This is a genomic window from Candidatus Omnitrophota bacterium (assembly GCA_021735655.1).
Classification (GTDB): Bacteria; Omnitrophota; Gorgyraeia; order Duberdicusellales; family 4484-171; genus JAHKAJ01.
The window spans coordinates 100001-157671 of the sequence record JAIPGM010000002.1; the positions used below are offsets into that span (position 1 = coordinate 100001).

The window sequence follows — 57671 nt, forward strand, 5'->3', positions numbered from 1 at the left end:
TTTACATAATGTGATGCATCATCAACCTTCTTGGATTGATGAGGGAATTGCTGAATATTTTGAGAGTTCTTTGGTAGAGGGTGATTCTTTAATAGTTGTTCCCTCAAAGACGAAAGATAGAACTTTTAAGCAGAGGTTGCGATGGAATTCGGTTATGGATTTACCGTCTTTTCTTAAAATGAGTGACGAGGAGTGGTCTAATTACGAGAACTTGCCTGATAATCCGGCCCGAGGGTTGGCTTGGTCAATAGTTTACTATTTAATGGAGAGTAATCTGGGGAGGATAGTTCTAAAGAAGACCCTTCATCATCTTGATAAAGAAGGCGACCAACCGAGAGCTTCTTTTCAAGCTCTTGATCTGTATTATCCTGGCGGGGTAAGACAGCTTGAAAAAGACTGGCATGAATGGATTTCTAAAGAGAGATTGTTACATATATATCCGACCAATCCTAGTTGATGCAAACTTTTCTTAGGGCCATCAGGCACCGGTTATAAAGTATTCGTTTTAACAATAAAGTGTAGATTTTTTTAAGTTCAGTGATATAATTGGTTTTCTTCTGGGCCATTAGCTCAATTGGTAGAGCAGCGGACTCTTAATCCGGAGGTTGCAGGTTCAAGTCTTGCATGGCCCATGTCTTCATTTTAGCTTGCCATTTTTTTATTGTCAGAGTTATTATTTTCATGTTAAGATATAGGTCTTATGAGTGATTTTGAGTTTATTGAACATACTGCCGATGTTGGGGTGCGTGTTTATGGGTTTAGCCTAGAGGAGCTATTCAGGAATGCTGCACTTGTTTTGTTTGGACTTATGGTTGATTATGAGCCTAGGCCAGAGATAGAAGAGCGGGTTATTGTTGAGGCAGAGGATTCTGAAGAGCTCCTGATTACCTGGCTTAACGAATTAATTTCTTTGTTTTTTGCCTATAAATTTTTACCGGCAAGCTATTCTATCGAAATAGAAGACAGACCGGAACAAAAAGTCCTTAAATCTTGCCTTAGAGGAGAAAACTTTAATCCTTATGAAAATAAATTAAAGATGGAGATAAAAGCCGCCACCTATCATGATTTAAAAGTCAGCAGTACCGATGATGGTTGGGTGGCGGAAATCATATTCGATGTATAGATTAAACTAGCCATTTTTCACGTTTATAGCCTAAAAAATGAAGTTGCCTTTAGAAAAAATCAGTGATTGTAAATATCTTATTCCTAAAACGTATAAATCAGGGATGCGGGTAGATGGAATTATTTTTGCTAACGAGAAGCTGATTGGGGACATAAATAAGGATAAGGCTTTTGAGCAAGTAGTAAATGTTGCCCATTTGCCGGGAATAGTTAAATATTCTTTGGCTATGCCGGATATTCACTGGGGTTATGGATTTCCTATCGGTGGAGTTGCCGCAACTGATCCTGAAGCTGGCGGGGTTATTTCTCCGGGGGGAGTTGGCTATGATATCAATTGTGGCGTAAGGTTATTGAAGACAGATTTAGCTATAGAAGATGTAAAGGGAAAAATAGAGAGAATAGTTAATGTTTTATATAATGATGTGCCATCGGGAATTGGCTCTAAGGGGCAGATAAGGGTTTCCAATAACGAGGTAAAAAAGATTTTGATTAATGGAGCCAAATGGGCGGTTTCACGTGGCTTAGGGGTTAAAGAAGACTTAGAATCTTGCGAAGAATTTGGGGCGATTGAGGGAGCCGACCCTGATTGTGTTTCCGAACGGGCCCTTGATAGAGGCAGGCCCCAATCAGGAACTTTAGGCAGCGGTAATCATTTTCTTGAAGTTCAGGCGATTGAGGATATCTTTGATGATAAAATTGCCCAGAAATTAAACTTAAGAATTGGCCAGATTATGGTTATGATTCATTCTGGGTCAAGAGGCCTTGGTTATCAAGTTTGTGATGACTATATACGGAACATGCGGCAGTGTGTATCAAAGTATAATATAGATATTCCTGATCGACAGCTTTCTTGTGCGCCATTAAATAGTCCTGAAGCAAAAAGATATATTGGTGCAATGAACTCAGCAGCTAATTATGCGTGGGCCAATCGACAGATTTTAATGTATTTGACTAGAGAAGCCTTTGGCAAAGTTTTTTCTAAAAGTTGGCAATCTTTGGGTATGGATTTAATTTATGACGTTGCTCATAATATCGCTAAGTTTGAGAAGTATGATTTTGAGGGTAAAGAAAAAACTTTGTGTGTTCATAGAAAAGGTGCAACTAGGGCGTTGGGGCCGGGTAATTATAAATTGCCGGAAAAATACCGCGATATCGGTCAACCAGTTATTATTCCCGGAGATATGGGGACAGCGTCCTATCTGTTGGTTGGAACCAAAAAAGCCGAAGAAGAAACCTTTGGTTCAACCTGTCATGGTGCCGGAAGGCTAAAGTCACGGACTGAGGCTATTCGGACTGTAGATTTTGACCAACTAATGAAAGAGCTGAAGCAGAAAGGAATCGAAGTAAGGGCTACCGGCAAGAAAACAATTGTTGAAGAGGCACCTTCGGCCTATAAAAATATTGATGATGTCATAGAAGTCGTAAGCCAGGCTGGCATTTCAAGAAAGGTTTGCAAACTGCGCCCTTTGTGTGTGGTTAAGGGGTAAATAGAGTAGTAGATTTTTTAAAGAAATTAGGTATAATAAAAAATATGCTAGATATTAAGTTAATACGCCAAGACCCGGACTCAGTAAGAGAAGCTTTAAGAAAACGAAATTCTCGTTTCGATCTGGATAGTTTTTTGCAGCTCGATCAGAAACGTAAGGACCTCCAGCAGAAAATTGAAGAGTTGTCAGCAAAACAGAATAAGATCGATAAGGAAGTCCAAAAACTGCTTAAAGAAAAGAAAGATCCTAAGAGCAAAATAACTGAAAGCAAAGATATCAAAAAAGAATTAGTAGCTTTACAGGCTGAATTTTCCGCGCTCAACAATGAATTTAAATCTCAGATTGACCGGATCCCTAACATCCCACATTCATCTCTTCCGGTGGGAGATATTTCTAAGAATAAAATAGTTGAGGAAATAGGTGAAAAAGTTAGTTTTAACTTCAAGCCCCAAGATCATATAGCGCTTAGTGAACAGTTAGATATTATTGATTTTAAGCGAGCAACAAAATTAAGTGGGTCTAATTTTATTCTTTTTAAAGGATTGGGGGCTCAACTTGAACGGGCATTGATTAACTTTATGTTAGATATTCATACTGCTCAAGGCGGTTATACTGAGATTATCCCTCCGAAATTAGTTAATCGGGCTTCAATGAGGGCAACTGGGCAGCTTCCCAATTTAGAGGAGGATATGTATTCTTTTCCTGAAGACGATTTATTTTTAATACCGACAGCTGAAGTGCCGCTTACTAATATTCATCGAGATGAAACTTTAAATGAGGTTGACTTGCCGATAAAGTATACAGCGTATACGCCTTGTTTTAGGCGCGAGGCCGGTTCTTACGGAAAAGATACTCGAGGGCTTATGCGGGTTCATGAGTTTGATAAGGTAGAGTTGGTTAAATTTGTTAAACCGGAGGAATCTTATAAAGAGCTGGAGAATTTACTTAAAGATGCTTGTAAAATTTTAGATTTACTTAAACTTCCCTACCGAATTAATCTTTTAGCAACTGGAGACCTTAGCTTTGCTGCTGCAAAGTGCTATGATATTGAACTTTATGCTCCAGGGATAGACAAATGGCTTGAGGTGTCTAGTTGTTCTAATTTTGAGGATTTTCAAGCTAGACGCGGTAATATTCGCTATCGCGACAAGGCAACTAATAAATTACAATTTATCCATACTTTAAACGGCTCAGGTTTGGCCTTGCCGAGATTAGTAGTTTCGATTTTAGAAAATTACCAGCAGCCCGATGGTTCAATAGTGGTGCCTGATGTTTTAAGGAGTTATTATGGTGGAAGAGAGCGGATTGCGAAATAACTATATTTTTGCCTTAATTAAATTTGTTCTTTTTCTAATAATTTTTTGTTTTTTAGCTGAGGTAACTAAAGAGTTTTGGCATGAGTTACGAACAAAAGAGAACTTTGACATTGCCGTCCTTGTTTTGTCGTTAGTTTCTTGTTTTGGATTTTATGCTTTTGTTGCTGACTTAAATGGTTTATATAAAGGGATCCAGAATTTTTTCTTTCGTTCTTCTTTTTTTACTTTAGTATTTCCTTCAATTCTGATAGTCCTTGGCTTAGGTTTCTTTTTCTTACCAAAAGTTTTAAGTCTTAACTATAGTCGAGATATTTTTGTTTTTGTCGGAGGTTTTGTTTTTACCGGACACCTAATCTTTATTGCTCGTGAAACTAAAGGACATACTTTTGCCACAGTGATAAACTACTTATTTCTTTTTAGCATTTTGTATCTTTTAAATCTAATTTTTTTTGGTATTTATTTAAAAATTAGCTATCCGATTCGAATAGGTAACGTTGCTCTTGAGGGGATGAAACAGGGGGCAGCATTAATACAGACGATATTTACTCAAGCCTTACGCTGAATATTCATAGTATTTTAATTGGGAGGTGGCAATGAAAAAGAATATTCTATTTGCACTTTTATTAGTTATGGTTAGTTGCGGTCCGAAACCGTCTCAAGTCTACCGAATAATTAGCAATGAATCAAGCAAAGAGCTAATAGTCGACAACAAAGTTATTGATATTACTGAGTTACTTGAGAAGGATGGCGGCAGCAATGTTTCTGAATTCGAAGAAGGTCCGTGGGTAATTGCCGTCCATAGCGAAAAAACTGGCTATACCTATTTTTACGACCAGAATAATAAGCTTTTGGGGAAGCGAAGCGAATTTCAGGGAAATCCTCGTGAAGATCTCATCCATAAAAGACTTAGTCGATAAGACCGATAACCTAACTTTTATAGTTAGATTAGGAGGTGAAGGAGCTCTCAAGTAATAAACTTTAAACGGGAGGGTTGTCATGGATTCTAATAATGTTCAGGCAGAAATTATGGGACTATTATCTAGAAACGAGGAGGCAATTAGTGATTTTTACAAAATCCTTGCTGAAAAATTTCCTGAAAAAAGACAATTTTTAATACCTTAGTTCAGGAAGAATTACTTCATGCCAATTGGATACAAAATCTGTATAGTAAAGTCAAGCAAGGTCTCATAGAGCTCAATCCGAAAAGGTTTAACTCGGAAGGCATAGAAGGCTCCATTAAGAGCGTAGAGGCAAGACAGGATAAATTTAAGAATCAAGAACTATCATTAACAGAGGCTCTCTCGGCAAGTCTAGGCATAGAGGCTACCTTAGCTGAAGCCAGCTTTTTTGAAGTTAACGTATCAGATTCAGAAGATTTAAAGAGCTTACTTAAGGCCCTTAAGGATGCTTTTATTGAACATCGAGATAGGATAAAGGCGGAATTAGATATAAATAGTTAATTCTAGCTGTTAGCTAGTTTTGGGATTACACTACCATTGAAATCATTGTAAAATCATTCCATAATGCTATAATTGAAAAACAATAATCGTTTTTTACCGGAGGGGTGGCAGAGTCTGGTTTATCGCGGCGGTCTTGAAAACCGTTGTGGGGTTATACCCACCGGGGGTTCGAATCCTCTCCCCTCCGTTTTATTTTTATCATTTCTACCCATTCCAAAATTACCTCAATAGTGATATAATCTAACTATGAGAAGAGGATTCACTCTAATTGAACTAATTGTAGTCATTGCAATCATCGCAATCCTTGCCGCAATCATTGCACCCAATGCATTCCGTGCCATTGAGAAGGCGAAGGTAACGCAAGTTGTTGCTGACCTTAGAACTATAAAAAATGTTGTTCAATCTTATTATGCAGATACTGGCAAGTTTCCTCCTTGTGATGATCTCTATTGCAATCCTTGCCCTAGTGGTGGAGTATTCACCGATGGACCACATGAATATGTAGGGATAGATTTTTTTGAAAATAAAGCTGGATATTCGGGTTGGGATGGCCCTTATCTAGAAAAATGGCCAACTGTACCATGGAATCCCTCGGGGCCTTTATACCCAAATTACCAATATCAAGGAGCCTGGGCTGATTTTGATAACAACGGCATTGAAGATGAATCTGTTGAAATACATTTTTGGGCGACGCCTACTGAAACAGCACAAAATCGTGGCTTATTAATCGATAGGGTTTTAGATGACAATAACCTATCTACTGGAAATTTTTTATCGGGAGACACTTTCGATCCTATAAGTGGAAATCCTAAATGCTCTGTCTGTATGTTTTACAATGCAGGATTACATTAAAACTATCTAATAACTTAAACGATCCCCTCAACGCCAATAAACCTATCCTTTCCTTGCGTCCAAACTGTGCCTATCCAACATAAAACATCCTCACATAGACGTCACTAAATGTAAGTAAGCGCACAGCTAAAATACTTGCTAACAAAAGGTTTTTGGTATAATATATTGAAAATAAAGGAGGAATCGGGTTTTGTTTAATAGAATTCAGCATCTGTAGATAGTTTTATCCTTGAATATAGAAAAATATTACATAGTTTAGCGAAACTTTGATTTGGTCGTTTAACTTACACGAAGTAGATGTAGAGCAAAGTGTTCTAACCTAATGTAAGCATATAAAAATTATGAAAAAAAAGCCAGGTATTCCAAAAAATAGACACTGCAAAAGTTGTCCTGCTATATGTTGTAAAAATCTTGCAATGGCCATAGGTAAACCAGCTAACAAGAGAGAGGTGGAGGATTTGAAGTGGCAACTTCATTTTACCAATGTAAAGATATATATACGGCATCACCATTGGTATCAATGGATCAAAGGCAGGTGTAGATTTTTATCAAAAGATAACAAGTGCACGATATATGAACGCAGGCCGGATATTTGCAAAAGACATAATCCCCCAGACTGTGAAAAGTTTGGTAATTTCTATGATGTTATGATATCTACACCAAAAGAACTAGAAAGATATATAAAAAGTAAAAAAAGATAATGGCGTGGATGAAATAGAAATAGATAATTTTGTCTGATTTATTGGAGTTTCCCTTTCTTTAACCCCTCTTGCTCTAAATTGCTATTTTCCCACTAAAGTGTTAAAATTGTAACCAATGTTTCAGAAATTAAATATAATGGGGTAATATGGATAAACATTATCATAAATCGTCACATCCTCATATTCTAGCGAGGGGAGCGTTTACCCAGCTTATACCCGAGTTGCAGCATGCGGTATCAGACCGGGGCTATCATACACCTACTCCTATACAGGAACAGGTAATTTTGCATTTACTTGAGGGGCGAGATTTGATCGGTTGTGCGCAGACTGGAACTGGAAAAACTGCGGCCTTTGTTTTGCCGATATTACAATATTTGAAGAAAAACCCACGCCCTCGGGCGAGAGGTAAGAACCGGGTATTAGTCTTGGCGCCAACTCGTGAGCTAGCTGCCCAAATTGGAGACAGTGTTGGAAACTATGGACGATATCTAAAGGTGTCTCATACGGTTATCTTTGGTGGTGTTAATCAGAATCCTCAGGTGCGGGCGCTGAAGCAGGGGGTAGATATTGTCGTAGCTACTCCTGGGCGTTTGTTGGACTTGGTTAATCAGAATCACCTACGGTTGGGTGAGACTGAGATTTTTGTTTTAGATGAAGCTGATCGTATGCTTGATATGGGTTTTATTTATGATGTCAAACGCATTATTGCCAAAATACCTAAAAAACGCCAGACTTTTTTTTTCTCGGCTACGATGGACCCGGAAGTGGTTAAACTTTCAGAAAAGATCGTAGACAATGCTGTTTTTGTAAGTGTAACTCCGGATAAGCCGGCAGTAGAGCGAATTATACAGAAAGTTTTTTTTGTAGATAAAGATAAGAAGGAAGTCCTTTTAGCACAGTTGCTTGAGGCTAAACATTGGAATCGGGTGTTAGTTTTTGTGCAGATGAAGCATTCTGCCGATAAAGTTGTTAGAAAATTATCGGGGCTTAATATCAGCGCGGAAGCGATCCACGGTAATAAAAGCCAGAGTGCGCGCACTAAGGCATTGAGTAAGTTTAAAATGGGACAGATTCGTGTTTTAGTTGCTACTGATATTGCTGCGCGAGGAATCGATGTTGACTTGATTTCACATGTAATAAATTACGATTTGCCAAATACTCCGGAGACTTATGTGCATCGCATCGGGCGTACAGCCCGGGCCGGTGCTGGTGGCGATGCAGTTTCATTTTGTGCAGCGCCGGAGAGAGATTGTTTGCGAGCAATTGAAAAGATGGTACGTCTGAAGATATCGGTTGAGCGTGATAATTCTTTTTATTCTCGTGAGGCGGAAAACGCTGTTGGTGCTGCTGCTCGGCCGCTGCCTAAAGGTAGGAGAGGGCTTGGCTGCAAGCCAGGCGCTAATAGTAAAAATATAAAAAGGCCGACAAATGTGCGATGGAAAAAGAATAATAGAAAAGGAGAGAGAAAGAGACGGTTTTATCGCTAAGTAATTAAGTATGTATCCAGGTCACATCCAGCCTACCCTAAAAAGATGAAACACAAAATAATTCTAGCTTCAGCTTCGAAAAGGCGCTCAAAAATACTTAAAGAGTGTGGAATAAAACATGAAATCGTCATTAGTAATACCGTCGAAAAGGTCGACAATAGGAAAAGCATAAGGGCAAATGTTTTATTTAATGCTCAAGCCAAAGCTAAAAAAGTAGCGTCTAGATGTAAAACAGGATTTATTATCGGTGCCGATACGATTGTTTTAGCAGAAAAACGTCTACTCGGAAAGCCAAGAACAAAGAAAGAAGCTAAAGAGTTCCTTAAGTTATTTTCAGGAAAAACGCTTTTTGTTTATACTGGGCTTTGTGTGATTGATGCAAAAAGACAAGTCGCAGTGAACGCGGTTGAAAAGTCAAAAATTTACGTCCGAAAACTTTCAGCAAAGGAAATCAATCGGTTCATAAAAATAGCTGTTTTTGATGATAGAGCCGGAGGTTTTTCCATTGAAGGCCCGGGAATATTTATTTTTGATAACATCCAAGGTTCGTTTTACAATATCTTAGGCTTACCAATGGCAAAGCTTAACCATCTTTTTAATAAGTTAGGTGTTGATCTTTTAGGAGAGGCATATCAAGCTTAGTTTAATTCCTTAACTTTTTTATTATGGAAGTGATATAATTGCAATATAAGGAGGGTCTATGTTGATAAAAGATATAATGACAAAAAAAGTTATTACGGTTAGCCCTGAAATGGACATTCATGAATTGGCAGAATTATTTATGGAGAAAAACATAAGCGGTGCTCCAGTAGTAGATAAGAGCGGAAAATTATTGGGAGTTGTTAATGAAGAAGGCGTGATTTTTCAGGATAAAAAAGTACATCTGCCAACCTTTATTAACCTTTCTCTTGGGTTCCTTACTTTGGGAATTAAGAGATACAATGAAGAAATAGAAAAGATTACAGCAAGTAAAGTATCCAGCATCATGGAAAAAGATATAGTTACTATTGGTCCTAGTACAGAAATGGAGGATGTTGCTACTTTAATGATTGAAAAAGAGATTTATTATTTTCCGGTAGTAGATGAAGATAAGTTAGTAGGTGTGATTACAAAGAAAGATATGGTTCGTGCCATTGCGAAAGAAAAGGCTTAATTACAGAGATAGGTATCTCACCTCAAAGTAAAGAGTAGTTTAAATAACCTTGTGCCTATCTAAAGTGAATACAGAGGATAATAGAGAAAAGTAGAGGATAGTAGGTAGAGTCCATCTTTTCTTAAAACCTATCGCAAATATTACATAATTATCGATAAACAAAGATAATTTAATTTATATTTAATAGAATCCTTTCCCCTTCGTGTTTTTTAGCGTTTCCAACCTACTATTGTGAGCAGCAAAACTGATACAATACCTATTTTTGTGGTGCAATTTAAGGCTCCTCCAGGATTGTAATTCTAGATTTTTAGACTTAAGTAAATAAGTCTAGGAAATACCATACAGTCTTGACATTAAGAAAATATTGTGGTACATTTTAATTGTCTATAGACAATATAGACAAAGTAAGTAGGGGGTAAAATTGAAATTGACCACTAAAACAGAGTATTTGTTGTTAGCGCTTATATATATAGCAAGGCACGAAAAGGATAATTTTATTAAAATTGAAGATATATGCATCAAGTATAGTATTTCTAAGAAATATCTTGAACAACTTTTCTTAACTCTTAAGCAAAATCGATATGTAAAAACAAGGCGTGGGTCTAGAGGCGGGTATAAGCTCACAAAATCGTCCAGCAAGATTAGCGTTGCTGAAATTGCCCGATTAATGGATGGAGCTCTTGCTCCGACGGAGTCTGTTAGTAAGTATTTTTATTCTCATACGCCTCTTGAACAGGAGGAAAAAGCTTTGAAAGTCTTAAGGGAAATAAGGGATTATGTTTCGAGTAAATTAGAGAAAATAAAACTTTCTGATTTAATTTAGGATAAAAGGCGGTTTTATTAAAAATGAAAAAAGAAGTACAAAAAGAGCATAATCTTGGCAGTAAGATAAAAGACATAGATAGCGACGTTTTAATTGATATTTACAGCGCCATTCGGGAGATACGTTATGGGTCGATTCAAATTCATATACAAGATGGTAAAATTATTCAGATTGACAAAGTAAATAAAGTTAGAATGGTATAAAATAATAAATAATAAAAAGAGCTGACCAGATAACTGGAGGCTAGGATCTCTGTTTATGCAGAATGTCCTGGCCTTTTTTTATGTATAAAAGGAAGGTGAATATGTATTGGGGTGTTTGTTGGAACATTGCTAGGGCTATGTCAGGCTTTTTTAATATATAAAATCTAAAAAGGAGGGGTTATGATTCTGGAGTTATCATTAGGATTTATCATTGGGTTGATGATACTTGCTTTTGTTTGTGAGTACATGGATTCTACTTTAGGTATGGGTTATGGTACAACCTTAACTCCTGTGCTTTTGATAATGGGGTATAGTCCATTGCAGATTGTTCCTGTAGTTTTGATTTCGGAGTTATTTAGTGGGCTATTGGCTGGATTCATGCATGATCATGAAGGTAACGTTAACCTTAGACCTAAAACTTTGGATCTTCGTATAATCAGTCAGAAATTAAAAGAGCTGGGGCATATTGAATGTTTTAAGAGGGGTATCCCTAAACATTTAAAAGTGGCCTTGCTTTTAGCTTTATGCAGCGTAGTCGGGACTGTAGCTGCGGTTTTTCTTGCAGTTAATCTACCTAAATTTTGGATTAAATTATACATTGGCGTTTTAGTACTTGCTATGGGGATTGTTATACTTGTATGCTTTAACAAAAGCTTTAAATTTTCTTGGAAAAAAATTATAGGTTTAGGTTTGGTGGCATCTTTCAATAAAGGATTGAGTGGTGGAGGTTACGGACCAGTAGTTACAAGTGGTCAGATCCTTTCAGGAGTTGAAGGAAAAAGTGCAGTAGGAATAACTTCTTTGGCTGAGGGAATAACTTGTGCAGTAGGAATTTTAACATACGTTTTAGTTTCAAAAAGTCATCTAGATTTACGGTTAGCCCCTTTTATTATTGTTGGCGCTATCCTTTCAGTCCCTTTTTCAGCAAAGAGTGTTAAGAATGTTACAGAAAAGAAGTTAAAATTAGCAATTGCGGCGTTAACTATAATTTTAGGATTGTACACTATTATTAAGACTGTTTTTGTTTAAGAAATCATAAGATTGTCTGATTTGTTTTGTGTCCAAAATGCTTTCAGTTTACTTTAAAACATCTGCATGTGTAGGTCATTAAATGTAAACGACCATACAGCTAAAATACTTGCCAACAAAAGACCTTTGGTGTATTATATTGAAAAATAAGGAGGAATTAGTTTTTACCCAAAGGAATCCTTTTCCCTCTCTGTTGTATCTCATTAGATTATACTAATTTTATTATGCAGTCACCGACTTGTTTAAAGGAGGCGTTATGAAAGTTATCGCATTTTTAAGTATTTTGTTGGCATCTGGCCAAGCTTTAGCCCAAGCAGAGATCAAAGGCGTTAAGGAAGTCACCGTCGAGCAGTTAAATACAGCTAAAAGTTTGCTTAACATGATAGTTGAATTTTTTATTAAATATAGCTTTCAGGTTTTAGGCGGTATTATAGTCATAGCGATAGGGTGGTGGGTAGCAAGATATGTAAGCAATTTAGTTAAAAGGTTACTTGAGAAAAATAAAGTTGACGTAACTGTTGTTAAATTTATCGTTGGAGCAGTTAAGTTATTAATAATATCTTTTGCTATCGTTGTAGCTTTAGGAAAGTTTGGTATTGAGATTGCACCCTTAATTGCTGGTGTGAGTGTAGCTGGTTTTGGTTTAAGTTTTGCCTTACAGGGGCCGTTATCTAATTATGCTTCTGGAGTTACATTAATTTTCACCAAGCCTTTTAAGGTTGGCGATATCATTGAAGTAGCTGGTGTTACTGGTGAGGTTCGTGACATGAAATTGCCGCGAACTGAGCTCAAGACCGTCGATGGAGAAACGATAGTTGTTCCCAATAGACATATAGTCGGTGAGATAATTCAAAATTATTCGCACCATAAAAGATTGGATATTAATGTAGGTGTAAGTTATAAAACCAATGTTCAGAAGGCAATTACCACAGTAGCGGAAGTTATAAAGAGAGATGAACGAATTTTTAAAACTAAGGAGCCAAAAGTAGGGATATCGGAATTTGCAGATTCAAGTATTAATATTTATGCGAGAGCATGGTGTAAACAGTGTGATTATTGGGATGTTATGTTTAGTATAAATAAGCAAATACTCGATGAATTCAGTGTTAACAATATTGAGATTCCATTTCCTCAGAGGGATGTTCATCTGTATAACGAAGGTAAATAGCAACCTTTTGCATGTAAACTGTACCTTTTTAGGGCGAAAATAAGGGAAAATGCGCAGAATCTCTTTTTTCTTGAAACTCACCATAGATGCTGTAGAATCATTGATAGCTAAGGAGAATTGAATTCAGGTCTTAAGGAGTTTTTCCCTTTCTGCCATTTAAAATCCCCATCCTAAAAAAGGGTGGGTTTTTTGTTTGTAGTTTAAATATGATAGTAAGTGTAAATAATCAAAGAGTAAAAGATTTAGTTAAGCTTAGGAACTCTCTTTTCAGCCGCAAAAGCAAGCTTTTTATCATCGAAGGGGTTCGTGAGGTTTCAATTGCTTTACAGGCCAAGATTGAGATTCGAGAGCTATATATCTGTAAAGATTTTATAAGTAAAACCAGTCAAGTGAGTCTTGGGAGCCATGCCTTAAAGCGAAAAATTAATATTTCTGAAGTTAATTCTAAGGTATATGAAAAAATGGCTTACGGCAATAGAAGAGATGGCGTAATTGCCATCGGTTTAAGACCAGAATATAAATTAAGCGATATTAAACTTAGTCCAGTTCCGTTTATAGTTGTTGCTGACGGTATTGAGAAGCCGGGGAATCTAGGGGCGATTTTAAGAACGATTGATGCTGCTTCGGTTGATGCGTTGATTGTGGCTGAACCCGGCACAGATCCTTATAGCCATCAGGTTGTTCGTTCAAGTGTCGGTGCTGTTTTCAGTAAGCCAATCGTTAAAGCTGCTTCACAGGAGATATTAGCTTGGATTAAACGGTTTAAGATTTTTACAATTTGTGCTCATCCGGAAGGTTCTTCGGTTTACACCTCGCTAGATTTTAGGAAGCCCGTAGCTTTAGTTGTTGGTAGCGAAGAAAAGGGGGTAAGTAAATTTTGGCAGAATAATTCTGACATACTTACTCATGTTCCGATGAGGGGCAAGGCTGATTCGCTTAATGTTTCAGTAGCGGCAGCAGTACTAATTTTTGAAGCTTTGCGCCAGCGGAGCTTATGATTTTTTAATTTACGAGATTCAAGGTTCAGTTTATTGTATAGCGTAAAAGACTTGCCAATAAAGGGTTTTTAATGTAATATGCTGTCTATATAGGAGCTTTTTAATGAAAGTGCACTTAGCCGGATATAATGTAGATACTGAAATTTTGCGTCAGATTCAGAAAGAGTCCGGGGCAAGGCAGGATTTAACTCCGGAAGTGCTTTCGGCTGCTTATGCTCGGATAAGCCGAGACCCCCGTCCGATTGGTGAAATCAGAAAAGAATCTCGTGACGAAGTGGAACGAGCCAGAAAATCAAACTCAACTATTATTTTTAAGATGGGCCATCATTCGGTCGCCGAACATGCGGTGTTTAATCTTGATATCTTGGGAGTTTCTCGTTTGGGAATGGAGGAGATTGAGAAGTTTAGGCTTTGCTCTTACACCGAAAAATCCCAACGTTATATTACCCTGGATAAAGATTTTGTTATTCCCGAAGAGATCAAGGGTACGACTTTGGAGAAACTTTTCTCGGATACGATTAAGCAGCAGAATGAAGCTTATGGCAAGCTTTTTGAAAAATTAAAAAGCCATATCTTTACAAAGCATTCTCAACTTGCCAAGGATCCAAAAAAACACAATCTTTTAGAAGGTTGGGCAAAGGAAGATGCTCGTTATGTTACAGCTTTAGCTACAGAATCGCAGGTTGGTCAGACAGTTAATGCTAGGAATTTAGAGCTTATGCTACGGCGTTTTGCTTCTCACCCCTTAGAAGAGATTCGTAATCTTGGTAAGTTAATTTATGAACAAATAGCTGAAGTTGCACCTTCGATCGTTATTTTTTACCAGGCTAATGAGCGTGACCAGAAGACCTATCCGGAGTTGAGGAAGTTAGCTTTTGAAATGATGCCGGTAGCCTCTTCATTTGAATCAGCAAAGACGCCTTCCGATGTTGAACTAGTTGAGTTTACCGAAAACGGAGATGCTATTATCGCAGCATCTTTGTTACATGTATCATCTCAGATGCCTTATGAACAATGTTTGATTATTACTAAGAAATTGTCTTCAGATGGGCTAAGAAGAATATATACAACTGCTTGGCAAAATATGCAGTTTTACGATTCTATGCTTCGGGAATTCGAATATGTAAATCTTACCTTTAATATTATTTTGTCGGCGGCTTGTTTTGGACAACTTAAAAGGCATCGAATGTCAACAATTACTGCTCAAGGCTATGATCCGGCCCTGGGGGTTACAATACCGGAATCAATCCATGAAATTGGGATGGAGAAGGAATTTCAAAAAATTATCGACAAGACTAATGATACCTATAAAATTATAGAAAAAACCACGCCCTTAGCTGCTCCGTATATTTTAACTAATGCTCATCGTCGGAGAGTTCTCATGCGGGTCAATGCTCGAGAGTTATACCATATATCACGTCTCAGAGAAGACGCACATGCCCAGTGGGACATACAAAATGTATCTAGGGCGATGACTGAAGAGGCTAAACGTGCGATGCCACTTACTTTTGGTTTGATCGGCGGCAAAGATAAATATAGTGAAATCTATCAAAAAATGTTTGGGAAGTTGCCAAAAGTTAATGAAGCGGCTTTGCCAACAGCCAGGAACATTAAATAAACATGAATTGTCCGGCTTGCAATAAAATTCTTAAAGACGTTAAGTGCCAGGAACAAACTGTTGGTTTGTGCGAAGGTTGTGGAGGAATTTGGCTTGAGCACGATAAGTTTTACAAGACAATTGAAAAATTAGTATCGAATGAAAAAGTCAGTTATAGTCAAATACGGCAAATCTATAAAGTGAGGCGATTTTTAAGCAAAAGACGTAAGCAGATAGTGAGAAAATGTCCGCGTTGTAATATAGATATGGGTACTTTTAATTTTTCTTATAACTCTGAAACTTTTTTAGATAAATGTCCTTTTTGTAAAGGTATTTGGACTGATAAAAAAGATAGAGTTGACTTGACTAAGCATTTAGAAGGGGCTTCTGAGGCTAATCCTTATACGCAGGTTTTAATTGAGGCAAAAAAACAATTTTTAAAAAGGCAGGTACTTAAGCGTAAGAATGTTGCGATTGGCGTAGCTGCTGTTTATTTAGTTATAGCTTTTGGGTTTGGTGATAAAGGAACCGGCCTGCGTTTATTTAAATTCTTAATTGTTCCTTTAGCCGGTATTTTTTTAGGGCAAAAAATAGACGATTTAATTAAATTTAGTTTTAATGTGCCTTTGGGTATAAAGAATATTAAGATTACCTTGGGTGAGGCAGTAGTTATTTGTGGATGGGTTTTGCTTTTTCTACCTTTATTTTTTGCTATTTTATTTTATAGGAGGTGAGCATGAAAAATCGGCGGAAATTCCCGAGAGTGAACTTAGAAGGTAAAGTTATGTGGCGAAGAGCAGGTAATTTTGATAATTTGGATGTAATTAGAAATGTTTCCGAAGGAGGCCTTTGCTTTGAAACTAGTGACTTAAGATTAGTAAACAATGACATAGTGCAATTTGAATTCCAATTGCCTAGTAAGGAAAGGGTTTATTCTAAAGCAAAGGTGTCCTGGGTTGGTGCAGTTGAGCCTGATCGGGTTGGTTGGCAGGCTGGAGCTGAATTTCAGGATATAAGTGATTTGGCCCGTGAAGATATTAGGCAATTTGTTGGTGTGACTCGCTATGGTTGTGATGAGTCAGTTGTTTAGTTGATTTTGGGCAGCCTTTAATTGAGTTTATCATTTGGGCTATTCGTTTTCTGCAGAGGGTTCTAGCCTGCGGAATTTTTTCTTTTCTGATTGAATCTTTTTACTTTTGAGTATTTTTTCTTTTGCTCGTTTTGAGCGTTTTCGTTTCTGTCGACGTATTTTTTCAATCTGCTTTTGTTTTTCACTTTTTCTTTCCAGGGTTAAACTCTCAATTTTATCAACAAGTATTCTTCGAGCTAAAAATCGGTTTAAAGCCTGGCTACGCTCTTTTTGGCATTTTACTTCTATTTTTGTAGGGGTGTGCTTTAGATAAACACAGCTGGAAGTTTTGTTTACCTTTTGGCCCCCTGGGCCGGCTGCTCGAATAAAACGTTCGATGATGTCTGATTCGTGTATTTTAAGCTGTCGCATTTTGGTTTTGAGCAGCTTTACCTTACTTTGAGAAACTCCATACTTTAGATGGTTCATAGTTGCTATTATATAGCTTTATTAGGTAATTTGCAAAATTGATTAGGCTTCTGATTGCATATCTGGTTAAATTTGTTACAATAAATATGGGTGATTTTGTGGAGTTCTTAGTTAAAGACTAAGGATAGCTGGATACTATTTTTAGTTAGCTTTGCGAACTCAGGCAATATTATGTCATTTAAGGAGGTAAAAATGCGGAAAGGCTTGTTGATTCTATTTTTTTGCTTTTTGGGCTTGGTTGCTTTATTTATATTTAGCAGTAGTTTCCCTGGTAAGCTAGAGGCTCAAGATTTAGAAGAGGAGAGCTACTTTGGCGACAACTCTCCAAGCTCTGAATTATCTATACCTAAGGACTGGGGGCAGCTAAGGGGCGTTAGCTCACACGATCAGAGTGATACCTTGTATTTTCAGACTTCTGACGGTACCATCCAGGTAGTTAGGGTTGTACTTATTACTCGTTCAGGGAAGCATTTTTTTAAGAAAATTGCTGAGGCCAAAATCAGTCGTAAATAACTTGAAAAAAGCCTCAAGTGGCGCTATAGTTATTAAAGGGGGGTTAGAGTATGAAGAATTTGTTGATTGGAGTTATTGTGATGTCTATCTTAGTGGGGTGTTTATCTTGGGGGGCGGCTTTCGCTCAACCTTCAAAAGACTATTTAGTAGCTACTCTTGATATACTAGTTGGTGAGGCGCTACAGGCCTATAATTCTGAAGACTATATTAAGTTTTTTGAGTACTTTTCTAAGGAAATGTCTCCAGTAACCACCAAACAATATTTCAAAGCGCTATATATTAATGGGTATAAACGGGATTTGGGTGAATTTCATTTGCGTGAGTTAATCGAAAATGATAGCTCGCTTGATCCTGATTTCCCGATGATGGTGTATAAGGGTCAGTTTGCCAAGTGTGATGATGCCCGGATAGTAGTTAATTTTGCCAGGGAATACGATAATTACAGAATAAAACGTATTCGTATTGATCGTATATTACGCTATGAATAAGGAATTAGCCGATAGTGATGCAAGAAAAAATAACTCGACGTCAGAAGAATCTATCGCGCCTGATGAGGGAGAAGAAACAGCTGCAAAAGGATAAGTTAAAAAGCCTTAAAAGGAAGTAATTGCCATGAAGAAGATTCTAAGTTTTTTTATCTGTTTTTTGCTAACTTGGTTTGTGACTACTTCGGTTTGCTATTCTGGCACTCAGAAAAAGTACTATCGTCTAGCCGCTGAATATCTAGCTGAAGCTGATTCACTGTATTCTGAAAATAAGCTCTATCAAGCTTATGATTTTTATGATAAGGCTATAAGTTCAGCTGAAGCTTCAGACCAACTTGAGCGCTTAAGCCAGAGAGAAATCGAGAGAATTAAAGATATTATCCGTCAAAGCAACAATGGCAAATCAAGGATTCATCAGGTAACACAAAATTTTCGAAGCACTATCCAAGCAAAGCGAGTATCTCGAGGGATGAGTAAAAGTCAAGTTTTGGCCAGTTGGGGTGACCCTAGCGATATCGAAAAAAAAATTTATAAGTGGCAAGAGCAGGAAGTTTGGAGTTACGGAAACGTTCTCGACGATAGCGATAAATTTGTTATTTTTCAAAATGGTCTAGTTATTGATTGGCGCAGTAAAGACGACCAGTAGTTAAAAAATTTTACAGTTTACTTATGGCTGCTAGATGCTTCAAAAGACAAATGCTAATTTCAGTAACCTGCCTTATTTTTATATTGTTTACTTTTGCCTACCCTTTACCTTTGTTAGCTAATAGTGTTTTTGATGAATTTAAGGACGCTATCTTGAATCAACCGACGAAGATTAAGATACAGGGGTTGTGTCAGAAGTACAATGGTGAGCGTTTGGATGGTTGGGCCTATGTGGTGAGCATAAGCAACGATGATGATGGAAATTCTATCGTAAACCTTTCCACAAAGAAAAACTATTCGTCTTTAGAGGCAATTCATGTGGTTGTATTTTTAAGACAGTATTTGGTTGGAAAAAAATTAAAAGCAAAGGTTGGCGACTATGTTCGTTTTATCGGAAACTTACAGGAAATAAGGATGAATACTATTATTCTTAGTGAAGGTGTTGTGAAATATTAAAATGGATAAAGCTTGTCGAACGTTATTTTTGGTTGTAATTTTGGCGTTGAGCTTAAATCTATCAGTTTCTAATGTCTACTCACAAAATTCTACTTTTAAGGTTAGCGAGTTTAATATTAATAAAAAACAACCGGTTTCTCCTGGCGAAATTATTGCTAGCTGTGTAGTCGAGGAAAGGGGGGATATACCTTATCGGCGTTACGCTCTCGTTTATACTGATTTTGAGAACAACAATGCTAAAATGCTGCTTGAGAAGACGGTAGTTCAGTGGGGAGGCTGGGGTTGGTCTGAAGTAACTTGGTTCAGTCCGACAACTGAAAGAAAATCATGCAAACTATCTTTAGTTGGCTCAGAGTGTACGGTTACTCTAACCCCAAAGGCAGATTTGAAATTAATTTTAAACGATGATGCCGGCAATATCAATATCAGAAAATCAACTAAGGTTAAGTTTTAAGGAGATATTGTAGTGAGCCAGAATCAGGAAAAAGTAGATGAATTAAGTAGCAAGATTTGGGATTTTGTGTACTCTTGGTGGCGTAAGGAAAAGGATATAACTATCCAAGAGGCTTTTGAAATTCAAATAGCCGCTTTAAGCACTTGTTTTACTCAAGCGCTCATAAACTTATCGGAATATTCAGATTTCACTCGTCAAGACTATATTCAGGCAGTAGATAAACTTCTTAAGATGACCAAGGAAGATATGCTTAAGGAAGATATTACTTCGACATTTGAATAATTGTTATAAATGAAAACCTCTTTTTTGTTTATTGTATTGTTTAGTTTGTTGTTTTCTTTTTATCTTTTAGCCCAAGATATCCCTGAAGAGTTAGTCGAGATTGGGTTTGATAGCTCAAGTCTTATTGATTACCGTCGGGAAGATGACATTGAGCATTTCTTTTTTCTTAATTGGCAGACCGATGAACCTTGGGATACAATAGTTTTTGTAGTGGAGAAGGGGCAAGTGGTAGATTGGTTTGAACAAGAACCGGATAATTCCTAATTAGCATTTCTCTTGAGATATTTAAATCCCGTGATACAATCGTTATAATTTATGCGCCCGTGGCTCAATTGGATAGAGCATTTGGCTACGGACCAGAAGGTTGCAGGTTCGAGTCCTGCCGGGCGCATTGCTTTAATAAATAAACTTAGGAGGGCGATATATGGCAAGAAAAGTTCTTTTAGTGGATGATGAGCAGGATTTTTTAACACTAATGTCAAAATTAATAATATCCTGGGGCTATGATGTGGTAACGGCTTCCAATGGCCAAGAAGCTTTGGAGTTGTCTTCTCATGATCGTCCGGACGTTTTAATTCTTGATTATCTTATGCCGGATATTAATGGGGTTGAACTTTTAAGAGAAATGCGTAAAGCCGGCACAAGGGTTCCAGCTATAATTTTTACTGCCAATCCGATGATTAAAGCCATGGAAGAAAGTGAAGAATTAAGCATAGCCGCTTTTATTCCTAAGATAAGTCCTTATGTTGATACTCAGGAAGACTTGAAGATGACCTTGGGTTTGCTTTGTCGATGAAGGATAGTTTATTTATTTTTTAAAAACAAACTGCGCCTGTGGCCCAACCGGATAGGGCATCTGGCTTCGGACCAGAGGGTTGTGGGTTCGAATCCTACCAGGCGCGTATTTTTCTATAATTTATTAACCGTAAAAAACAAAGAGATTAATTATGAAAGTTGCTGTTATCTATTATTCTCGAAGCGGTGTTACTAAAGAAATGGCAGAAATTATTTATGGCCAATTAAAAAAGAAGGGAGCTGAAGCTGATATTTTTTCGGTCTCAGAGGTGAAATCGGAGCAATTGTTAGATTATCAGGGTATAATAGTCGGCTCACCTACCTATTATGGAACCTTAGCTGCTCAGATAAAAGATTTATTTGATCAGAGCGTTACCTTTCATGGTAAATTAGACGGAAAGCTCGGTGCGGCATTTTCTTCGGCAGCAAATATTGCCGGAGGTAACGAGACAACGGTGCTAAGTATTTTAGAGGCAATGTTAATCCACGGCATGATTATTCAAGGTGATCCCCGGGGAGATCATTACGGTCCAGTGGCGATTGGTAAAGTTGATCAACGCTGCCGAGAAAACTGCTTAAGGTTTGCCGAAAGATTCGTTGAGTTGCTAAAAAAAATCAGTTGAAGTATTAAAATTTTTAAAGATTTTAATGAGTAAAGCGTTAATAGTATTTGTGACTATTCCTCAAAACAAAGCTAACGGTTTCATTAAGAAGCTATTGAAGCAAAGGCTTTGTGCTTGTGTAAATGTTATAAAAGGCATTGAATCATTCTTTTGGTGGAAGGGAAAAATCGATACCGCCAAAGAAGCACTTCTTTTAATTAAAACAAAGGATTCCAACTTTGCTCCTTTAAAGAAATTCATCGAGTCAATTCATCCTTATGAGGTTTGCGAAGTGGTAGCTTGCAAGGTAGATAAAATAAACCGAAAGTATCTAGCTTGGTTAATGAAGGAAAGTAGTGGTTGAGCAACTTCTTGTTAGTTTAGAAAAAGTTTTCACTACCTCTCCTGGCTGGGGGTTGGGGGCTAGTTTTCTGGCTGGGATCTTGGTTAGTTTTTCGCCCTGCATCTACCCTTTGATTCCGATCACCTTAGGAGTGGTTGGGGTTGAATCAGCTTCAACTCGCCTAAGGAGTTTTTCAATCAGTTTAGTATTCGTTTTGGGGTTTGCTGTTGTCTTTACTGTTTTAGGGGTAGTTTCTTCTTTGATTGGCAAGTTTCTAGGAACTTTTTTTGTTAATCCGATAACTTATTTAATTTTGACGATTATTCTTTTTTCTCTCGGTCTATCTTCGCTAACCGGCTTTACTATCAATATTCCCTTTTTTTCTTTTAATTATGATAGCAATAAACCTAAAGAGTACTTTTCGATATTCATTTTAGGAATGGTTAGCGCTTTTGGTATTATTCCTTGTAGTTTTCCGGTTTTGGGGGCGATACTAAGTGTTATTTCTCTGCAGCAGAATATTGTCTACGGAGCAGTTGCTCTTTTTATTTTTTCCTTAGGTTATGGGACTTTGCTCATTGTCTTAGGCACCTTTTCTGGTCTTATTAAGAAATTGCCAAAGCAGGGCAAATGGCTTACAATAATAAAACGAATTCCTGGTGTATTGTTGATGGTAATGGCCGTTTACTTTTTAGTAAAATTTATAAGTTTGATATGATTAAAAAGATTAGCTTTTTTTTATTGATTTGCTGTCTTGCTTTATCGGTGCTCGCCGAGGATGAGGTAAAGTTTTCAAGCTTAACCGGCCAAGAATTTTCTTTTGAGGAATTAACAGCACATCCGAACACAGTGTTATTTACCTGGGCAACTTGGTGTGTTTATTGTCGACGTGAATTAGCGCGCTTGGCTGAGCAATGTACATTTTTTGAAGACGTGGAGGTTTTCTTTGTAAACATTGGTGAGAAAAAAACCGCAGTTGAAAGGTTTACTGACAGAGAAGAGTTTAAGGATTGCGTAAAAGATAAAATAATACTGGACTCACAGTATTTAATTGCCAAGGAATTTAATATCGTTGGTATTCCTACCTATCTATTTTTCAAGGATGGTCAGCTTATCGAGAAATCATATTTCTTAAATCAGAAGCTTATCGATAAAGCCTACCATTCCCAATAAAAATTTTTCTTTATTAAACTAATATAAAATATTTTTCGACGCTAGCTTTAATTTTAATCTAGGTGAGCTAGTGGGGTATAGTTAGAATTCTGCTTGTAGTGTTGTTGTTGGGATTGGCTTCCCAGGTGCGCTGATCGTAGTTTGCAATAACGTTAAACTCATGTTTGCCCTTGCGGCGTATTTTGTAGCGCCAAGCAACCTTGCTGCTTTGATGAGCTAAAAGCTTTGGTACTGGACGACCATTTTTAGACCCATTGGGAAATATTATTAATGCTCGGGTGCGCTCGGAAGTCAAATCACCATTATTTTTAATATCGGCAATTACTTTTATTATCGAGCCAACTTTTATTACAGGAGGCATAACTACTTCAATTGAAGAAACGGTAAAATCAGGCAATTGTACTGGTTTCGGAGTAGGAATTTCATTTAAAGCTCGGGATAAGGCCAGGTTAAGTTGTTTATTTAGTTGTAACTGTTTTTGGAGCAAGGTTAAGCCGTTGATTATTATCTGTTGTGCCCAACTGCGGTTACTGAGTTCTATTCTATCGATTAATTGGGTTCGAATTAATTGCTGAGCAGTTTCAATTCTTTGAATTGAGGAGGCAATAATTTTCTTTAGTTCTTCTATTTCATGTTGTTTGGCTAAGCTACTGAGGTGACTATAAAAGGCGATGTCACTCTGTAGCAGTTCTTGAAAGTTTTCGCCGTAGCTATTTTCGAAGGATTCAAGACAGCGCTTATAGTAGTGATAGGCACCTTCTGAGAAAATGGTATCTTTTAGTTCGTCGCCGAGGTAACTGTCGATTTCTTGACAAGTTTTATAGCCAAGCATTAAGGAATTCAGATTTCTTTGCGGGTTAGCCGCTTCCGGAAGAAATTGTTGCATGAAGCTGCTTAAGGTTTCAGTTGGGTTTTTGGGGCCAAGGAGTTTATGATTTGACTTTTTTGCTTGGTTGCGAATATTCCTAGTAATTTTTTTGTAGTGTTTTTTTCCAGTCGGGAGAGAAGCATCAACTAAATTAATTGTTTCTTGATTTATTTCTGAGAGGCTTATTAATGATTCGTGTAGCCGATCGAGGAAAAGCTTATCTTCAATCGTTATTTGACTTTCTAGAAAATCTTTACTTTCTTTGATTAGGCGTTTAGGAATTTTGACTTCGGCGAAGCTAGAGACAGCGGTAGTCAGGTAAATTAGAGAAACTAAGACAATAATCAGCCATTTTTTTTCTTTCATAGGTTATCTGAGCGTATTATAGCAGATTTTTATTGCAATGTATATATTTTTTCTTAAATTTATCGGTAAATTGTTCCTGGCCGGGTCTATGTTTTCGTTGACACTGTTTGTTTTTTATGATATTGTAGACCACTCTTATGAAGCTAAAAAAATCAATAGGCATAATCGGTTTTGGCAATATGGGCTCTGGATTGGCCACTCGGCTGAAGCGCCATTATCGGGTATTAGTTTTTGATCAGGATTGTAAGAAAACTAAAGCTCTTCGAGGAGTAAAAAAGGCATTAAGTATAGAAGAGTTACTCTTGGATGCTAACCAAATTATCATTGCAGTTAAGCCACAAAATTTTCCCAGCCTACTTAAGAAGATTAAAGGTAACTTTGATAATAAGTTGTTTATTTCCATTGCTGCGGGTATTTCCACTCAATATATTGAAAAAACCTTAGCCAGAGTAAGGGTGATTAGGGTAATGCCTAATTTGCCTTCAAAAATAGGAAAGGGAATGTCTTGCTTAGCTAGAGGGCGTTTTGCTAAAGCTGTTGATTTGAGCCTTGCTAAAAAGATTTTCAAACACTTAGGGCAGATTTTAGTTTTAAATGAAAAGATGATTGATGCGGCAACGGCCGTATCTGGCAGTGGACCGGGCTATGTTTATGCTTTCTTGGAGTCAAATTGTTTTAGTGGCCGTAAGGTTCCCGCGGTTTTAATTCGCGACTTTAAGCTCGATTTTAAAAAAGCAGCAAGAGCAGTCGGCTTTACTAAATCTCAAGCAGATCTTTTGGTTGATGCTACAGTTAGTGGTTCGCTTGCTGTGCTTAGTCATTCAAGATTAAGCATCAGTCAGTTAAGAAAGCAAATTACCTCTAAAGGGGGGACTACTGAGAAAGCTTTAAAAGTTCTGAAAAGAGGAGGCTCTTTGACTGATGCCGTAGGAGCGGCATTGCTGAGGGCGAAACAGTTATCTAAAAAGAGGTAGAAATAATGTCAAAGATAGGTGTTATCGGTGGAAGTGGGCTTTATGAACTAGAGGGAATAAAAAAAATTGATCAAATTGAGTTGGCAACTCCTTTTGGTCCAACATCAGCCCCATTTGTTATCGCTGAATTAGAAGGCAGTGAAGTGGTGTTTTTGCCGCGTCATGGGCAGCATCATCAGATAAGTCCCAGTTCGATTAACTATCGAGCAAATATTTATGGGATGAAAAAGCTTGGCGTCGAAAGAATTATTTCTGTTTCGGCCTGTGGATCTTTGAAAGAGGAGTTTAAACCTCTTGATTTTGTTATTTGCGATCAGTTTGTCGATAGAACTAACCAGGCTCGAAAATACACTTTTTTTGACCAAGGCTTGGTTGCTCATATTAGCTTTGCTCATCCTATTTGTAGTCATCTGGCTCAGGAGTTAAAAAAAGCTGCTCAAAAAGTAAAAGTCACCGCACATTGCGGCGGTACTTATCTTAATATGGAGGGGCCGCAATTTTCAACTTTAGCCGAGTCCAATCTTTATCGAAGTTGGGGTATGGATATAATTGGTATGACTAATATGGTTGAAGCTCGATTGAGCCGTGAGGCAGAAATTTGCTATGTGAGCCTAGCGGCGGTTACTGACTATGATTGTTGGCATCCGGATCATGACAGTGTTACTCTTGAGGTAATATTAAATAATTTAAAAGCTAACGTTGATAATTCTAAGAAGGTGTTACGTGAGTTTATCTTGCTTTTGGGTGAGCAAAGACCTTGCACTTGCGCTGGAGCTTTGCAATCTGCAATTATCACCAGAGGTGAATTTATTCCTGCGGAAACTAAAGAAAAATTAGATATTATTATCGGTAAATATATTAAGTAAAAATGAGTATTCTAGTTGGCGGAACAGTTGCTATTGATACGATAGTTACACCTTTTAGCCGGGCTGAAAGCGTTCTTGGCGGTTCGGCGACCTACGCTTCCTTGAGCGCAAGTTTTTTTTCACCAGTAAGTTTATCCGCTGCTGTGGGGACTGACTTTTCAAAAAAGCAGATTGCTGTTTTAAAAAGCAAAGCGATAGATTTGTCAGGTCTTGAAATTATACCGGGTGAGACATTCAAGTGGGGAGGAGAGTATGGCCAGAACTTTTCCGACCCAAAGACACTTTTTACTCAAATTAATGTACTTTCAGAATTCGACCCTCAGATACCTGAAAAATACAAAAAAAGTAAATATTTATTTTTAGCTAATATTTCTCCTGAAATTCAGATTAAGATTTTAAATCAGGTTAAAAAACCAAAGATAATTGCTTGCGATACGATGAATTATTGGATTGAAAATACACCCCAACAGCTTCTTAGGCTGCTTAAGAAAGTAGATATATCTTTTATCAATGAATCAGAAGCAAAGCAGCTTACTGGCCAGGGTAATTTGCTTAAAGCTGCCAGAAAAATACTTAAATTAGGCCCTAAGGTAGTAGTAATCAAGAAAGGTGAGCATGGGGTGATTTTGGTTTCCGAAAGCGATGTTTTTGCTGCCCCGGGTTTTTTGCTTGATTCGATAGTAGATCCCACCGGAGCCGGCGATACTTTTGCCGGTGGATTTATCGGCTACCTAGCTAATAAAAATAAATATGATAAGGTATCATTAAGGCAGGCAGCTGTCTGCGGAAGCGTTATGGCAACTTTTACTGTTGAAGATTTTAGTGTCCGGCGTCTGAGTTCTTTAACCGTACCTGAGATTAATAAAAGAATGAAAAAATTTAAAAAAATTACCTCATTTTAAATGAACTACAAAGATACACTTAATTTGCCTAAAACCGGTTTTTCAATGAAGGCCAATCTTGCTAAGCTTGAGCCGGAGATTCTTTCGGTTTGGCAAAAATTAGATATCTACTCCTACCTGCGCCAGGAACGCAAAGGCCAAGATAAATATATACTTCATGATGGGCCGCCTTATGCTAATGGATTAATTCATATTGGTCATGCCTTAAATAAAATTTTAAAAGATATTGTTATTAAATATAAAATTTTGCGTGGTTTTGATTGCCCATTTATCATTGGTTGGGATTGCCACGGCCTTCCGGTAGAGCATCAACTGTTTAAGGAGCTAAAGCTCACTAAGCACGATGTTAATATTGGTGATTTTAGGTTAAAAGCTAAAGATTACGCTTTAAAATTTGTCGAGCTTCAATCTGAAGATTTTAAACGTCTCGGTGTGTTTGCTGATTGGGATAATCCTTACCTTACTTTGGACCCTAATTATGAGCATTCGGTAATGAAATTGTTGGAAGAGTTAGTAGCTAAAGGTTATATCTATCGGGGAAGAAAACCAGTTAATTGGTGCGCTAGCTGTGAAACTGCCCTGGCTGAGGCTGAAGTTGAATATGCTGATAAGGAGTCAGACTCAACCTATCTCTTATTCGCGGTTGACGACGATAAAGGAATGCTTAAGGGTAAAGTCCAGGGGCCGGTTTATTTTTTAGTTTGGACAACTACCCCTTGGACACTTGTTTCGAATGTAGCTGTGGCGGTGCACCCAGAATTTAAGTATTCGCTTATTGAGCTTAATGGTAAAAGAGTATTCGTTGCCCAAGAGCTAATTCCAACTTTAGAGGGAAAGCTTAAGACAAAAGTTGAAATTTCGCAAACTTATACCGGTAAAGATTTGGAGGGTTTGGTTTTAGCTCATCCTTTTTTAAATAGGAATTCGAAAGTTGTCTTGGCTGATTTTGTTTCTTCAGAGGAAGGTAGTGGTTGTGTCCATATTGCTCCTGGTCATGGTCAAGAGGATTTCTCTCTGGTTAAGAAATATTCCTTAGAGGTAATCATGCCCTTGGATGATAAGGGGATTTTTCTTGAACCGGATCAATTTAAGGGTAAAAATATAAATCAAGCTTCTAGTGCAGTTTTAGAAATATTAGAGAGTAAGGGGTCTTTAGTTAAACATAACAGAATTAAGCATTCTTATCCGCATTGTTGGCGTTGCAAGCAACCGGTTATATTTAGAGCTACTTATCAGTGGTTCTTTAAGGTAGATCATCAAGATTTACGCAATAAGGCCTTAGCCGAGACTGAAAGAGTTAATTGGGTTCCTGAATCAGGCAAAGAGAGAATGAAAAGCATGCTCACTGTCCGACCTGATTGGTGTTTATCGCGTCAGCGACTTTGGGGGGTTCCGATTCCGGCTGTACGTTGCAGAAAGTGTCAAGAGGTGGTGCTTAGCGATAAGGTGATTGCTACGGTTGCTAAAGTTTTTAAAGAGAAAGGGTCTGATTCCTGGTTTAAACTATCGGCCGATAAGTTTATACCTAAGAATTTAACTTGTCCAAAGTGTAATAATAAAGATTTCGATAAAGAGTTTGATATTTTAGATGTTTGGTTTGAGTCTGGAGCAAGCTTTCTGGCGGTGCTTGAGAGGCTTAAGGAATTAAGGTTTCCGGCTGACCTATATTTAGAAGGAAGTGACCAGCATCGGGGTTGGTTTCAGGTGTCATTGATACCTTCGGTGGCCAAACAAAAACAAGCTCCGTTTAAGACAATTCTTACTCATGGTTTCGTCGTTGACGGTGAAGGAAAGAAGATGTCTAAGTCCTTGGGCAATGTTATTGCTCCGCAAAAGATTATAAAAGATTACGGAGCTGAGATTTTACGTCTTTGGACCGCCTATAGTGATTATAGCGAGGATGTTAAGATTTCACCGGAGATAATAAAGCAGTTAGTAGATATGTATCGAAAGGTTAGAAATACGATTCGTTTTATTTTGGGTAATATTGATGATTTTGATCTTAAGCGTGATAGCCTAGCCTATGATCAGTTGTTAGAGGTAGACAGGTATATGCTTTCACGTTCACTAAGTATTTTTAAGGAAGGGCTTAATAATTATGATCAGTTCCGATTTTATAAGGTTTGTCAGACAATATTTAACTTTTGTAATTTAGAGCTGAGCTCTTTTTATCTTGACATTCTTAAAGATAGACTATATACTTTCTCTCAAAATTCAAGGGAGCGTCGGAGCGCTCAATTTGTTCTTTATCATATTTTAGACCTTTTAATTAAGCTGATTGCGCCAATACTTTCTTTCACTGCTGAGGAAGTCTATTCAGCCTGGGGCAATAAGCTTGATAAGAAAGATTCTATTTTTTCGGCTCCAATCGATCTTAGCCATTATAAGGGCTGGCTTGATGAACCCTTAGAGGAGCGTTGGCAGAAAATAGCTTCTTTGCGGGTTAAGGTGCTTAAAGAAATTGAAGTTCAACGTGAGGCCGGTTTGGTCGGAAGTTCTCTTGAGGCTGAAGTCAAAATAGTTTGCCCAAAAGAAGATTATCAGGTTTATTATCAATCTCAGGATTTACTACGAGAAGTTTTTATTGTATCAGAAGTTAACTTAGAAGAAGGTATACCCTTAATCGAAGTAACTAAAGCTAAGGGTGATAAATGTCAGCGTTGTTGGAATTTTTCAACTAGTGTCGGTAAAGATTCAGATCATTCCACTATTTGCGAAAGGTGTTTGCGATCTCTAAAGGAGGATTAACAATGGCAAAAAAAGCAGTTAAAAAAACTAGCCCAGTGAAGAAAGCCAAAAAAACATCGGTTAAAAAAATAAAACGGCGTTTTCTTAAGAAAGAACTTGATTTTTATCGTGAACGATTACTAGATCTTAAAGATGATACTCTTAGGCAGATGCGGGAGATTTCTCAAGATACCCTGATGAAATCTCAGAAGGATATGTCTGGCGACATGTCCGGATATGGATTGCATATAGCTGATGCGGCTTCTGATAGCTATGAGCGCGATTTCAATCTTGGACTTGTCTCTACCGAGAGAAGAATTGTTATGGAGATAGACGAGGCTTTAAAGAGAGTGGCTGATGGCAGTTACGGAATTTGTTTAATTTCGGGAAAACCGATTAAAAAATCACGACTTAAAGCTATTCCTTATGCAAAACATACTAAAGAGTGTCAGGAGAAATTAGAAAAAGAAGGCAGTATTTGATTTATGGGGTAGTAGGCTTAACTGCCGGATTTATTTTTCTTGCCGACTTTATTATCAAAGTTTACCTGCGTGCTAATTTTGCTTACCAGTCGATCCCAGTATTTAAAAACATATTTCATATCACAGTTATTTTTAATACCGGAGCTGCTTTTGGTATTTTGAAGGATAACACTGCTCTGCTTACCTATCTAGGCATACTGTTTGTTGCTTTATTTATTTTTTTTATAAAGAAGGAAGAAAAGAAGAGCATTCTTTTCTTAATTGCCTGCGGTTTGATTTTAGGAGGAGCCCTATCTAATCTTTATGATAGAATATTTTTAGGTTTTGTCGTCGACTACATTGACTTACGTGTTTGGCCGGTATTTAACTTATCCGACTCAGCTATTAGTATTGGCGTATTAACTCTGTTAATTAGGTCTCTAAAGAAACCTTTAAAAGATTAGCCGAGTATTAAATCGTAAGTTAGGTTTATGAGAATGGATCGGAAAATAATAGTTACTAAGGAATTTGCCGGAAAACGTCTAGATAGGTTTTTAACCACTCAGATTAGTGAACTTTCTCGGACAAAGATAAGTAATTTAATTTCTAGTGGTAAGGTTTTTGTAGATGGTTTAAGTAGAAAGCCTAGCTTTTGTCTGCGTGAGACTCAGCAGGTGCGCATCAGCCTTGAAGAAGAAAAACAAACTTTAGTTGCTTATGATTTTCCGGTTAAGATTATCTACGATGATGATGATCTTATTGTTGTTGATAAGCCAACTGGTCTAGTTGTCCACCCGCCACAAAAAGGCTATGATAAGACTCTGGTTAATGCTTTAATTCATTTAGGTAAAGATTTAGCTGAGACTAGTGATTTGCGGCCGGGAGTTGTTCACCGCTTAGATAAAGAAACTAGTGGGGTAATGGTCTTAGTTAAAAACCAACAGAGCTATGAAAACTTAGTAGACCAATTTAAGTCGCGAAAAGTAAAAAAAGAATACCTTGCTTGGGTGTGGGGTAAAATCAAAAAAGATAAATTTAACATAGACCTGCCTTTGAGCCGTGATAGCAAAAATCGTCTCAAGATGAAAGTAAGTTTTTTGGCCTCAAAAAAAGCTTATACTAAAGCTGAAGTAGTTAAGAGATTGGAGGAGACAACTTGCTTGCGTCTTATGCCAATTACTGGGAGAATGCATCAGCTCAGGGTTCATCTTAAATTTTTAGGCTATCCGATTGTCGGCGATAAAAAGTATGGAGTTAAGGACAACTACCGAGAGCTGTTGTTGCATGCTTGTGTTTTGAGCTTTATTCATCCTAAGAGTAACAAATTACTGAAGTTTACTTCACCTATTCCCGAACGATTTTCTAGTTTTTCCAGAGAACATATTTGAGCTTTATTGAATCTGTGCTAAGATATAGAATATGAGCTACGATATCAAGCCTTTGTGCGGCATAAATAAAGAAATAGACATTCCGGCCGATAAATCTATATCCCACCGGGCAGTAATTATTTCCTCAATTTGCGAAGCTAGAACTAAGATCAAGAACTTTCTTAATTGTGAGGATACTAAAGCCACAATTGATTGTTTAAAAAAACTAGGCCTAAGAATAGAGCAAAAGGGTAGTGAAGTAATTGTTGATGGGGCAGGAAAATTTTTTCCGAAGCCAAAAAATCAGCCGTTAAAACTCAATGCTAATGAGTCTGGAACAACTATACGAATCTTGAGTGGTTTATTAGTGGGGCAGAAGTTTTCGGTTAAATTTGAAGCTGCCCCAGGGTTGAATCGGCGACCGATGACTAGGATAGTTGATCCTTTAACTAGGATGGGAGCCAAGATAGAGGGCGCTTGTCCGCCACTTTTAATATCACCGGTTAGTCAAGAATTAAAAGGTATAGAATATGAGTCACCAATCGCCAGCGCCCAAGTTAAGTCGGCAATTATCTTGGCATCTTTATTTGCTCAGGGGCAAACAAAGATTAAAGAGCCATATCAATCTCGAGATCACACTGAGAGAATGCTAGCTCTTTTTAAGGCAAATATTAAGATTGAAGCTGACCGAACTATTGTTTGCGGTAAGACAGATAAGCTAGAGACTCCTGGTGAAATTTTTATACCTTCTGATTTTTCGTCAGCTGCTTTTTTTATCGTTTTAGGTTTAATTCTCAAAAATTCCCAACTTTTGATTAAGAAGGTTAATATTAATCCTACTCGATCAGGATTGTTAAAGGTGTTAAAAAACCAGATGGGGGCAGATATCCAGATAGAAAATAAGAAAGAAGGCTATGAGCCGGTTGCTGATATTTTAGTTAAGAGCTCTGAGCTTAGGGCCACGAACATTAATTCTTCCCAAATACCTTCGATGATTGATGAAATTCCGATACTTTCGGTCGCTGCTAGTTTTGCTAAGGGCATTACGACGATTAAAGGTCTAGCCGAGTTAAGAGTTAAAGAGGCAGATAGGGTTGAGTCGATTCAGATGATGCTAAGCGCAGCCGGGGTAAAGACTAAACCTTTGAGTAGGGACGGAATTGAGATCACTGGCTCAGCATCGTTAACTCAAGCTACTTTTGATAGCTTTAACGATCACCGAATGGCTATGAGTTCAGTTATTTTAGGTTCTCTGATCGGTGGTTGCAAAATTAACGATATTAAATGTATTGATAAGTCTTTTCCTCAATTTATTTCTTTAATCAATTCGCTTCAAAAATAATGAAGATAACAAAAACTTCTTTTAATCCTAGTAAAATTATTCTGGCCGGCCTTAACTACCGTGATCATGCCAGAGAATTAAAAATGAAAATCCCCAAAGAACCGGTAATATTTTTTAAGGCTCCGACGGCTTTAATCGGCCATGGCGATAAAATTATTTACCCTAAAAATGTTAAGCGTTTAGACTATGAGGCTGAGTTAGCTTTAATAATTAAAAAGAAGGCCAAAGATGTTTCGGTCAAAGAAGCTAAAAAATATATACTAGGGTTTACCTGCCTTAATGACGTAACTGCTCGCGATTTGCAAAAGAAAGATGGACAGTGGGCCAGGGCTAAATCTTTTGATACTTTTTGTCCGATAGGGCCATGTCTAAAAACAGATTTGGATTTATCCAATTTAAGAATTCAAACTTATCTTAATGGAAAATTAAGGCAAGATTCTACCACTCAACAGCTTATTTTTTCGGTGGAATACCTAGTTTCTTTTATTTCTAAAATAATGACTCTTTATCCCGGAGATATTATTTCAACCGGAACTCCTCCCGGAGTAGGCAAAATGGAGCCTGGCGATCAAGTTGAGGTGGTTATCGAAGGGATTGGTAGATTAAGAAATAAGGTGTTTAATTAGGAGCGAGGTTTATGAAGGTCTGTACTGAGTACATTAAGCTTAATACAAAAAAGAAGATTGAATTTGTTAATATCACCGATACAGTTGAAGCTATTATCCAAAAGAGTCAAATAAAAGAGGGCTTGTGTTTAGTGAATACGATGCATATCACTGCTTCGGTTTTTATCAATGATGAGGAGGAGGGGTTAAAGGCAGATTTTAGGCAATGGCTGGAGGAGCTTGCTCCGGGAGATATCGATAAATATAAACATAATTTAACCGGGGAAGATAATGCCTATGCTCATCTTAGAAGAACGATTATGGGGCGTGAGGTTGTTGTAGCGATAACTGATGGTCGGTTAGATTTTGGGCCTTGGGAACAGATATTTTATGGCGAGTTTGATGGTTGCCGGCCGAAGAGGATTTTAGTGAAAATTCTGGGTCAATAAAATAGGGTATAGACTTTATTTATTAGGGATGATATACTTACCTAAAGTAGCAATATTGATATTCGAAGGAAAATTTAGATGCAAATAGGGGTTATGGATTTTAAAAATAGTAAAAAGACTTTTACTTTAATTGAAATCGTTATTATTATCGTTATTATCGCTGTCTTAGCGACCATAATGATTCCGGTTTATCTTAATACTATCGAAAAATCAAAGCGGACAGCTTGTGAAACAAATCAAAGAGTTCTCCTTGGAGCCTTAGAGTTGTACTCACTTGAGCATACAGTCTTACCGGCTTCCTTGAGTCAGTTGCCAGATAAGTATTACAAACAGGCCTGGGCAAAAGTTTTATCTGAGCCGGGAAGCTGGAAGGTAAGGTTGGCTTATGCGATTTCTGAGTTTAGTTTTCAGCAGTTAGCCTATGCGGCTAGTGATTGGTTGCATCAATACATCTCGCCGGCCGGACCAGTGTGTCCTTCTGATCGTACTCCGCCGCCGATGGACTATTCATATGGTTTAAGTTTTCAGTTTTTTGAAGCAACTGCATTTCAATTTAGAAATGCTAATCCTGATGATCTTGTAATTGCCGATAGCAATGATCCAATTTTTTGGCGTCCCGAACCTAGGCATAAAAGTTATGGTATTTTCGGTGCTAATAGATACGGTATTAGTATTACTCGAGGAAATAAAATTATTTATTATCCGATAAAAAATGGCCAAGGCGATGAAGATGCTGCCGAGGGTATGGGAGGAGAGACCAACCGTTCTGCGGTTAGCAAACATGAGTGTAAGGTTAAGCGTTGCGCTACTCTTTGGCAAACAGATGATTGGGGTAGCTGTGTTCTTAATTGTGAATCAGCGGGGCCTATTGAGGATGATGAAGGCGAAAATGTGAACGAAGGCGTGGATGAAGACCATTGCTTTATTGCCACAGCTGCCTATGGGACGGTAATGGCTCAAGATGTAAGAGTGCTTTCTGAGTTTCGTGATAAGTATCTTTTAAATAATAGTTTTGGGAAAAGGTTTGTAGGAGTTTACTATCGGCTTAGTCCACCAGCTGCAGACTACATACGAACTAGGCCGTATCTTAGGAGAGCTGTAAGGGCAATGCTGAAACCAGTGGTTTGGTTAGTAGGGCTCAGTCAAGAGTAATTTGTATTTTTAGGGGTGTATATTTGATAGGGGAGAGTATCTAGACATAAGGAGGAACTATGGATTTTAAAAAGGGTAAAAAAGTATTTACTTTAATTGAGATTGTAATTGTTGTTGTTATTGTCGCTGTTTTGGCGACTATAACGATCCCAACTTATTTTAATACTATCGAAAAATCAAAGCGGACAGCTTGCGAAACAAACCAACGAGTTCTCCTCGGAGCCTTAGAGATGTACTCACTTGAGCATACAGTTTTACCGGCTTCCTTGAGTCAGTTGCCAGATAAGTATTATAAGCAGGCTTGGGCAAAAGTTTTATCTGAGCCGGGAAGTTGGAAGGTAAGGTTGGCTTATGCGATTTCTGAGTTTAGTTTTCAGCAGTTAGCCTATGCGGCTAGTGATTGGTTACATCAATACATCTCGCCGGCCGGACCAGTGTGTCCTTCTGATCGCACTCCGCCGCCGATGGACTATTCATATGGTTTAAGTTTTCAGTTTGCTGGAGCAACTGCGTTTCAATTTAGAGATGCTAACTCGAAAGATATTGTGATTGCTGATAGTGATGACTCAATTTTTTGGCGCCCTGAACCCAGGCATAAAAGTTATAGCATTTTTGGTACCACCAACTATGCTACCAGCGTTACTCGAGGAAATGAAGTTGTCTATTATCCGATAAGAGATGGTCAAGGTGATGAAGATGTTGCCGAGGATATGGGAGGAGAGGCTGACCGTTCTGCGGTTAGTAAACATGAGTGTAAGGTTGACCATTGTGCCCATCTTTGGCAAACAGCTGGTTGGGATAGCTGTATTAGTAATTGCGAGCTAGAGGAACCCAATGCTAGTGAGTTTATAGAGCCTGATACTGGTCCTGCAGGCACTGATCTTCCTCCGGGTTCGATTGATCCTGCTCAGCAAAATAGCAGAGGTAACTGTAATTCCGCCTGTTCACATAATCGCAATGTTTGTAAACAAGCCTGTCCGAATAATCAGGGAGAATGTAGGAAGGCATGTGAAGATAGGCGCGATGAGTGTAGGAATACGTGTAATACTGAGCATCAGAATTAAGCCTTAGCAAACCTGGTGAGGCCGCGCCTAAGAAGGCTTTTAAATGGAAATCTGCGGTGCCTGAAAATTTCAGGATGTACCTTTAGATAAGATTAAAAAAATTTTACCTACCGACACGATAGCTTGCGGGTATAATTACTGTTTAACAGAGATGGTCTTATAAAGGTAAGCTGCAGTCATTAGTTACAGCAGCATTTAAATAGTTTAAATTTAGTGAATAAGAAAAACTACTCTTTATTTTTTGCAATCGCCTGCGTCTCGTTGTTTTTATTTATTTTTGGTGAAACATTACTTCCTCAAGTAGTTTCGTCATTTAATAAATTTTCCAGTCAGTTTTTCTACTATCTTAATCCCAAAGAAAACCTCGCCCAAGATATCGTAGTGGTTCAGATTGATGACTATTCACTTTCTGAGGTAAACAAAACTTGGCCCTTTCCGCGTTCTTTTTACGCTAAAGCTTTAAATATTTTAAATGAAGAAGGAGCTAAAGTTGTAGCTTTAGATATTGTCTTTCAGGGGAAAGGCCCCTCAGAAGAAGATGATCTATTGCTTAAGCAAGCCCTAGAGAATTTAAAGGGGAAAGCTATTCTAGCTTCATATTATAATCCTGATGGCGTTCTTGAGTCTTCAGAGTTATTCGGTGATTACGCTACGGTAACTTTCGTTGAAGCTATTGTTGGCAAGGACGGTTTAGCGAAAAGCTTAAGAGCCTTAATTCAGAGGGAATCTTTTTTTAAGTTTTGTTGGGCCATTGAAGCTGTCGCTAAATATAAAGGTGTTGTTCCTCACAAGCAGGCCGATACTATAGTTTTAGGTAAACAAGCCATACCTTTTGATTCGGGAGGAGTTTTTCCAATAAACTATTTACTTAAGCCTAAAGATTTTAATGTTGTCCCTTTTTATGATCTTCTTCAGCGCGACTATCCTGACAATTTTTTTAAAGGAAAAATAGTTTTAATCGGCTCTACTGCCGAGATAGTTCATGACATACTGCTGACCCCTTTAGAGAGAATGCCGGGGGTGTTTATTCAGGCTAATGGAATTGTCGGTATTCTTGAGGGTAAATATTTAGAGGTTGTTCATCCGGCCTTTACTTTGGCAATATTATTTATAACCTTGGGGTTAATTGCTTTGACTGTAGTTTCTTTCAGTTTATTAAGGAGTTTAGTTCTTTGTATCGGATATCTTTTGGGTCTTTTTTGGTTAACCATCGGGTTAAAGTTTTTAGGTTGGGACTTATCTTTCGGAGCGCTGGCCTTGTCAGTTTTAAGTTTTTTTGTTTTAGGTAATCTTTATAATTACTTTAGATTTATAGCGGTGCTTGCTAGGATAAAAACCTCGATGACCATAGACCCTTTTAGTAAATTATTTAGATTACGCTATTTTTATGAGCGGCTGAATCTTGAGGCTGGAAGTCTTCCCAGGAAAAAACTTCAAATAGTTATTGTAAGTTTAGAAGGGTTTGCTGAGGCCACGAAAGGAGGCAAATTTGAAAATTTGCAGAAGTTATGGGGAGGTATCAACTCAGTTCTTTTTGGAAACGGAGAGCTTTGGGCTCGTTGCAATCAGGAAGTTATAATTGGCGCAATGAATCAAAATTTAAATTTGAATAAATTAAAGAAAAGTTTAGATGTGATATTTTTTGAACATGAACTGCCAATTAAAGTGAAACTGGGCGTGTTTAAGCTTAAGGGCTCTTCAAATGTTCGGGATATAATTCCTTATGTGGTTAGTGAGCTCGCTAAGTATAAAGAGGACTTGCTTTTGCTTGATGATTCTCAACTTCCCAACTATAAGGTACAGAGATCCCAAGGCAATGATTTTATTACTTCATTGTATGCAGATTCCGAGATGAAGAATCAAGAACTTTTAGATGCGATTGAAAGGCGAACAGAGGAGGAAGCTAAGCGGCAAAAAACCTATTTACAAGTTATAACTTCTTTAGTTACTGCTCTTGAGTCAAAGGATCCCTATACTGAGGGACATTCTGAGAAGGTGGCTAGGTATGCTATTCTTTTGGCTGATGCCGCAGGGGTGTCCGCTGAAGAGAAGGCAAAAATAAAAACTGCATCCCTTTTACATGATTTAGGCAAAATCGGGATACCGGATAACGTTCTTCATAAAAAAGGAAAACTAACTCCTGAAGAATTTGCCTTTATAAAGGAGCATGAAGTTTTAAGTGCTAAGATACTGGAGCCTTTGGAAGAGTTTGCCGAGGTCATACCTTATATACTCCATCATCATGAGGATTACGATGGTTGTGGTTACCCTCATGGTCTAGCTGGAAATTTTATTCCTTTGGGAGCTAGAATTATTGCCATTGCTGATGTGTTTGATGCTTTGAGTACTGGTCGAGATTATCGCGATGCTCTTTCAGTTGAGCAAACAATGCAGATAATTAGAGATATGAAGGGCAAGCGTCTTGATCCAGAGTTAGTTGATATCTTCCTCAAGATCGTCGAAAAAGAATATCTTCATCGTTAAACCTACTAGATATAGTAGTAATTTCAAAATACCCCAAGATATAGAAAAATTACCTAAATTTATTAAAAATTACTCTTGACACCTTAATAGGTTCATTATACACTAAGATATATCTGAGTGTAGCAAACTATATCAAAGTGTATCAGATGGTACAAAAGAGGGTAAGGTTTAAAAGAGGAAGATATGGCTAGAAATCGTTACTTTACTGTTGAGGAGATTTCAAAAGAGTTAGGTATTTCTAAGCAGACGATAATCCGCTATGAATCTCGGGGAATTTTTCCTAAGGCTAAACGTAATCCGATAAATCGTTGGCGGCAATATACATTTAAAGATATTAAAAGTCTTAAAAGAATTTTAGGTGTTTCATGATTGGATATAAGAAAGTACCTATCTTTTTATATTTGTTTTTAATTGTAATTTTGTTTTTAGGATTTTGTTCTTTTGTTACTGAAGTGCGGGCAGAAGGTAATGATCAGGATGAGCAAGAGAAAGAAGATAATCCTTTTCTTAACCGAAAGCAAGAACTGCGGTACGAGGATGAACCTGAACGGACGCTAGGAGGCATGAACCTTTCGGCAATACTTTATTCCGGTGAGAGTTCACGCGCCATAGTTAATGGTTACATTGTAGAGATTGGTGATTTCCTTGATAATATGGAAGTAGTTGGGATAAAGTCGGAAAAAGTTGTATTTAAGGATTATTTGGGTAAAGAGTATGTACTTAAAATGGGAAGTGTTTTAACTGCTATCGACAATGATAGCAGTGATAGTAACAGTAGTGGCAGCGGCAGCGCCAACGGTATGCCGGCGCAGTAGCTACTGAAATATTCGGAGTAAATACTAAAGATTCATGAAGATTAAATTAACATTATTCTTGTTGGTTGGGTTAGGGTTGGTTTTACCAGCAGCTTTTGGAGTTGACATATACTATCGAGGAGAAGTGTCTCCTTACCGGATAATTCAGAAATCGGGTTCGGCCTTGTACAATGTCGATTCTTATGCGGTGACTTTTGAAGAGTTGCAGCAAGGTCCTTATGCACATCGAAAGTTAAAGTATACTGAGCAGGTTAAGGACTTGACTGATAGCGCAGTTGAAGGTCGAGTAAGTTATTCGTATTATGGTTTTGCTGATGGTGATTCAGATTCTTTTTGGATTAAATCCTATACTATTCGAGGGGTGCCGTTTAGTTGGAATTCAAAGAAAAAAGAATGGAAGAATGAAGCCCTTCATATTGAAGATAAGTATGCCCGGGAACAAATTTCTTATTCGTTTTTAAATAAATTGGGCGGGGTAGATGCTGGCAGTGTTGATCCTGATAGCCTTAAGCTTGTCACTGAGGAGGAAAAAAACGGAAAGGATTGTTATCTGGTTTCCTATAAGTATCTTTCTAGTATGTTAAAAAGGTACGGGTTAGTTGGAAAGTTGGGCGTGAGACTTTGGGTAGAAAAAGATACCTTTTTGCCAGTTAAAAAGAGGATTGAAGGCAACATAGCCGGTACGAAATATTCGGTAGAGGTTACTTATAGTAGATACGGGGATTATTTTGATTTTAATTTGCCGAGTTATGTTTCTGAAGAGTCGGAGAAGGAGAAAAAGACTCTTGAGTCAAAGGTTGATGAAGTTGCCTCGGCGGTTGCTAGTTTGAGAGGTTGGCAATCCCAAACGATTAAAGATTTTAAAATTGAATTTGCTAAAAAAAATAGAATAAAGGACGAATTGTTAAAAGATTTAAGAGCTAGATACAGCGATCAGGAGCTAACTTATGAAGGCGAGATACTTAAATGGCTGGGGCTTATTCCCGAAGATGCCGATTATCCTGAGCTTGTGTTTGATAGTTCTGATGTTGGCTTTATAGCCGGGGTTTACATCCCGAGTATCAAAACTTTATTTGTTGCTGATGATTTAATTCCGGCTCAGGCTGAACTGACTCTGTTTCATGAGATGGTACATGCTTTTCAGGATAGTAAACTTGATTTTCAAAAACTAAATGAGGCGTTTAAGAGTGACATGAATGCTTATCGAGCTTTTATGTGTTTTATCGAGGGTGAGGCAGCGCTTTTACAGCTAGAGTATCTATTAAGCAAGAGCGATGAGACTTTACAGGATTGGGAGGATATTTCTCGTTTAATTGACGAGAAGGTGGCTCACGGATTTTTACGGGATAAAGTTTTCTATAGTGTGTATGGTTATGGGGCTATGTTTATCCAGGATTACCTAAAACAAAACTCTTGGGATTGGAAGAAATTAGACAATGTTTACCGAAGTTATCCGCAGACCATGGAAGAAATTATGCACCCTGATGAATATAAGATGAAATCTGCCATCAAGGGTATTGCAAAACTAGTTAAAACTGCTCCGGCTATCGGGGAATTACAAATTGACGATTGGGAAAAAGTTTATAGTAACCGGCTTGGAGAGTATCATCTTTTTGTTATGCTTGATGAGGATTTAAGTCGGAAAGAATCTGAGCTAGCTTCGATGGGCTGGAGTAATGATCGGATCGATGTTTACGAGGATTCTGGCCAAGGTCAATTAATAGTTTTACAAACCACTTGGGATAGCCCTAAGGATCAGTCTGAATTCCTTGAAGCTTATCAGAACTGGTTACAGGAAAATGAATTTACCTCAAAACCAGAGGAAACCGGAGAGACGATTTTTTATAAGGAGAAAAATTCACAGATGGTCGGTTGGTGGAGTCAGGGTGGTAATAATAAGGTAACAATCGTTGGAACTCGAGATGTCGATTATGAGATATTTAAGGCTATAGCTGATCAGATTACTTCACCTAAGATTGCCAGACCGGTTCAAAATCAGCAAGCTCAGGGAGACGCTCCACAAGGCGAATTGGTAATTAATCAAGATAAGCCTAGAGAGCAAGGATCTAGCCGAAACTCGATATCGTCTTCAGGTCAAAGCGCCGGGGTTTTAGCTGGTTCAGCAATTATGTTTTTTTTAATGATCGGACTATATGCCTATATGTCATTATCTTTACAGGTTATTGCGAAAAAGACTTCCACTGGCAAGGCGTGGTTGGCTTGGGTTCCGGTTTTGAATATAATTTTAATGTGTAAAATTGCCAAGAAACCAGGCTGGTGGTTGTTATTACTTTTAGTACCCGGACTTAATATTGTTATTTTAATTATAGTCTGCATGAAAATTGCTGAGCGGTTGGGTAAGCCAAGTTGGCTGGGAGTTTTATTAGCTTTATTGGTGCCAATTAACTTATTTATATTAGGGTATTTAGCTTTTTCTAAGCAGAAAACTAAAGCTGCAAAAAAAGAGCTAGCTCAGGAATCAAAAGAACCTTTAGTCGAGGGTACTAAAGAGAAAGATAACGTAGACGAGAGTAATAAGGAATAATCATAATAGGGATTATTTAAAATAAAGCGAGGTGTTTATGAAGTTGTTAAAAGTTATAGTTTTTTGTTTTTTGATTTTAGGTTTAGCGAACATTTCTTATAGTCAAAGTACTCCCGGAAATGACCCGGGTGTTTTGGAAAAGGAGATAACCGAACGTTCAGCCTTGATTGAAATTTCTCGGCTTGAGACAAAGGATCCACTATACTCTATAGAGCTGAGAAATGCTAGTTTAGACGATTTCTTTCGTCTTTTGGCCCATGATTACGATGTTAATATTTTAGTTGACGATCGGGTTGACGGCATAGTGACAGCTAGTTTTACTAATATTTCATTGGATTCGGCTTTAAATAATATTGCTAAAATGCACGGATTAATCCTAGAGAAGGATGATGATGTGATTATGGTTAAGCCTGATTTAATAGATAGGACTATTGTTTTTAAGCATATTGATGCTTCATCATTTCTTGCTGGCGAGGCAGCGACTTCTTTGGGCTCTCAAAGCACTGATGGGGCAAGCGTAACGAGTTCAACCAGCACCTCTGAAGGGAGCGGTTTAGCAACAGTTTATGATCTTTTGTCGGATATCGGACAGATTTTGCTTGGTAAACAGAGAAATTTAATAGTAGTTACCGATTATCCTGAAAATGTCGAAAAAGTAGAAAACTTTGCTAAGGCGGTTGATGGAAAAATGGCCAGCAGAGTATTTAAGCTAAAATTTATAAGTTCCCAACGGCTTGCAACTGAAATGGAAGATGAAACTACTGATGCTGATGAGTGGAACCTAGACACAACACAGTAGGAGATAGAAATAAATAAAGATTAGCAAGGAGGTAAATAATGTTAGGGGTAAAAGGAAGCGGCGGCCGAATAGGCAAGTGTTTAATTGGATTTTTTTTAATTTTATATTTTGCTCATCCGGGCTATGCTCAGAGCATATCTAATATGAAATCATTGCTTTCTGAGCAGGGTCAGATTCTTTTTGGTGATGAGCCAAATTCGGTTCTGATTGTTGACTATCCGGAGAATATTGAAAGAATTGATGAATATCTTCAGATGGTTGATGTTGAGCCCCAACAAGTACATATAGAGGCCAGGGTGGTTGAAGTTAAGCTTCAAGGCGAAACCAGCCTGGGTATTGACTGGACGGCCTTTGCTAATAGCGGCGGCTTAAATTTTGGCAATTTCGATATGTTTTCTGGTACTGCCGCAAGCGGTATTACAACTGCTGGAGTAACTGACTATACTCAGATTTTAAATCCGCCAATAACCGGCAGTAGCGCTGATACAAATCCTTTTGCCCTTACCCTTTCCCATAATAATATTGATGTGGTTATGAGAGCTTTAGCTAATGATTATGATACTGATATTCTTTCTGCACCGAGCATCACAACGATTAATAATCATACCGCTACGATTAAGATGATTGATATTTACCCTTGGGCTGAGCCGACTGTTACGACTGTAGAAAACAGCAATCCGGAAATTAGCTATGAGATGAATTTTGAAGAAGCCGGTATTGTTTTGCAGGTTACTCCGATAATTAGTGAAAATGGAAAAGTTGTTTTGGATCTTCAGCCGGAAATTAGCGAGAAGACAGATGATTACTCGGTAACAATAGATCCCGGAGGCGGAAGCCAAACGATTACCTATACGGTTCCGATCATTGAAACACGTCAGACTAAGACTAAGGTAGTAGTTAATAGTGGAGAGACCCTAATTATCGGTGGTCTAATCAAGAATAAGGAAATAGAGTCAGAGATAAAAATACCGCTATTAGGAGATATTCCTTATCTTGGATATTTGTTTAAAAGTCAACGAAAGACTATGGATAAAAAGGAATTAGTCATATTTGTATCACCTACAATTATTAGAGCTCCAGAAATGGCCTATAGTGGAAAACTAGAGCGGAAGATTCGTAAAGACGTAGAAGGGAGTGAAAGCAAATTAGAGATGGTTCCAATGAAAGAGGTTGGACCAAGGCAGGAAGCTAAAGATGCCGCTCGGGCTGCGGCTGAAAAGATGGAGCAGGATCTCAGAGCAGAAATGATTAGGCAAGAAGAAGAAGCCAAGGCAGAGCGAATTAGAAAAAAAGAGGAAGCAGTAAAGAGGAAAGTAAATAATCTCTATGCTCAAGCAGTTTCTGCCTATGCTGATGGAAATCTTGAAAAGGCAAAGAATTTTTTTCAGGAAGTATTGCGTTATGACCCAGAGCACAAAGGATCATTGAGGTTTTTGGAAACAAAAATACCGGAAGGTTTTAAAGAGAGAAAAGTCTATAAACAGACGGCGCAACCAGCTCGAAAAGTAAAAGTAAAACCAACTAAGGTAAAAGGTAATGAGCTTGAAACTAAGGATAAAGAAAGAGCGATCAACAAAAAAGAAGAGGCAAGGGTTGACCAAGAAAGAAAAAACTTTCAAGCTACGATTGAGAAGCAAAAGGTAATGATCCGTCAAGAAGAGAAGGATAAGCAAGTAGCACTAAAAAAACAAGCTGCAAGCATCTATAGTGATGCAATTTCTTTATACCGAAGCAAAAACTATAGTGAAGCACAAGTGAAATTCCAGGAGGTCGAGAGTATTCTTCCGGGATATAGTCGAACCGAGTATTACCTTAAGAATATTCCTAGATTACTTGAGGAGCAGGTCAATCAAAAAGAGGCAGCAGTCGAAGCTAAGCGAAAAAAAGATGAACAGCTAAAGGCTAAAAATCTTTATTCGGCGGCAGTTTCTTTGTATCGAGAGAAACAGTATGAGGCAGCCTATGCAAAATTTCAGAAGCTGGCTGCTTTTAGTCCTGGCTATAGTAACAGTGATAGCTATTTAGCTAAGATTCCTGGATTGATTGAGTCGGATAAGCGCATAAAGAGAGCTAAAGAGGCTAGGGAGAGAGAGTTAGCCATAGATGCTCAGACTAAGGATTATTATAATGTGGCCATTTCTTTATATAAGGTTAAAAAATATAAAGAAGCTCTCACTAAGTTCCAAGAAGTTCAAAAATTAATGCCTGGTTATCGAGAAACAACATATTATTTGAATAAAATCCCCGAAATTATTAAGCGGCATGAGCGTACTAATCAGTTGCGTTACAAAAAAGACCGCCAACAGACGATTAAGGAGATGCTTGACGCTTCTGAGCGATGAGGAGATAATTAGATTATGCCAGAACAACCACCACAACCAGCTGTACCCGGAAAACCACCCGGCAAAGAAGCTCAATCAAGGAAAAAGCTTGGTGAAATTCTGATTGGGCAAAAGGTGATTACCGATGATATTTTGCGTCAGGCTTTGTCTGATCAGAAAGTAACCCATCAACGTTTAGGTGAAATTCTGATTGAGCGTGGTTGGGTCAGGGCTGAGGAAATTAATATTGCCTTAGCTCATCAGATGGAGATTGAAACTGTAAGTTTATCCGATTACGTGATTGATCCTCAAATATTGTCAATGGTAACCGAAGAGGAAGCGAGAAAGCATAAATTAATGCCGTTGTTTAAAACCGGAAATTCCTTGTCGGTTGCAATGGCTAACCCGAATGATGTGGTTGCTATTGACCAGCTTAGACGCCAAACTAGTTTTCAAATAAATCCTTTGGCGGCAACCGAAGGCGATATTTTTTGGGCCATTGAACAGCACTATCAATCTTCCGGATCAGTCGATACAATGCTGGCTGGTCTTGATATCGAGAAATTGCAGAAAGGTGATTCAAAGCAGGAAATGGCAATTTTAAAGTTAGTTAACATGTTGATTACTCATGCGGTTCATGAGAAAATTTCTGATATTCATATTGAGCCGGAAAAAAATACGGTTAATATTCGTTATCGTTTAGATGGGATGTTACATAAGCAATATGTTTTACCTAAAACTCTCCAGGGAGCAGTTACTTCACGAATTAAAATTTTATCGAATCTTGATATTTCTGAGAAACGTCTTCCTCAGGATGGAAGAATCCGAATGCGGGTTGAAGGAAGGGATATAGATTTTAGAGTTTCAACTTGTCCTACGGTTTCCGGAGAAAATACTGTTTTGCGGGTACTTGACAAAAGTGGCCTGTCTTTAAGCTTGGAGGCTTTGGGTTTTCCGGGAAATGATCTTGAGCGGTTCAAGAAAATGTTTACCTCTCCTTACGGGATAATTTTAGTAACCGGACCTACTGGTTCAGGAAAAACTACTACTCTTTATTCTGTGCTCCAACAATTAAATAATGAAGATGTTAATGTCATGACCGTTGAAGATCCGGTTGAATATCAGTTTCATGGTATGCGGCAAGTGAGCGTAAACTCAGCAATTGGACTTACCTTTGCTGGTGCTTTGAGAAGTTTTTTGCGGCAAGATCCAGATATTATCATGGTTGGAGAAATTCGTGATCTTGAGACTGCTGAAATTGCTGTTCAGGCTGCCCTAACTGGACATTTAGTTTTATCGACCTTGCACACCAATGATTCACCTTCGGCTTTTAGCCGTTTGGTTGAGATGGGGGTTGAGCCATTCTTAGTATCTAGTTCTCTTTTAGGTGTTTTAGCCCAGCGCTTGGTGCGAAAGGTTTGCGATAAGTGTAAAGAAGAGTATGAGCCTGATGAAACCTTAATTAAAACTTTACGTCTTGAAGGTCAAATTAAACCCGGTCAGAAATTTGCTCGGGCCGTAGGCTGTAAGATTTGCAATAAGACCGGTTATAAGGGGCGCTTAGGTATTTATGAGCTTTTAGATAATACACCGGCCCTTCAACCTTTGGTGCTTAGCCGAGCTCCAGCTAATGAAATAAGGGCTACTGCCGCCAAGGAAGGGTTAATTAGCTTAAGGGAGGCGGCCCTAGAGAAGCTTTTAGCTGGTCTAATTACGGTTGAGGAAATTTACCGGGTTACTCAAGAGGTTGAAGGATAAATAAAAGTGTGGTAAACTAAAATCAGGGCAAGGAGAATACATGTTTTATAGTAAATTTGATAAAAAAAGGTTAGGTTTCACTTTAATTGAATTGTCGGTAGTTATTGCAATAATTACGATTCTGGCTACGATTTCTATTCCGAATGTCCGGCTTTACCTAAAAAAAGCCCGCGACTCAAAACGTATCTCCGATATTCAGGTTTTGGCTTTGGCTTTTGAAAGTTTTTATGATGACAATGGCCACTACCCAGGTGTTACCGATAGTGCTCTTATAACTGGTGGTGGTGAATGCCTTGGTATTGTTGGTAGAGGAATAGTGCCGACGAGTGGTGGTTGTGTGAATTCTGGTGCTGAGGTTCGTAATGATGGCGGGGTAGATGTACTGCTGAGAACCTACATCCATGGTCCGGTTCCGCATGATCCGTCATTTGATAATAATCCTAATTACTTTTATTATACTTATGATCCTATCCATGCCTATGAAATGCCGACTTCGGTCAATTGGATTATAACTGAACCTCCGACTTATCCCACTCCGATGGCTAATTGTGTTGGTCCGATGTATCCGCATGCTGGGAATCCAGGGGGAGATAATCTTACTGCTGTTCTAGCGGTAAATCGATTTGAAACGAATACTATCGATCGCCATCGGGACGTTTGTTCTGACGGCGACCTATTGCAAAATCAATCTGACTATAATATTGCTTTTTCTGAAGTTGGTTTTGGTTTTTAATATTGCAATAAAATAAGTTGTTCTTTTTTATTATTTTTGTTATACTTCTATTGTAGGAAGTTAAAAATAGATAGGTGCTTTTTTTATTTTGTAGGGACAAACCAAAAGGAGGTGCAAAAATGCGCAAAGGTTTTACCCTTATTGAGTTGATTGTTGTTATAGCTATTATTGCTATTTTAGCAGCAATTATCGCTCCCAATGCCTTTAAGGCAATTGAAAAGGCTAGTCGCTCAGCAACCATAGGTGATTTTAGAGCAATTAAGACTGCTGCTATGTCTCTCTATGCTGATACTGGCATTTGGCCAATTAGTGGTTGTGATGCGGTTTTTATGTCTAACAGACTCAGCGCTACTAGTTGTGCAGTTGCTACGGCTGCTAGCAGTATTTCTGGTTGGGATGGACCATATCTAGAACAGTGGCCGTCAAGAACCCGTTGGGGTGGAATTTACAACATCACCAATAATGATGACATTCTGTGGAGTGGATCTGATAATACTGCCACAGCTGCCGATGTACAAGATTTGGGAAGATATCTTACTATGAATGGTACACCAGTAGACGTGCTTGCAAGATTGGATACACAGATCGATGGTGAGCCATCTGGTACTAACCTTGGTAATCTAACTGGACAACATCGTTACTCTACTAATGAGTACATGTTAATTTCAACTGATGCAGCAGTTCTAAACTAAGGTAATTTTAGTTTACATTATAAAGCCCCCTCAAAAGAGGGGGCTTTATTTTTTCAGTGACAACAATTCAGTACTAAGCCACATTTAATCCCTCGCAGAAATCCCCGGGCTTTAGCCCGAGGGATGAATGTACATTGTTTTCTGTTCGGGAGGAAGCCTCGGTCTTTAGACCGAGGAGCTTCACTTTAGATTCAATTACCAAATGTAGTTGTTTTATTTAATATTTAGTTTATAATATATATGGATAGATAATTTTATGAGTTGAGTTATCGAAAGCATTAAGTATCTTTAGGAGGTGTAGGATGAGAAAAGGTTTTACTCTTATTGAAATGGTGGTGGTTATTGCTATTATTACTGTTTTAGCTGGTATTATTACGCCTAATGCTTTGAAGGTTATTGACAATGCTAATCGTTCAGCAACTGTTGCTGATTGGCAGGCAATAAAAACTTCAACTATCGCCTTTGAAAATGATACTGGTGTTTTTCCGAGGGATAATTGTCACGGCGCACTTTCGATTAACACTGATTGCGTTGGCGGTAGTTATGCTGGCTGGGCTGGGCCTTACATTGAGAGATGGCCGGCAAGGAATCGTTGGGGTGGAAGTTATGTTCTTAGAGTCGGTAATTTTATTACTTGGTCAGATGCTGATAGTAATATCAATTCTAATCCAAGTATCCCTGATTCAGCCTTTATTACTTTGGACGATATACCACTAAGCATTAGAATACTTATGGAAGAGAGTCTTGACGGCGTATCGACCGCAGGTGTAGGGTGTGGTAATGGTAATACCGTTGGTCATCTTTGTGGTGAATTTCGTTGGAGCACCGCTGAAACCGGAAATAGCTATTTATTGGTTGCTACCGACGAAATACTTCGTCAAAATTAACTTATTCTGTTGACCAGTTAACTGGTTTTCGTTATAATATTTCTAGTACTATAGATAATTAGGTTTAACTAACAATCATGACTTCATTACTTTCATTGTCGGGAATTTCGAAAAAATTTAAAAAAACGGAAGTATTAAAAGGTATTAATCTCAAAATACAAAAGGGTGAGATTTTTGGCCTTTTGGGAATTAATGGTGCCGGAAAAACAACCCTCATTCGTTCAATTTTAGGGCTATTAAAGGTTGATACCGGTGAGATTTATTTTAAAGACAAAATTTGCCAGCCGGAAGACATACAGAAAAATTTCGGTTTTTTGCCGGAAAATTTCCTACCCCCAAAAAACCTTAAAGGTTTTGAGTTCCTTAAAATTTTAGGTTCTGGGTTTAACTTAAAATCATCAGATATTGAGTCATTACTTGATCTGGTTGGTTTAGCTAAGCATGGCCGCAAGTTTATTCGGGCCTATTCGCGAGGAATGATTCAGCGTTTAGGTTTGGCAACTTGCCTGCTTAAAGATCCGGAAGTGATTATTTTGGATGAGCCAACTTTGGGGTTAGACCCTTTAGGTCAAAAACAAGTTTTAAAAATAATTGTTGATCTTAACCAAAAGGGTAAAACAATATTCTTTTCATCGCATATTCTTTCGCAGATGGAGCAGTTAAAAGCACATATTGCAATTCTTAACTCGGGGGTTATTACTTGCTCTACCGGGGTTTCTGAAATTCTAGCCAAGCATAAGGCATCTTCTTTGGAAGAAGCTTTTTTAAAAGAGGTTGAGTCAAGATGAAAAAGTTTTTGTCAGTAGCTTTTCTTAATTTTAAAGAAGCAGTACGGGATAAGTTTTTTTTAGGTGTAGTTTTCTTTTTTATTTTCTATCTTTTATTTTGTATTTTTCTCGGGAAGCTGTCGGTTGGGCATGTTGATCGAGTTTTGCGTGATGCCGGTCTGGTTGGTATTGAGTTGACAGCGATAATTCTAATAATTTTTAGTTTTACTTTTAGTTTTTTTCGTGAAAAAGAGAACCGGATTTTTGAAGTTTATCTTTCGAATTTTTCGCCTAGTGTTTGTCTCGGTGGAAAAATATTTGGCTATATTTTGCTCTCAGGGTTATATCTTATTTTATCCGGCCTAGGTTTCGCCTGTCTTCTTTATTTAAACAAGGCCTTTAATTGGGCAGTTCTAGTTGCTTTGTATCCGATATTTTTAAAGATAGTTGTGGTTATCTTTTTTGCTTCCTTATTTTCAACTTTGTTTTCATCAGCGACTACATCATTGCTTTCTTTATTGTTTGTTTATACTGCAGCCGAGCTCTTACCTTCGGCCTTGGCCATTGTTAAGGCTTACGGAAGCCAAATTCAGAAAGTTATGATGAAGGGTATTTATCTTTTCCTTCCTAATATGGATAAGTTAGATATAAAGTCACTTGCTGTGTATGGAAAACTCCCCTCCCTGACTAACCTTTTGGGCGTTAGTTTGTATATAGGAGTATACTGTTTATTTCTATGGCTAATAAACTTATTCATTTTTCACAAAAAGGAATATTAACTTGTCTTCTCTTTAGCTTTTGTCTTGTGGCTATTCCTTTTTTGTCCTCGAGTTTACAAACCGCAACTCCGGCGATTGAAGAGCGTATTCTTTTTGTGCCTCCGGCTGAGTTTTTGAGGAGTATTAAAGGCGGATTTAAAAATATAATTGCTGATACTTACTATATTCGTGGAGTTTTAGCAATTAGCGATGAATTTAAAAGTAGGAAAGAAAGAATTAAGTGGGTTCAAGAAGTTTTTAAGGCTGCGGTTTTGCTTGATCCGGATATGCTTCAAGCTTACTTTTTTGCCGGATCAGCAATAGTAAATAGCAAAGAAGAGATAAAGCAAGGTAATGAATTTTTGAAGTTTGGCCTTACTCAAAGTCCGAGTTATTGGCAAATACCTTACTGGATTGGCTTTAATTATTATCTTTTGGATGATTATCTTTCTGCGGCTGAGTTTTATCGTAAGGCTTCACTTTTCCCCGAAGCACCTAATTATTTAAAGAGTAATCAGCCGATGCTTTATTATCGAGCCGGTGAAGTGCGCTTGGGATTGATGTATCTAGAAGGTTTGCTTGAGTCAGTCAGCGATCCGGATCAGTTAAAATGGTTGAAGCTTAAAATCGAGTGGTTGAAGAATATGGTTGTTTTGCAGGATAAAGTTGAGCAGTTTAAGGATCGCTATCAGCGTCTCCCGAATAATTTAGCTGAGTTGGTTGATCGGAATTTTATCTCGGAGATACCTAATGATCCTTTTGGTGGAGGCTATTATCTTGGCACTGAGTCAGGGAAGATAAGAAGTAGGTTCGGTAAGAGAGTTGAGGCTGACACCAAGGAAACTGATCCAATTGAGCCAAAGAAAAGTTGTTCGAGCTGTAAAAAATAAAATGGATGATAACCATAAAATGTTAAAGCGAACTAATTTTTTATCAGGATTTAGTTTAGTTGAAATTGTAGTGGTTGTGGCGATTATTGCTTTGGTTTCAGTGACGGTCGGAGTTTCTTTGTCGACCCTTGCACCGCGTGAGTTAGAAAATGAAGTTCAGAAGTTAACCGGTGACCTAGCTTGGGCTAAGTCGATGTCAATTTCAACCCACTTTCATTACAAGGTTGATTTTGATATTAATTCTGACAATGCTATTACTTTTGCCGATAATGTTACCTACATTATATATACCATTGATCCTGACGATCTTACAGTACCTCCGGTAGAGACAGTGGTAAAAAGAAGGATTTTGTCCGTTGATCGGATCACCTTAATTCCTGGTCTTGGCGGACCGGTTACTTTGCTTAATTTATCTTTTATGACTCCTCAAGGTAATCTTAATACTACGATTAGCGATCCGGTAACCATTCAATTGCAAAAGGGTAGTGCTGTAGCAAATGTAACTATTCGTAACTTAACCGGTCATATAAGCTGGGAGCGACTATGATTAAATCTTTTAGAAAAGCCTTTAGCCTTATTGAAATTGCAGTAACTATAACTGTTTTAGGATTAGTTATCGCCGGTATTGTTCCGATGGTTAGTAGTGCGTTTCAAAGAATCCATAACTCAAACCGAAAATCAATGGCCTACCGTTTAGCCCAGGAAATGATTGAAGAGCTACAAGCGACTAATTTGACTGATAATTTTTATGCTAATCTTTACACAAATCAAACTGCCGGTATTTGGATAACTACCCCTGGTTTAGTTGAGCTTGGGTCGGCAACTATTAATGGTAACGCAACTTATGGTGATCTAGGCTTTGATCCTAATCCGATTAACACCACTGATCAATATGATTATTTTAGGCGCTTGGTTCAAGGTTCTTGGGATCTTGATGCTGATTTGGTTGATCCAGTTGACGGCGATCCTGATGATCTTCCTGGTGAACTGGCGCGTGTCCGGGTGACTGTAGCTTGGGATTTCAATCAAGATGGTGCAGACGATGATTCCATAACGGTTACGACTCAAAAGTCAGTGTATTAATGAACAGACTAAACAGAAAAAAGGTTTCGATAACTTTAATTGAAGCAGTTACGGTTATAACTATTTTTGCGGTAATTGCTGTGACAGCCGGTTCTATTTTATTTACTACTGGTCGCTCAGGAGCAAAGCTGTCTGATGAGATTGAAACCAGCCGAAACGCTAACTGGGCCATTGAATACATGGTTAATGAGGCTCGTTGGGGGGTTAATTTTACGGTTAGTCCTGCTCCTTTTGCTAATTTTGATCTGGTTACCTTTGAAAGTGACATTGATCATGATGGAATAGACGCGGCCGATCTTTGTGCTGATAACCCTTATGTTTGGTACTGGAGAGGGTTTACTACTACGGCTATTCCGATTACTGCTTATGGGGACAATACGACTTTATATCGCGGAGTTGATAATACTTGCAATGTTGATTTTGAAACTTCTTTTCAGGTGGCAAATACTACTCGACAGGAGTTGACTACTTTTTTAGTTGATAACCCGGTAGATCCCGATAATTCGCCTAATCTTCTAGAGATGTTTAAATATTGTATCGGTCGACAACAATTTATGACTATTCTTACTACCCAGAGTTCCCCATCCGACAATAGCCAGGTTTTAAGAGCCCAGACAACAGCTTTAAATGATGTAATTGATTTCTCTCAAGGGTTAGTTGCCGATTATCCTTTTGAAGGTGATGCTAATGATTTAAGTGGATCTTTAAATCACGGAACCGAAGGCGGAGATATTGCTTATATTACTGGTCAAATTGGTCAGGCTAAAATTTTCGATGGAACTGGAGACTATGTAAGTGTAGCTGATTCTTCTGCTTTGAGGATAAGCCATTACACTGTATCGATATGGATAAGACCAAATGGGGTACCGAGTGAAGTTTGGAAGGGGATCGTTGGAAAGCCTGGAAGGAATTATAACATTTGGCTCCATAATTCAGGCCTGATTCATCATCGATTCCACAATGCCGCAAGTACAAATGCAGGAGTGCCAAATACTCCTGCTGGTTCGATAGCTTGGAATGAATGGAATCATGTTGTAATTACTAATGATGGTACTACAGCCCGGACATATATAAATGGAGTAGAAAGGGCCAGTGGGTCATCTGGCGGAGATCAGATAATCGATAATACAATGCTATACGTAGGTAGGAGCTTAGATGGCGGAGCAGGTAATTATTTCAACGGTCAAATTGATGATCTTAAAATTTGGGATTGGGGTTTAGGGCCTTTGGAAGTTAGAGCTTTATATGAGCAGGGAGCTGGTTGTGATTAACCAAGGGGTATTTATTAAGGGTAATTGTAAAAAAGCTCAGACTTTGCTTTATGTTGGTTTTGTTTTTTTGATCGTTGCCATGATTGCGGCCTTAGTAATGACCAGCACAACAAATAAGCTGAAAGTCTCTCGACAGCAAGGAAAAGGGGCTGAAGCTTATCAGTTAGCTCAGGCTGGTCTTGAATTGGCTAAGGTTGGCTTGAACTCTGATTGGAACAATTGGACCATGGACATTGGCGATGACAATATTCATCATCGTGGTGAAGTTGGTCTCGATGAAACTAAAACTCTTGGCGAGGGGCAATATTGGGTTCGTGTAGAAGACGTGGGCACTAAGGGAGTGAGGCTAATCTCACACGGGTGGTTTGGCGACAGTCATCGAATAGTTGTTTTAGAGCTTGAAAACCAGGCTGCTGCGGCATCGTCAGCTGGTCTGGTTGCTTATTATAAATTTGAAAATAATGTTATTGATGAAACCGGAAACAACAATGGAGTAAATCAAGGGGCTACCTTTGTTAGTGGTCAAATTAATCAGGCAGCCAGCTTTGACGGATCTAATGACTATGTAGACGTAGCTAATGACCCGACCATAACGACTTTGTCGGCTTTGACTATATCCTCATGGATATATCCAGTGGCTGGAATAGCTGATTATGATATTATTGTAAATAAAGAAAATGAATATGAGACTGCCTGGAGTTCTAACGGACTAAGAAGTGCAATTCGGACCGATACCAACGGTTGGTGGTGGACTGCTGGTACTGGTGCCGGTCACCTACCGCTTAATCAATGGACTCATGTAGTTACTACTTGGGATGGGGCACAGATAAAAGAATATATTAACGGAGTACTACAGTTGACGAGTAACCAATCTGGAAATACCACTCGTGACTCTGGGTCTCCGTTGAGAATCGGGCGTCGAAGTTCTGCCGCACCGACTTATCATTGGCGGGGTTCTATTGATGAAGTTAAGATTTGGAATCGGGCATTAAGCTCCCGGGAAATTAGCGAGTTATTTTTTGAACAAGGCGGTCAAGCAGCTGGCTTAGTTGTTGACTATCCCTTTGAGGGTAGTGCTACTGATGCTAGTCCTAATGGTGGCCACGATGGGACAGTAATCGGAGCTACATTCACTAACGGTAAATGTAGTCAGGCGGCTAGTCTTGATGGTAATGATTATATTTCAATTTCAGATGCTCTTGATTTAAGATTCGGCTTGCGACATAGTTTTGGCGGTTGGATTTATGCAACTGCAGATCCCGGTGACTGGGCAAGGATTATTGGTAAAGGCAGTTCAGGTGCTAGGAACTATGGTTTGTGGAGATTCACCAGCGGTGGCATGCTCTGTCAGTGGTTGATGCCAGGATGGTGGTGCAATTGTTGGACTAATGCCGGAGCAACGATCATTCCTTATAATCAATGGCATCATGCGATGTGTGTTTTTGATTATCCTTGGGCTAGGTTGTATGTTGATGGACAAGAAGTACATAGTTGTAACTGCGCTGGTACTCCGGTTACCAGTGCTGACCCGTTGACAGTAGGTTATGCTGGGTATCATCAGTACTTTCGAGGTTCAATTGATCAAGTTAAACTTTATGATCGGGCTTTATCTGGTGCTGAAGTTCAGGCATTGGTTGATCAGGACAATAGCTGTGAGGCCGGCGATGGTCTAGTTGCCTACTACCCTTTTGACGGTAATACCAGTGATTTAAGCGGTGCTGGAAATGACGGTACTCCACAAAACGGTGCTTCCTTTGTTGCTGGTAAGGTAAATCAGGCGGTTAGCCTAGATGGCAACAATGATTATGTGAGTGTGAATAATTTTGGTTCTTTTGCTACGATGACAGTGTCGGCTTGGATTTATCGGACTTCGGCTACTGCTACTCGAGAAAGCATAGTTTCTTACAAGGAAGGGGATGGGGTAAGTCAAGGTTTTGTGCTTTGTTTGAACGAAAACGGCTCCAGTCAATATCCGCGAATCTATGTTCAGGTCAATGGTGTTTGGCGAGCAGTCGAGCAGGCCGTGGCGATACCTCTGAATACTTGGGTTCATTTGGCAGCTTCTTATGATGGTTCGTCGATAGTACTTTATCGAAACGGAGCTCAAGTTGCTTCCGGAAATTATGCTGGGAGTATGACCAATACCGGATCACAAACAACTGGTATCGGTACCCGGGCCAGTTTGAATACGCATTATTTCCCTGGCCAAATTGATGAAGTTAAAATTTGGAGTTTGGCTTTAGACGCTGATGAAATTAAAGCCGAATTTATTGCTGGAAATAACGGCCCGATTGCTTACTATCCTTTTGAAGATAACTGGGATGATTTAAGCGGAATTGGAAATCATGGAACTCCGGTAGGAAATCCATCTTTTGCTGTTGGAAAAATCGGCCGGGCAGCTGATCTAGACGGAAATGACTATATTAATTTAGGAGTGGCTAACGAACTTAACCTCACTGATAATTTTACGGTTTCAGCTTGGTTCAATGCTCGTCAATTTAGTAATTATGGTACGATTATTAGTCGTCAGACTTATCCTTATAATGGTGGCTGGGGGTTGGTTGAAGGCAGCGCCATATTTTCTTTTATTGCTTTCCAGGGTGCCTCTTATCAATATTTATATGTTAATGCTAATCCACCAGTTAATGAATGGCATCATTTAGCGGTTGTCGTACACAATGGAACGCGCTATACTTATTTAGATGGCGTTCAGCAGTCAGCAACCGATACTTTTCCTCCGACACAAAATCCTGGTGCCCAGGCTGTAATTGGACGTTTTTATAGCAACTATAATAATTATTATTTCAACGGTTTAATTGATGAAGTTAAAGTATGGAATCGGGCTCTTTCGGTTAGTGAAATTATCGAGTTAGCTTCAGCGTCGCAAGCTACAACAACTGGCATCAAACCAGTATCTGGAACTTGGGGGGAAAGGTAAAAGTAAATTTTATTTTAAAAACAAGGATAAATAATGCCAGCTTATAAATATGTAGTAAGAGATAGACTAGGAAAAAAAGTGAAAGGCTTTTCAATTGCCGGAGATCGTAAGCTATTAGCCGAAGATTTATCAAAGTTGGGCTACATCTTTATATCAGCTGATGAGGTAAGCAGTCTCAAGAAAGGTAAGACAGTAAAGATTAAAAAGAAGGATACCCTTGCTCTTACTCGGAACCTAGCCGCTCTTTTAAATGGCGGTATACCCTTGCTTGAATCGATGACTACTTTGATTGGGGATACTTCGGAACTAGACCAGTTAAGTATTCTCGTTAGTATTAAGAGCTATGTTGAGGCTGGTGGTACTTTTCGCGATGCTCTTTCGCTTCATCCGAAGATATTCACTGAATTGTACCGAGCGGTTGTAGCCGGTGGAGAAGCAACCGGAAGATTGGGGGCTGCCCTTGAACAGATGTCTGATTATTTGGAATGGCAGCAAGACCTTCAGGGAAGGATTAAAGGTTTAGCAATATATCCGATTATTCTTTCAGTTATTATGTTGTTAGCTGTACTGGTAATAGTTGTTTTTGTTCTTCCTAAATTCGAAACTTTATTCTCTGATTTTGGCGCCGAGTTGCCATTGGTTACTCAATTGGCAATGTCTTTTAGTAAATTGGCTGAAAAAACTTGGTACTGGATGTTGGGGGGTATCTTTTTATTAGTATTTGTGGTAAAATTATTAATAAAGAAGTTTTATGCTTTAGCTTTGATTTATGATAAGTATAAACTTAAAGTGCCGATTTTCGGTGATGTTGTTTACAAGTTATGCGTTTCACGTTTTGCTCGTTCGACCTATCTTTGTTTGTTTAACGGGATACCAATTGTAACGACTCTTGAGATGGTACGCCAAACTATAGGAAATAAATATTTAGAGTCGGCTGTGGATATGGTTAAGAAGAGTGTATTCACTGGTGGTGAGTTGTCGGCCGCACTCTCTGGCACTAATGTATTTCCGAGTTTTATGGTTCGCATGGTTCACGTTGGTGAAAATGCTGGTGACTTATCCGAAGGCTTTAACAAGACTTGTAA

Annotated in this window: 63 protein-coding genes and 4 tRNA genes (2 of these 67 running past the window's edge); 65 read left to right on the top strand and 2 right to left on the bottom strand. The window is 38.3% G+C overall.

From position 1 onward, the window contains the following. The 21 genes from K9L86_01520 to K9L86_01620 all read left to right on the top strand — a co-directional run. Positions 1–457 carry the 3' portion of a DUF1570 domain-containing protein gene (locus K9L86_01520; GenBank protein MCF7907543.1) on the top strand. It extends 569 nt beyond the left edge of the window, so the window shows 457 of its 1026 coding nt (coding positions 570–1026); its start codon lies beyond the left edge, outside the window; its stop codon occupies positions 455–457. Between the two features lie 102 nt (positions 458–559). After that, positions 560–632 (top strand) — tRNA-Lys (locus tag K9L86_01525). Positions 633–700: 68 nt separating this feature from the next. Beyond that, on the top strand, positions 701–1123 hold the full coding sequence (locus K9L86_01530; GenBank protein MCF7907544.1) for an archease: 423 nt from the start codon (positions 701–703) through the stop codon (positions 1121–1123). 43 nt (positions 1124–1166) lie between these two features. Next, a complete protein-coding gene (locus K9L86_01535; protein ID MCF7907545.1) occupies positions 1167–2609 on the top strand; it encodes an RtcB family protein in 1443 nt (480 codons plus the stop codon). A 44-nt stretch (positions 2610–2653) separates the two neighbouring features. Next, complete coding sequence (gene serS / locus K9L86_01540) at positions 2654–3925, top strand: serine--tRNA ligase (protein MCF7907546.1); 1272 nt, start codon at positions 2654–2656, stop codon at positions 3923–3925. Then, positions 3897–4487 (top strand): hypothetical protein, encoded by a 591-nt coding sequence (locus K9L86_01545; GenBank protein ID MCF7907547.1) that lies wholly within the window; start codon positions 3897–3899, stop codon positions 4485–4487. Before serS ends, K9L86_01545 begins: the two co-directional genes overlap by 29 nt. Before the next feature lie 31 nt (positions 4488–4518). Next, the gene (locus tag K9L86_01550; GenBank protein ID MCF7907548.1) at positions 4519–4842 is read left to right on the top strand and encodes a hypothetical protein; all 324 of its coding nucleotides are present in this window, start codon (positions 4519–4521) and stop codon (positions 4840–4842) included. A 641-nt stretch (positions 4843–5483) separates the two neighbouring features. Continuing rightward, positions 5484–5572: transfer RNA gene (locus tag K9L86_01555), tRNA-Ser, on the top strand. A 59-nt stretch (positions 5573–5631) separates the two neighbouring features. Further along, complete coding sequence (locus K9L86_01560; GenBank protein ID MCF7907549.1) at positions 5632–6237, top strand: type II secretion system protein GspG; 606 nt, start codon at positions 5632–5634, stop codon at positions 6235–6237. Between the two features lie 341 nt (positions 6238–6578). Further along, the gene (locus tag K9L86_01565; GenBank protein ID MCF7907550.1) at positions 6579–6938 is read left to right on the top strand and encodes a YkgJ family cysteine cluster protein; all 360 of its coding nucleotides are present in this window, start codon (positions 6579–6581) and stop codon (positions 6936–6938) included. A gap of 146 nt (positions 6939–7084) precedes the next feature. Then, the gene (locus K9L86_01570; protein ID MCF7907551.1) at positions 7085–8425 is read left to right on the top strand and encodes a DEAD/DEAH box helicase; all 1341 of its coding nucleotides are present in this window, start codon (positions 7085–7087) and stop codon (positions 8423–8425) included. Between the two features lie 45 nt (positions 8426–8470). After that, on the top strand, positions 8471–9067 hold the full coding sequence (locus tag K9L86_01575; protein ID MCF7907552.1) for a Maf family protein: 597 nt from the start codon (positions 8471–8473) through the stop codon (positions 9065–9067). 58 nt (positions 9068–9125) lie between these two features. After that, complete coding sequence (locus tag K9L86_01580) at positions 9126–9578, top strand: CBS domain-containing protein (protein ID MCF7907553.1); 453 nt, start codon at positions 9126–9128, stop codon at positions 9576–9578. A gap of 421 nt (positions 9579–9999) precedes the next feature. Continuing rightward, positions 10000–10401, top strand: coding sequence for an Rrf2 family transcriptional regulator (locus K9L86_01585; GenBank protein MCF7907554.1), 402 nt, complete (start codon positions 10000–10002; stop codon positions 10399–10401). 23 nt (positions 10402–10424) lie between these two features. Further along, positions 10425–10604 carry a YezD family protein gene (locus tag K9L86_01590; protein MCF7907555.1) on the top strand — a complete coding sequence of 60 codons (180 nt, stop codon included), beginning with the start codon at positions 10425–10427 and terminating at the stop codon, positions 10602–10604. A 180-nt stretch (positions 10605–10784) separates the two neighbouring features. Then, positions 10785–11633 carry a sulfite exporter TauE/SafE family protein gene (locus tag K9L86_01595; GenBank protein MCF7907556.1) on the top strand — a complete coding sequence of 283 codons (849 nt, stop codon included), beginning with the start codon at positions 10785–10787 and terminating at the stop codon, positions 11631–11633. Between the two features lie 256 nt (positions 11634–11889). Continuing rightward, positions 11890–12801: a mechanosensitive ion channel gene (locus K9L86_01600; protein ID MCF7907557.1), complete on the top strand. Its 912-nt coding sequence runs from the start codon at positions 11890–11892 to the stop codon at positions 12799–12801. 206 nt (positions 12802–13007) lie between these two features. After that, positions 13008–13799, top strand: a complete 792-nt coding sequence (locus tag K9L86_01605) for an RNA methyltransferase (protein ID MCF7907558.1) — start codon at positions 13008–13010, stop codon at positions 13797–13799. Between the two features lie 103 nt (positions 13800–13902). Further along, positions 13903–15417: an FAD-dependent thymidylate synthase gene (locus K9L86_01610; GenBank protein MCF7907559.1), complete on the top strand. Its 1515-nt coding sequence runs from the start codon at positions 13903–13905 to the stop codon at positions 15415–15417. Positions 15418–15419: 2 nt separating this feature from the next. After that, on the top strand, positions 15420–16130 hold the full coding sequence (locus K9L86_01615) for a zf-TFIIB domain-containing protein (protein ID MCF7907560.1): 711 nt from the start codon (positions 15420–15422) through the stop codon (positions 16128–16130). Between the two features lie 2 nt (positions 16131–16132). Beyond that, positions 16133–16486, top strand: a complete 354-nt coding sequence (locus K9L86_01620) for a PilZ domain-containing protein (protein ID MCF7907561.1) — start codon at positions 16133–16135, stop codon at positions 16484–16486. Between the two features lie 39 nt (positions 16487–16525). On the opposite strand, the gene K9L86_01625 is transcribed toward K9L86_01620, so the two are convergent. Further along, entirely contained in the window at positions 16526–16954 is a 429-nt protein-coding gene (locus K9L86_01625; GenBank protein MCF7907562.1) for a peptide chain release factor-like protein, read from the bottom strand. A gap of 192 nt (positions 16955–17146) precedes the next feature. Between K9L86_01625 and K9L86_01630 the strand changes: the two genes are divergently transcribed. The 14 genes from K9L86_01630 (at position 17147) to K9L86_01695 (ending at position 22702) form a co-directional block, all read left to right on the top strand. Next, positions 17147–17467, top strand: a complete 321-nt coding sequence (locus K9L86_01630; protein MCF7907563.1) for a hypothetical protein — start codon at positions 17147–17149, stop codon at positions 17465–17467. 50 nt (positions 17468–17517) lie between these two features. After that, on the top strand, positions 17518–17955 hold the full coding sequence (locus K9L86_01635) for a hypothetical protein (protein MCF7907564.1): 438 nt from the start codon (positions 17518–17520) through the stop codon (positions 17953–17955). Between the two features lie 124 nt (positions 17956–18079). Next, positions 18080–18598 carry a DUF2845 domain-containing protein gene (locus K9L86_01640; protein MCF7907565.1) on the top strand — a complete coding sequence of 173 codons (519 nt, stop codon included), beginning with the start codon at positions 18080–18082 and terminating at the stop codon, positions 18596–18598. 50 nt (positions 18599–18648) lie between these two features. Continuing rightward, positions 18649–19053, top strand: coding sequence for a hypothetical protein (locus K9L86_01645; GenBank protein ID MCF7907566.1), 405 nt, complete (start codon positions 18649–18651; stop codon positions 19051–19053). Position 19054: 1 nt separating this feature from the next. Further along, complete coding sequence (locus tag K9L86_01650) at positions 19055–19507, top strand: hypothetical protein (protein MCF7907567.1); 453 nt, start codon at positions 19055–19057, stop codon at positions 19505–19507. 12 nt (positions 19508–19519) lie between these two features. After that, a complete protein-coding gene (locus tag K9L86_01655; GenBank protein MCF7907568.1) occupies positions 19520–19789 on the top strand; it encodes a hypothetical protein in 270 nt (89 codons plus the stop codon). A gap of 9 nt (positions 19790–19798) precedes the next feature. Continuing rightward, on the top strand, positions 19799–20053 hold the full coding sequence (locus tag K9L86_01660) for a hypothetical protein (protein MCF7907569.1): 255 nt from the start codon (positions 19799–19801) through the stop codon (positions 20051–20053). 53 nt (positions 20054–20106) lie between these two features. Beyond that, positions 20107–20180: transfer RNA gene (locus K9L86_01665), tRNA-Arg, on the top strand. A gap of 33 nt (positions 20181–20213) precedes the next feature. Then, positions 20214–20585, top strand: coding sequence for a response regulator (locus K9L86_01670; protein ID MCF7907570.1), 372 nt, complete (start codon positions 20214–20216; stop codon positions 20583–20585). Positions 20586–20617: 32 nt separating this feature from the next. Further along, positions 20618–20691: transfer RNA gene (locus K9L86_01675), tRNA-Arg, on the top strand. A 45-nt stretch (positions 20692–20736) separates the two neighbouring features. Further along, positions 20737–21207, top strand: coding sequence for an NAD(P)H-dependent oxidoreductase (locus tag K9L86_01680; GenBank protein ID MCF7907571.1), 471 nt, complete (start codon positions 20737–20739; stop codon positions 21205–21207). Positions 21208–21232: 25 nt separating this feature from the next. After that, positions 21233–21550, top strand: coding sequence for a divalent-cation tolerance protein CutA (locus K9L86_01685; GenBank protein ID MCF7907572.1), 318 nt, complete (start codon positions 21233–21235; stop codon positions 21548–21550). Continuing rightward, positions 21543–22247: a sulfite exporter TauE/SafE family protein gene (locus K9L86_01690; protein MCF7907573.1), complete on the top strand. Its 705-nt coding sequence runs from the start codon at positions 21543–21545 to the stop codon at positions 22245–22247. The genes K9L86_01685 and K9L86_01690 overlap by 8 nt, the downstream gene beginning before the upstream one ends. Further along, positions 22244–22702: a TlpA family protein disulfide reductase gene (locus tag K9L86_01695; GenBank protein MCF7907574.1), complete on the top strand. Its 459-nt coding sequence runs from the start codon at positions 22244–22246 to the stop codon at positions 22700–22702. The genes K9L86_01690 and K9L86_01695 overlap by 4 nt, the downstream gene beginning before the upstream one ends. A gap of 67 nt (positions 22703–22769) precedes the next feature. On the opposite strand, the gene K9L86_01700 is transcribed toward K9L86_01695, so the two are convergent. Continuing rightward, entirely contained in the window at positions 22770–23936 is a 1167-nt protein-coding gene (locus K9L86_01700; GenBank protein ID MCF7907575.1) for a hypothetical protein, read from the bottom strand. A gap of 137 nt (positions 23937–24073) precedes the next feature. On the opposite strand from K9L86_01700, the gene K9L86_01705 reads away from it, so the two are divergent. From K9L86_01705 to K9L86_01850, 30 genes are all read left to right on the top strand, one after another. After that, on the top strand, positions 24074–24910 hold the full coding sequence (locus tag K9L86_01705) for a pyrroline-5-carboxylate reductase (GenBank protein ID MCF7907576.1): 837 nt from the start codon (positions 24074–24076) through the stop codon (positions 24908–24910). Between the two features lie 2 nt (positions 24911–24912). Continuing rightward, complete coding sequence (gene mtnP, locus K9L86_01710) at positions 24913–25776, top strand: S-methyl-5'-thioadenosine phosphorylase (protein MCF7907577.1); 864 nt, start codon at positions 24913–24915, stop codon at positions 25774–25776. Between the two features lie 2 nt (positions 25777–25778). Continuing rightward, positions 25779–26678, top strand: a complete 900-nt coding sequence (locus tag K9L86_01715) for a sugar kinase (GenBank protein MCF7907578.1) — start codon at positions 25779–25781, stop codon at positions 26676–26678. Continuing rightward, a complete protein-coding gene (ileS, locus tag K9L86_01720; GenBank protein MCF7907579.1) occupies positions 26679–29426 on the top strand; it encodes an isoleucine--tRNA ligase in 2748 nt (915 codons plus the stop codon). It abuts the gene before it with no gap. A gap of 2 nt (positions 29427–29428) precedes the next feature. Next, entirely contained in the window at positions 29429–29887 is a 459-nt protein-coding gene (locus K9L86_01725; protein ID MCF7907580.1) for a TraR/DksA C4-type zinc finger protein, read from the top strand. Then, complete coding sequence (gene lspA / locus K9L86_01730) at positions 29851–30330, top strand: signal peptidase II (GenBank protein ID MCF7907581.1); 480 nt, start codon at positions 29851–29853, stop codon at positions 30328–30330. The genes K9L86_01725 and lspA overlap by 37 nt, the downstream gene beginning before the upstream one ends. Positions 30331–30363: 33 nt before the next feature. After that, the gene (locus tag K9L86_01735; protein ID MCF7907582.1) at positions 30364–31254 is read left to right on the top strand and encodes an RluA family pseudouridine synthase; all 891 of its coding nucleotides are present in this window, start codon (positions 30364–30366) and stop codon (positions 31252–31254) included. A 31-nt stretch (positions 31255–31285) separates the two neighbouring features. Beyond that, positions 31286–32575: a 3-phosphoshikimate 1-carboxyvinyltransferase gene (gene aroA, locus K9L86_01740; protein ID MCF7907583.1), complete on the top strand. Its 1290-nt coding sequence runs from the start codon at positions 31286–31288 to the stop codon at positions 32573–32575. Then, on the top strand, positions 32575–33201 hold the full coding sequence (locus K9L86_01745; GenBank protein MCF7907584.1) for a fumarylacetoacetate hydrolase family protein: 627 nt from the start codon (positions 32575–32577) through the stop codon (positions 33199–33201). The genes aroA and K9L86_01745 overlap by 1 nt, the downstream gene beginning before the upstream one ends. Before the next feature lie 11 nt (positions 33202–33212). Beyond that, positions 33213–33629 (top strand): secondary thiamine-phosphate synthase enzyme YjbQ, encoded by a 417-nt coding sequence (locus K9L86_01750; GenBank protein MCF7907585.1) that lies wholly within the window; start codon positions 33213–33215, stop codon positions 33627–33629. Positions 33630–33722: 93 nt separating this feature from the next. Further along, the gene (locus K9L86_01755; GenBank protein ID MCF7907586.1) at positions 33723–34781 is read left to right on the top strand and encodes a hypothetical protein; all 1059 of its coding nucleotides are present in this window, start codon (positions 33723–33725) and stop codon (positions 34779–34781) included. A 59-nt stretch (positions 34782–34840) separates the two neighbouring features. Beyond that, a complete protein-coding gene (locus K9L86_01760) occupies positions 34841–35845 on the top strand; it encodes a hypothetical protein (GenBank protein ID MCF7907587.1) in 1005 nt (334 codons plus the stop codon). A 213-nt stretch (positions 35846–36058) separates the two neighbouring features. Next, entirely contained in the window at positions 36059–38329 is a 2271-nt protein-coding gene (locus K9L86_01765) for a CHASE2 domain-containing protein (protein MCF7907588.1), read from the top strand. Between the two features lie 183 nt (positions 38330–38512). Next, a complete protein-coding gene (locus K9L86_01770; protein MCF7907589.1) occupies positions 38513–38698 on the top strand; it encodes a MerR family transcriptional regulator in 186 nt (61 codons plus the stop codon). Then, on the top strand, positions 38695–39144 hold the full coding sequence (locus K9L86_01775; protein MCF7907590.1) for a hypothetical protein: 450 nt from the start codon (positions 38695–38697) through the stop codon (positions 39142–39144). The genes K9L86_01770 and K9L86_01775 overlap by 4 nt, the downstream gene beginning before the upstream one ends. Positions 39145–39178: 34 nt before the next feature. Beyond that, entirely contained in the window at positions 39179–41689 is a 2511-nt protein-coding gene (locus K9L86_01780) for a DUF5684 domain-containing protein (GenBank protein MCF7907591.1), read from the top strand. Positions 41690–41726: 37 nt separating this feature from the next. Then, complete coding sequence (locus tag K9L86_01785) at positions 41727–42488, top strand: hypothetical protein (protein ID MCF7907592.1); 762 nt, start codon at positions 41727–41729, stop codon at positions 42486–42488. A gap of 38 nt (positions 42489–42526) precedes the next feature. Further along, complete coding sequence (locus K9L86_01790) at positions 42527–44830, top strand: hypothetical protein (GenBank protein ID MCF7907593.1); 2304 nt, start codon at positions 42527–42529, stop codon at positions 44828–44830. 15 nt (positions 44831–44845) lie between these two features. Then, a complete protein-coding gene (gene tadA, locus K9L86_01795; GenBank protein MCF7907594.1) occupies positions 44846–46567 on the top strand; it encodes a Flp pilus assembly complex ATPase component TadA in 1722 nt (573 codons plus the stop codon). A 40-nt stretch (positions 46568–46607) separates the two neighbouring features. Continuing rightward, positions 46608–47300: a prepilin-type N-terminal cleavage/methylation domain-containing protein gene (locus tag K9L86_01800; protein MCF7907595.1), complete on the top strand. Its 693-nt coding sequence runs from the start codon at positions 46608–46610 to the stop codon at positions 47298–47300. A 119-nt stretch (positions 47301–47419) separates the two neighbouring features. Continuing rightward, positions 47420–47992, top strand: coding sequence for a prepilin-type N-terminal cleavage/methylation domain-containing protein (locus K9L86_01805; protein MCF7907596.1), 573 nt, complete (start codon positions 47420–47422; stop codon positions 47990–47992). A 302-nt stretch (positions 47993–48294) separates the two neighbouring features. Further along, positions 48295–48879, top strand: a complete 585-nt coding sequence (locus K9L86_01810; protein MCF7907597.1) for a type II secretion system GspH family protein — start codon at positions 48295–48297, stop codon at positions 48877–48879. Between the two features lie 77 nt (positions 48880–48956). Further along, the gene (locus K9L86_01815; protein ID MCF7907598.1) at positions 48957–49667 is read left to right on the top strand and encodes an ABC transporter ATP-binding protein; all 711 of its coding nucleotides are present in this window, start codon (positions 48957–48959) and stop codon (positions 49665–49667) included. After that, entirely contained in the window at positions 49664–50425 is a 762-nt protein-coding gene (locus K9L86_01820) for a hypothetical protein (GenBank protein MCF7907599.1), read from the top strand. Before K9L86_01815 ends, K9L86_01820 begins: the two co-directional genes overlap by 4 nt. Continuing rightward, positions 50383–51294 carry a hypothetical protein gene (locus tag K9L86_01825; GenBank protein ID MCF7907600.1) on the top strand — a complete coding sequence of 304 codons (912 nt, stop codon included), beginning with the start codon at positions 50383–50385 and terminating at the stop codon, positions 51292–51294. The genes K9L86_01820 and K9L86_01825 overlap by 43 nt, the downstream gene beginning before the upstream one ends. 1 nt (position 51295) lies before the next feature. Then, the gene (locus K9L86_01830) at positions 51296–51841 is read left to right on the top strand and encodes a prepilin-type N-terminal cleavage/methylation domain-containing protein (GenBank protein MCF7907601.1); all 546 of its coding nucleotides are present in this window, start codon (positions 51296–51298) and stop codon (positions 51839–51841) included. After that, positions 51838–52377 carry a type II secretion system GspH family protein gene (locus tag K9L86_01835; GenBank protein MCF7907602.1) on the top strand — a complete coding sequence of 180 codons (540 nt, stop codon included), beginning with the start codon at positions 51838–51840 and terminating at the stop codon, positions 52375–52377. The genes K9L86_01830 and K9L86_01835 overlap by 4 nt, the downstream gene beginning before the upstream one ends. Next, complete coding sequence (locus K9L86_01840) at positions 52377–53648, top strand: LamG domain-containing protein (GenBank protein MCF7907603.1); 1272 nt, start codon at positions 52377–52379, stop codon at positions 53646–53648. Before K9L86_01835 ends, K9L86_01840 begins: the two co-directional genes overlap by 1 nt. Then, a complete protein-coding gene (locus tag K9L86_01845; protein ID MCF7907604.1) occupies positions 53641–56586 on the top strand; it encodes a LamG domain-containing protein in 2946 nt (981 codons plus the stop codon). Before K9L86_01840 ends, K9L86_01845 begins: the two co-directional genes overlap by 8 nt. 33 nt (positions 56587–56619) lie before the next feature. Continuing rightward, positions 56620–57671, top strand: the 5' portion of a protein-coding gene (locus K9L86_01850; protein ID MCF7907605.1) for a type II secretion system F family protein. It continues 148 nt past the right edge of the window; only the first 1052 of its 1200 coding nucleotides appear in the window; the start codon lies at positions 56620–56622; its stop codon lies off the right edge, out of view.

Bases quoted from the DNA above. Each gene is read 5' to 3' on its own strand.
- K9L86_01830 (MCF7907601.1), top strand. From the start codon at position 51,296: ATGGATGATAACCATAAAATGTTAAAGCGAACTAATTTTTTATCAGGA.
- K9L86_01715 (MCF7907578.1), top strand. From the start codon at position 25,779: ATGAGTATTCTAGTTGGCGGAACAGTTGCTATTGATACGATAGTTACA.
- K9L86_01770 (MCF7907589.1), top strand. From the start codon at position 38,513: ATGGCTAGAAATCGTTACTTTACTGTTGAGGAGATTTCAAAAGAGTTA.
- K9L86_01775 (MCF7907590.1), top strand. From the start codon at position 38,695: ATGATTGGATATAAGAAAGTACCTATCTTTTTATATTTGTTTTTAATT.
- aroA (MCF7907583.1), top strand. From the start codon at position 31,286: ATGAGCTACGATATCAAGCCTTTGTGCGGCATAAATAAAGAAATAGAC.
- K9L86_01750 (MCF7907585.1), top strand. From the start codon at position 33,213: ATGAAGGTCTGTACTGAGTACATTAAGCTTAATACAAAAAAGAAGATT.
- K9L86_01840 (MCF7907603.1), top strand. From the start codon at position 52,377: ATGAACAGACTAAACAGAAAAAAGGTTTCGATAACTTTAATTGAAGCA.
- K9L86_01825 (MCF7907600.1), top strand. From the start codon at position 50,383: ATGGCTAATAAACTTATTCATTTTTCACAAAAAGGAATATTAACTTGT.
- K9L86_01560 (MCF7907549.1), top strand. From the start codon at position 5,632: ATGAGAAGAGGATTCACTCTAATTGAACTAATTGTAGTCATTGCAATC.
- K9L86_01595 (MCF7907556.1), top strand. From the start codon at position 10,785: ATGATTCTGGAGTTATCATTAGGATTTATCATTGGGTTGATGATACTT.
- tadA (MCF7907594.1), top strand. From the start codon at position 44,846: ATGCCAGAACAACCACCACAACCAGCTGTACCCGGAAAACCACCCGGC.
- K9L86_01580 (MCF7907553.1), top strand. From the start codon at position 9,126: ATGTTGATAAAAGATATAATGACAAAAAAAGTTATTACGGTTAGCCCT.
- K9L86_01785 (MCF7907592.1), top strand. From the start codon at position 41,727: ATGAAGTTGTTAAAAGTTATAGTTTTTTGTTTTTTGATTTTAGGTTTA.
- K9L86_01670 (MCF7907570.1), top strand. From the start codon at position 20,214: ATGGCAAGAAAAGTTCTTTTAGTGGATGATGAGCAGGATTTTTTAACA.
- K9L86_01550 (MCF7907548.1), top strand. From the start codon at position 4,519: ATGAAAAAGAATATTCTATTTGCACTTTTATTAGTTATGGTTAGTTGC.
- K9L86_01800 (MCF7907595.1), top strand. From the start codon at position 46,608: ATGTTTTATAGTAAATTTGATAAAAAAAGGTTAGGTTTCACTTTAATT.
- K9L86_01790 (MCF7907593.1), top strand. From the start codon at position 42,527: ATGTTAGGGGTAAAAGGAAGCGGCGGCCGAATAGGCAAGTGTTTAATT.
- K9L86_01755 (MCF7907586.1), top strand. From the start codon at position 33,723: ATGGATTTTAAAAATAGTAAAAAGACTTTTACTTTAATTGAAATCGTT.
- K9L86_01835 (MCF7907602.1), top strand. From the start codon at position 51,838: ATGATTAAATCTTTTAGAAAAGCCTTTAGCCTTATTGAAATTGCAGTA.
- serS (MCF7907546.1), top strand. From the start codon at position 2,654: ATGCTAGATATTAAGTTAATACGCCAAGACCCGGACTCAGTAAGAGAA.
- K9L86_01685 (MCF7907572.1), top strand. From the start codon at position 21,233: ATGAGTAAAGCGTTAATAGTATTTGTGACTATTCCTCAAAACAAAGCT.
- K9L86_01615 (MCF7907560.1), top strand. From the start codon at position 15,420: ATGAATTGTCCGGCTTGCAATAAAATTCTTAAAGACGTTAAGTGCCAG.
- K9L86_01635 (MCF7907564.1), top strand. From the start codon at position 17,518: ATGAAGAATTTGTTGATTGGAGTTATTGTGATGTCTATCTTAGTGGGG.
- K9L86_01680 (MCF7907571.1), top strand. From the start codon at position 20,737: ATGAAAGTTGCTGTTATCTATTATTCTCGAAGCGGTGTTACTAAAGAA.
- K9L86_01745 (MCF7907584.1), top strand. From the start codon at position 32,575: ATGAAGATAACAAAAACTTCTTTTAATCCTAGTAAAATTATTCTGGCC.
- K9L86_01735 (MCF7907582.1), top strand. From the start codon at position 30,364: ATGGATCGGAAAATAATAGTTACTAAGGAATTTGCCGGAAAACGTCTA.
- K9L86_01810 (MCF7907597.1), top strand. From the start codon at position 48,295: ATGAGAAAAGGTTTTACTCTTATTGAAATGGTGGTGGTTATTGCTATT.
- K9L86_01645 (MCF7907566.1), top strand. From the start codon at position 18,649: ATGCTAATTTCAGTAACCTGCCTTATTTTTATATTGTTTACTTTTGCC.
- K9L86_01600 (MCF7907557.1), top strand. From the start codon at position 11,890: ATGAAAGTTATCGCATTTTTAAGTATTTTGTTGGCATCTGGCCAAGCT.
- K9L86_01610 (MCF7907559.1), top strand. From the start codon at position 13,903: ATGAAAGTGCACTTAGCCGGATATAATGTAGATACTGAAATTTTGCGT.
- K9L86_01570 (MCF7907551.1), top strand. From the start codon at position 7,085: ATGGATAAACATTATCATAAATCGTCACATCCTCATATTCTAGCGAGG.
- K9L86_01760 (MCF7907587.1), top strand. From the start codon at position 34,841: ATGGATTTTAAAAAGGGTAAAAAAGTATTTACTTTAATTGAGATTGTA.
- K9L86_01780 (MCF7907591.1), top strand. From the start codon at position 39,179: ATGAAGATTAAATTAACATTATTCTTGTTGGTTGGGTTAGGGTTGGTT.
- K9L86_01545 (MCF7907547.1), top strand. From the start codon at position 3,897: ATGGTGGAAGAGAGCGGATTGCGAAATAACTATATTTTTGCCTTAATT.
- K9L86_01590 (MCF7907555.1), top strand. From the start codon at position 10,425: ATGAAAAAAGAAGTACAAAAAGAGCATAATCTTGGCAGTAAGATAAAA.
- K9L86_01620 (MCF7907561.1), top strand. From the start codon at position 16,133: ATGAAAAATCGGCGGAAATTCCCGAGAGTGAACTTAGAAGGTAAAGTT.
- ileS (MCF7907579.1), top strand. From the start codon at position 26,679: ATGAACTACAAAGATACACTTAATTTGCCTAAAACCGGTTTTTCAATG.
- K9L86_01820 (MCF7907599.1), top strand. From the start codon at position 49,664: ATGAAAAAGTTTTTGTCAGTAGCTTTTCTTAATTTTAAAGAAGCAGTA.
- K9L86_01700 (MCF7907575.1), bottom strand. From the start codon at position 23,936: ATGAAAGAAAAAAAATGGCTGATTATTGTCTTAGTTTCTCTAATTTAC.
- K9L86_01705 (MCF7907576.1), top strand. From the start codon at position 24,074: ATGAAGCTAAAAAAATCAATAGGCATAATCGGTTTTGGCAATATGGGC.
- K9L86_01530 (MCF7907544.1), top strand. From the start codon at position 701: ATGAGTGATTTTGAGTTTATTGAACATACTGCCGATGTTGGGGTGCGT.
- K9L86_01695 (MCF7907574.1), top strand. From the start codon at position 22,244: ATGATTAAAAAGATTAGCTTTTTTTTATTGATTTGCTGTCTTGCTTTA.
- K9L86_01575 (MCF7907552.1), top strand. From the start codon at position 8,471: ATGAAACACAAAATAATTCTAGCTTCAGCTTCGAAAAGGCGCTCAAAA.
- K9L86_01605 (MCF7907558.1), top strand. From the start codon at position 13,008: ATGATAGTAAGTGTAAATAATCAAAGAGTAAAAGATTTAGTTAAGCTT.
- K9L86_01660 (MCF7907569.1), top strand. From the start codon at position 19,799: ATGAAAACCTCTTTTTTGTTTATTGTATTGTTTAGTTTGTTGTTTTCT.
- K9L86_01725 (MCF7907580.1), top strand. From the start codon at position 29,429: ATGGCAAAAAAAGCAGTTAAAAAAACTAGCCCAGTGAAGAAAGCCAAA.
- K9L86_01565 (MCF7907550.1), top strand. From the start codon at position 6,579: ATGAAAAAAAAGCCAGGTATTCCAAAAAATAGACACTGCAAAAGTTGT.
- K9L86_01630 (MCF7907563.1), top strand. From the start codon at position 17,147: ATGCGGAAAGGCTTGTTGATTCTATTTTTTTGCTTTTTGGGCTTGGTT.
- K9L86_01650 (MCF7907567.1), top strand. From the start codon at position 19,055: ATGGATAAAGCTTGTCGAACGTTATTTTTGGTTGTAATTTTGGCGTTG.
- K9L86_01640 (MCF7907565.1), top strand. From the start codon at position 18,080: ATGAAGAAGATTCTAAGTTTTTTTATCTGTTTTTTGCTAACTTGGTTT.
- K9L86_01625 (MCF7907562.1), bottom strand. From the start codon at position 16,954: ATGAACCATCTAAAGTATGGAGTTTCTCAAAGTAAGGTAAAGCTGCTC.
- K9L86_01815 (MCF7907598.1), top strand. From the start codon at position 48,957: ATGACTTCATTACTTTCATTGTCGGGAATTTCGAAAAAATTTAAAAAA.
- K9L86_01805 (MCF7907596.1), top strand. From the start codon at position 47,420: ATGCGCAAAGGTTTTACCCTTATTGAGTTGATTGTTGTTATAGCTATT.